At 69.6% G+C, this 53,147-nt stretch carries 47 protein-coding genes (1 of these 47 running past the window's edge); 26 read left to right on the forward strand and 21 right to left on the reverse strand.

Going from position 1 to position 53,147, the window contains the following annotated elements; translation table 11 throughout:
- Positions 1-371 carry the beginning of a sensor histidine kinase gene (locus GA0070607_RS31935; RefSeq protein WP_089021518.1) on the reverse strand. Its footprint begins 652 nt before the window's first position, so 371 of the gene's 1,023 nt are visible here — the first part of the coding sequence; it begins with the start codon at positions 369-371; its stop codon lies off the left edge, out of view.
- The gene (locus GA0070607_RS31940) at positions 364-1,059 is read right to left on the reverse strand and encodes a response regulator transcription factor (RefSeq protein ID WP_089021519.1); all 696 of its coding nucleotides are present in this window, start codon (positions 1,057-1,059) and stop codon (positions 364-366) included. The genes GA0070607_RS31935 and GA0070607_RS31940 overlap by 8 nt, the downstream gene beginning before the upstream one ends.
- Before the next feature lie 161 nt (positions 1,060-1,220).
- Here GA0070607_RS31940 and GA0070607_RS31945 point away from each other — a divergent pair, with 161 nt between their 5' ends.
- Positions 1,221-2,300: an NAD-dependent epimerase/dehydratase family protein gene (locus GA0070607_RS31945; protein WP_089021520.1), complete on the forward strand. Its 1,080-nt coding sequence runs from the start codon at positions 1,221-1,223 to the stop codon at positions 2,298-2,300.
- Here the strand turns inward: GA0070607_RS31945 and GA0070607_RS31950 are convergent.
- The gene (locus GA0070607_RS31950) at positions 2,272-3,624 is read right to left on the reverse strand and encodes a hypothetical protein (protein WP_089021521.1); all 1,353 of its coding nucleotides are present in this window, start codon (positions 3,622-3,624) and stop codon (positions 2,272-2,274) included. The genes GA0070607_RS31945 and GA0070607_RS31950 overlap by 29 nt on opposite strands.
- Before the next feature lie 148 nt (positions 3,625-3,772).
- Between GA0070607_RS31950 and GA0070607_RS31955 the strand changes: the two genes are divergently transcribed.
- The 6 genes from GA0070607_RS31955 to GA0070607_RS31980 are packed head-to-tail and all read left to right on the forward strand — an operon-like array spanning position 3,773 to position 8,301.
- Entirely contained in the window at positions 3,773-4,450 is a 678-nt protein-coding gene (locus GA0070607_RS31955) for a glycosyltransferase family 2 protein (RefSeq protein WP_089021522.1), read from the forward strand.
- Positions 4,447-5,127 carry a TIGR04282 family arsenosugar biosynthesis glycosyltransferase gene (locus GA0070607_RS31960; protein ID WP_089021523.1) on the forward strand — a complete coding sequence of 227 codons (681 nt, stop codon included), beginning with the start codon at positions 4,447-4,449 and terminating at the stop codon, positions 5,125-5,127. The genes GA0070607_RS31955 and GA0070607_RS31960 overlap by 4 nt, the downstream gene beginning before the upstream one ends.
- Positions 5,124-5,837: a class I SAM-dependent methyltransferase gene (locus tag GA0070607_RS31965; RefSeq protein ID WP_408630860.1), complete on the forward strand. Its 714-nt coding sequence runs from the start codon at positions 5,124-5,126 to the stop codon at positions 5,835-5,837. The genes GA0070607_RS31960 and GA0070607_RS31965 overlap by 4 nt, the downstream gene beginning before the upstream one ends.
- Positions 5,834-7,000, forward strand: coding sequence for a molybdopterin-dependent oxidoreductase (locus GA0070607_RS31970; protein ID WP_089021524.1), 1,167 nt, complete (start codon positions 5,834-5,836; stop codon positions 6,998-7,000). The genes GA0070607_RS31965 and GA0070607_RS31970 overlap by 4 nt, the downstream gene beginning before the upstream one ends.
- Positions 6,997-7,422 carry a hypothetical protein gene (locus GA0070607_RS31975; protein ID WP_089021525.1) on the forward strand — a complete coding sequence of 142 codons (426 nt, stop codon included), beginning with the start codon at positions 6,997-6,999 and terminating at the stop codon, positions 7,420-7,422. Before GA0070607_RS31970 ends, GA0070607_RS31975 begins: the two co-directional genes overlap by 4 nt.
- 45 nt (positions 7,423-7,467) lie before the next feature.
- Entirely contained in the window at positions 7,468-8,301 is an 834-nt protein-coding gene (locus tag GA0070607_RS31980; protein WP_089021526.1) for an S-methyl-5'-thioadenosine phosphorylase, read from the forward strand.
- A gap of 60 nt (positions 8,302-8,361) precedes the next feature.
- Here GA0070607_RS31980 and GA0070607_RS31985 read toward each other — a convergent pair whose 3' ends face one another.
- From GA0070607_RS31985 to GA0070607_RS32005, 5 genes are all read right to left on the reverse strand, one after another.
- A complete protein-coding gene (locus tag GA0070607_RS31985) occupies positions 8,362-9,372 on the reverse strand; it encodes a mechanosensitive ion channel family protein (protein ID WP_089021527.1) in 1,011 nt (336 codons plus the stop codon).
- Between the two features lie 37 nt (positions 9,373-9,409).
- Positions 9,410-10,024 carry a cytochrome ubiquinol oxidase subunit I gene (locus GA0070607_RS31990; protein ID WP_231930652.1) on the reverse strand — a complete coding sequence of 205 codons (615 nt, stop codon included), beginning with the start codon at positions 10,022-10,024 and terminating at the stop codon, positions 9,410-9,412.
- Positions 10,025-10,157: 133 nt separating this feature from the next.
- A complete protein-coding gene (locus tag GA0070607_RS31995; RefSeq protein ID WP_231930656.1) occupies positions 10,158-10,817 on the reverse strand; it encodes a DUF1345 domain-containing protein in 660 nt (219 codons plus the stop codon).
- 396 nt (positions 10,818-11,213) lie between these two features.
- Complete coding sequence (locus GA0070607_RS32000; RefSeq protein WP_089021529.1) at positions 11,214-11,708, reverse strand: hypothetical protein; 495 nt, start codon at positions 11,706-11,708, stop codon at positions 11,214-11,216.
- Positions 11,709-11,818: 110 nt separating this feature from the next.
- Positions 11,819-14,065 carry a hypothetical protein gene (locus tag GA0070607_RS32005; protein WP_089021530.1) on the reverse strand — a complete coding sequence of 749 codons (2,247 nt, stop codon included), beginning with the start codon at positions 14,063-14,065 and terminating at the stop codon, positions 11,819-11,821.
- A gap of 454 nt (positions 14,066-14,519) precedes the next feature.
- Between GA0070607_RS32005 and GA0070607_RS32010 the strand changes: the two genes are divergently transcribed.
- From GA0070607_RS32010 to GA0070607_RS32040, 7 genes are all read left to right on the forward strand, one after another.
- A complete protein-coding gene (locus GA0070607_RS32010; RefSeq protein ID WP_089021531.1) occupies positions 14,520-15,521 on the forward strand; it encodes a LacI family DNA-binding transcriptional regulator in 1,002 nt (333 codons plus the stop codon).
- Positions 15,522-15,641: 120 nt separating this feature from the next.
- Positions 15,642-17,318, forward strand: coding sequence for an ABC transporter substrate-binding protein (locus GA0070607_RS32015; protein WP_089021532.1), 1,677 nt, complete (start codon positions 15,642-15,644; stop codon positions 17,316-17,318).
- An 88-nt stretch (positions 17,319-17,406) separates the two neighbouring features.
- Positions 17,407-18,573 (forward strand): ABC transporter ATP-binding protein, encoded by a 1,167-nt coding sequence (locus GA0070607_RS34250; RefSeq protein WP_089021533.1) that lies wholly within the window; start codon positions 17,407-17,409, stop codon positions 18,571-18,573.
- Positions 18,570-19,547, forward strand: coding sequence for an ABC transporter permease (locus tag GA0070607_RS32025; protein WP_089021534.1), 978 nt, complete (start codon positions 18,570-18,572; stop codon positions 19,545-19,547). Before GA0070607_RS34250 ends, GA0070607_RS32025 begins: the two co-directional genes overlap by 4 nt.
- Positions 19,548-19,550: 3 nt before the next feature.
- Entirely contained in the window at positions 19,551-20,600 is a 1,050-nt protein-coding gene (locus GA0070607_RS32030; protein WP_172899143.1) for an ABC transporter permease, read from the forward strand.
- Complete coding sequence (locus GA0070607_RS32035; RefSeq protein ID WP_089021535.1) at positions 20,597-21,601, forward strand: ABC transporter ATP-binding protein; 1,005 nt, start codon at positions 20,597-20,599, stop codon at positions 21,599-21,601. The genes GA0070607_RS32030 and GA0070607_RS32035 overlap by 4 nt, the downstream gene beginning before the upstream one ends.
- A 43-nt stretch (positions 21,602-21,644) precedes the next feature.
- On the forward strand, positions 21,645-23,057 hold the full coding sequence (locus GA0070607_RS32040; protein WP_089021536.1) for a GH1 family beta-glucosidase: 1,413 nt from the start codon (positions 21,645-21,647) through the stop codon (positions 23,055-23,057).
- A 55-nt stretch (positions 23,058-23,112) separates the two neighbouring features.
- Here GA0070607_RS32040 and GA0070607_RS32045 read toward each other — a convergent pair whose 3' ends face one another.
- Positions 23,113-24,375 (reverse strand): ROK family transcriptional regulator, encoded by a 1,263-nt coding sequence (locus GA0070607_RS32045; RefSeq protein ID WP_089021537.1) that lies wholly within the window; start codon positions 24,373-24,375, stop codon positions 23,113-23,115.
- Positions 24,376-24,779: 404 nt separating this feature from the next.
- Here GA0070607_RS32045 and GA0070607_RS32050 point away from each other — a divergent pair, with 404 nt between their 5' ends.
- Complete coding sequence (locus tag GA0070607_RS32050; protein WP_157743292.1) at positions 24,780-26,132, forward strand: IS110 family RNA-guided transposase; 1,353 nt, start codon at positions 24,780-24,782, stop codon at positions 26,130-26,132.
- A gap of 294 nt (positions 26,133-26,426) precedes the next feature.
- Here GA0070607_RS32050 and GA0070607_RS32055 read toward each other — a convergent pair whose 3' ends face one another.
- Positions 26,427-27,485 carry a hypothetical protein gene (locus GA0070607_RS32055; RefSeq protein WP_089021538.1) on the reverse strand — a complete coding sequence of 353 codons (1,059 nt, stop codon included), beginning with the start codon at positions 27,483-27,485 and terminating at the stop codon, positions 26,427-26,429.
- A complete protein-coding gene (locus tag GA0070607_RS32060; protein ID WP_231930659.1) occupies positions 27,482-27,829 on the reverse strand; it encodes a PadR family transcriptional regulator in 348 nt (115 codons plus the stop codon). The genes GA0070607_RS32055 and GA0070607_RS32060 overlap by 4 nt, the downstream gene beginning before the upstream one ends.
- 110 nt (positions 27,830-27,939) lie before the next feature.
- Here GA0070607_RS32060 and GA0070607_RS32670 point away from each other — a divergent pair, with 110 nt between their 5' ends.
- Positions 27,940-28,140, forward strand: coding sequence for a hypothetical protein (locus tag GA0070607_RS32670; RefSeq protein WP_157743336.1), 201 nt, complete (start codon positions 27,940-27,942; stop codon positions 28,138-28,140).
- Positions 28,141-28,392: 252 nt separating this feature from the next.
- On the opposite strand, the gene GA0070607_RS32065 is transcribed toward GA0070607_RS32670, so the two are convergent.
- Positions 28,393-28,926 (reverse strand): GNAT family N-acetyltransferase, encoded by a 534-nt coding sequence (locus tag GA0070607_RS32065; protein ID WP_089021539.1) that lies wholly within the window; start codon positions 28,924-28,926, stop codon positions 28,393-28,395.
- Between the two features lie 71 nt (positions 28,927-28,997).
- Here GA0070607_RS32065 and GA0070607_RS32070 point away from each other — a divergent pair, with 71 nt between their 5' ends.
- Together GA0070607_RS32070 and GA0070607_RS34255 are read left to right on the forward strand one after the other, a co-directional pair.
- A complete protein-coding gene (locus GA0070607_RS32070; protein ID WP_231930662.1) occupies positions 28,998-29,606 on the forward strand; it encodes a TetR/AcrR family transcriptional regulator in 609 nt (202 codons plus the stop codon).
- Between the two features lie 137 nt (positions 29,607-29,743).
- Entirely contained in the window at positions 29,744-30,058 is a 315-nt protein-coding gene (locus GA0070607_RS34255) for a peptidoglycan-binding domain-containing protein (RefSeq protein WP_089022248.1), read from the forward strand.
- 199 nt (positions 30,059-30,257) lie between these two features.
- Here GA0070607_RS34255 and GA0070607_RS32080 read toward each other — a convergent pair whose 3' ends face one another.
- Positions 30,258-33,974, reverse strand: a complete 3,717-nt coding sequence (locus GA0070607_RS32080; RefSeq protein ID WP_197701206.1) for a S8 family serine peptidase — start codon at positions 33,972-33,974, stop codon at positions 30,258-30,260.
- A gap of 126 nt (positions 33,975-34,100) precedes the next feature.
- Here GA0070607_RS32080 and GA0070607_RS32085 point away from each other — a divergent pair, with 126 nt between their 5' ends.
- Together GA0070607_RS32085 and GA0070607_RS32090 are read left to right on the forward strand one after the other, a co-directional pair.
- Positions 34,101-35,096 (forward strand): helix-turn-helix domain-containing protein, encoded by a 996-nt coding sequence (locus GA0070607_RS32085; protein ID WP_089021541.1) that lies wholly within the window; start codon positions 34,101-34,103, stop codon positions 35,094-35,096.
- A gap of 174 nt (positions 35,097-35,270) precedes the next feature.
- On the forward strand, positions 35,271-36,287 hold the full coding sequence (locus tag GA0070607_RS32090; RefSeq protein ID WP_231930664.1) for an ATP-dependent DNA ligase: 1,017 nt from the start codon (positions 35,271-35,273) through the stop codon (positions 36,285-36,287).
- 479 nt (positions 36,288-36,766) lie between these two features.
- On the opposite strand, the gene GA0070607_RS32095 is transcribed toward GA0070607_RS32090, so the two are convergent.
- Positions 36,767-37,630: a hypothetical protein gene (locus GA0070607_RS32095; protein WP_157743337.1), complete on the reverse strand. Its 864-nt coding sequence runs from the start codon at positions 37,628-37,630 to the stop codon at positions 36,767-36,769.
- A gap of 365 nt (positions 37,631-37,995) precedes the next feature.
- Between GA0070607_RS32095 and GA0070607_RS32100 the strand changes: the two genes are divergently transcribed.
- On the forward strand, positions 37,996-38,811 hold the full coding sequence (locus GA0070607_RS32100) for a hypothetical protein (RefSeq protein ID WP_157743338.1): 816 nt from the start codon (positions 37,996-37,998) through the stop codon (positions 38,809-38,811).
- A gap of 369 nt (positions 38,812-39,180) precedes the next feature.
- Here the strand turns inward: GA0070607_RS32100 and GA0070607_RS32105 are convergent, their stop codons facing one another.
- From GA0070607_RS32105 to GA0070607_RS32120, 5 genes are all read right to left on the reverse strand, one after another.
- Positions 39,181-39,882: a hypothetical protein gene (locus GA0070607_RS32105; protein WP_157743339.1), complete on the reverse strand. Its 702-nt coding sequence runs from the start codon at positions 39,880-39,882 to the stop codon at positions 39,181-39,183.
- 226 nt (positions 39,883-40,108) lie between these two features.
- Positions 40,109-40,258, reverse strand: coding sequence for a hypothetical protein (locus GA0070607_RS32675; RefSeq protein WP_157743340.1), 150 nt, complete (start codon positions 40,256-40,258; stop codon positions 40,109-40,111).
- Positions 40,259-41,307: 1,049 nt separating this feature from the next.
- Complete coding sequence (locus GA0070607_RS32110) at positions 41,308-41,901, reverse strand: flavoprotein (RefSeq protein WP_089021545.1); 594 nt, start codon at positions 41,899-41,901, stop codon at positions 41,308-41,310.
- Positions 41,902-42,178: 277 nt separating this feature from the next.
- Positions 42,179-42,436 (reverse strand): hypothetical protein, encoded by a 258-nt coding sequence (locus GA0070607_RS32115; protein WP_089021546.1) that lies wholly within the window; start codon positions 42,434-42,436, stop codon positions 42,179-42,181.
- Between the two features lie 55 nt (positions 42,437-42,491).
- A complete protein-coding gene (locus GA0070607_RS32120; RefSeq protein ID WP_089021547.1) occupies positions 42,492-45,008 on the reverse strand; it encodes a S8 family serine peptidase in 2,517 nt (838 codons plus the stop codon).
- Between the two features lie 354 nt (positions 45,009-45,362).
- On the opposite strand from GA0070607_RS32120, the gene GA0070607_RS33945 reads away from it, so the two are divergent.
- Positions 45,363-45,491: a hypothetical protein gene (locus GA0070607_RS33945; RefSeq protein WP_269458410.1), complete on the forward strand. Its 129-nt coding sequence runs from the start codon at positions 45,363-45,365 to the stop codon at positions 45,489-45,491.
- Between the two features lie 412 nt (positions 45,492-45,903).
- The gene (locus tag GA0070607_RS32125; protein ID WP_089021548.1) at positions 45,904-48,336 is read left to right on the forward strand and encodes a M14 family metallopeptidase; all 2,433 of its coding nucleotides are present in this window, start codon (positions 45,904-45,906) and stop codon (positions 48,334-48,336) included.
- A 272-nt stretch (positions 48,337-48,608) separates the two neighbouring features.
- On the opposite strand, the gene GA0070607_RS32130 is transcribed toward GA0070607_RS32125, so the two are convergent.
- Together GA0070607_RS32130 and GA0070607_RS32135 are read right to left on the reverse strand one after the other, a co-directional pair.
- The gene (locus GA0070607_RS32130; RefSeq protein WP_089021549.1) at positions 48,609-49,268 is read right to left on the reverse strand and encodes an HAD family hydrolase; all 660 of its coding nucleotides are present in this window, start codon (positions 49,266-49,268) and stop codon (positions 48,609-48,611) included.
- A 40-nt stretch (positions 49,269-49,308) separates the two neighbouring features.
- The gene (locus tag GA0070607_RS32135) at positions 49,309-49,896 is read right to left on the reverse strand and encodes a hypothetical protein (RefSeq protein ID WP_089021550.1); all 588 of its coding nucleotides are present in this window, start codon (positions 49,894-49,896) and stop codon (positions 49,309-49,311) included.
- 407 nt (positions 49,897-50,303) lie between these two features.
- Between GA0070607_RS32135 and GA0070607_RS33095 the strand changes: the two genes are divergently transcribed.
- The 3 genes from GA0070607_RS33095 to GA0070607_RS33100 all read left to right on the forward strand — a co-directional run bounded on the left by GA0070607_RS33095 (position 50,304) and on the right by GA0070607_RS33100 (position 53,005).
- Positions 50,304-51,281, forward strand: a complete 978-nt coding sequence (locus tag GA0070607_RS33095; protein ID WP_197701207.1) for a hypothetical protein — start codon at positions 50,304-50,306, stop codon at positions 51,279-51,281.
- A gap of 411 nt (positions 51,282-51,692) precedes the next feature.
- The gene (locus GA0070607_RS32145) at positions 51,693-52,163 is read left to right on the forward strand and encodes a ribosomal maturation YjgA family protein (RefSeq protein ID WP_231930670.1); all 471 of its coding nucleotides are present in this window, start codon (positions 51,693-51,695) and stop codon (positions 52,161-52,163) included.
- Positions 52,164-52,771: 608 nt separating this feature from the next.
- Positions 52,772-53,005 carry an integrase core domain-containing protein gene (locus tag GA0070607_RS33100; protein ID WP_331716462.1) on the forward strand — a complete coding sequence of 78 codons (234 nt, stop codon included), beginning with the start codon at positions 52,772-52,774 and terminating at the stop codon, positions 53,003-53,005.
- Positions 53,006-53,147: the final 142 nt, after the last annotated feature.

A 53,147-nucleotide genomic window follows, 5' to 3' on the forward strand; every position in this document is an offset into this window, starting at 1 on the left:
AGGTCGTGGGAGACCCAGGCGACCAGGTCGCGGCGGCCCTTCTCCAGCTGCCGTTCCCGCTCGCGGGCCTGGTCGCGCCAGACCGCGGCGAGTGCCAGTCGCCGGCCGAAGTGACCGCCGACGACGAGGCTGACCACCGCTGCCGCGGCGACGGTGATCAGGACCACCTCCAGGTCGTGTGGGGAGAGGAACATCGCCTCCGCGACCGCCATCACACCCACGGCGATGGCGACGACCGTGGTGGTGAGCAGCACGCTGAGGTGCACGGTGATCGAGCTGCGTCGCAGCGCGCGGAGTAGCACCGCGCCGGCGAGTCCGATGGCAAGTGCCGCGCCGAGGGAGATCGCGAAGATCAGCAGCAGGTCACGCATTGGCCGGCTCGTACCGGTAGCCGACGCCCCAGACGGTCACGATCCGCCGCGGATCCGCCGGGTTGACCTCGATCTTTTCCCGTAGGCGGCGGACGTGCACGGTCACGGTCGAGTGGTCGCCGAAGTTCCAGCCCCAGACCTGCTCGAGTAGTTCGGCCCGCCCGAACACCTGGGACGGATGCCGCAGCAGGTGGACGAGCAGGTCGAATTCGCGCAGCGTCAGGGCCAGCTCGGTCCCGCCGAGGCGGGCGGTTCGGGAGGCGGGATGCACCACGAGACTGCCGTCGCTGAGCGCCTCCGGCCGCTCGGGCGGCGGCTCACTGCCGGCACGACGGAGCACCGAGCGGACCCGCAGGACCAGTTCCCGGGGTGAGAAGGGCTTGGTCAGATAGTCGTCCGCGCCGAGTTGCAGCCCGAGGATCCGGTCGGATTCGTCACCCCGTGCGGTCAGCATGATGATCGGTACGCCGTCCGGCCGGGATCGCAGTTCCCGGCACACCTGCAGGCCGTTGATCCGGGGCAGCATCAGGTCGAGGACAATCAGATGTGGTGCCTGGCGAGCCACCGCCGCCAGTGCCGCCGCCCCATCGCCCGCATGGCTCACCTGGAAGCCGTCGTGTTCGAGGTAACGACAGATGACGTCGCTCACGGTCTGGTCGTCGTCGACCACCAGCACCCGCTGTGTCACGAACGTCCCCCGTTCCGGCCCGTCGACGTGTCCCCCCGCGTGTCCATCGGGCCAGCGTAGCCAGGCGCCGGGGTCGGACCGCACCGGCGAAACCTAACGAGGTTCTTACGGCTGCGCAGGCCACACGGCGTGGGCGTACGCGGGGTCATACGGTGACCGGAATGCGGATACTTGTTACGGGTGCTGCCGGGTTCATCGGCTCACACGTCGCCGACCTGCTCAGCGAGAACGGGCACGAGGTGGTGGCCGTCGACGCGCTCCTGCCGGAGGCGCACGGCGCGATGCCACCGCCCTGGGCACAGCGGCACGATCTCGTGGTCGGCGACGTACGCGACATGGAGCTGCTGACCGGGCTACTCGCCGGAGTCGACGCGGTCTGCCACCAGGCGGCCATGGTCGGCCACGGCATCGATCCAGCCGATGCCCCCCGCTATGCCGCCCACAACGACCTCGGCACGGCCACCCTGCTCGCGGCGATGCACGCCGCCGGGGTGCGCCGCCTCGTGCTGGCCAGTTCGATGGTGGTCTACGGCGAGGGCCGTTACCACTGCACGACACATGGAATCGTCCGGCCTGCCGGCCGCCGGGCCGCCGACCTGACCGAGGGCCGGTACGAGCCGACCTGCCCGCGCTGCGACCGTGCACTCGCCCCCGGGCTGGTGCCGGAGGACGCGCCGCTGGAACCGCACAGCACGTACGCCGCCACCAAGCTGGCTCAGGAACACCTCGCCGGCGCCTGGGCCCGGCAGACCGGCGGGTCGGTCTGGGCGCTGCGCTACCACAATGTCTACGGTCCGCGAATGCCCCGCGACACCCCGTACGCGGGGGTCGCGTCGATCTTCCGTTCGGCGCTGGCCGCCGGGCAACCGCCCCGGGTCCTGGAGGATGGTCGGCAGCGGCGCGACTTCGTCCACGTGAGCGACGTCGCGGCGGCGAACCTGCTGGCGCTGACCGCACCGGCGCCGGAGCCACTGGTTCCGGTGAACGTCTGCTCGGGCGAGCCGCACACCGTCGGCGAACTCGCCCACGAGTTGGCCACGGCGATGGGCGGGCCGATGCCGGTGGTGGTCGGGGGCGGGCGGGCGGCAGACGTACGGCACGTGGTCGCCGATCCGGCCCGCGCGACCCGGCTGCTGGGTTTCACCGCCCGAACCGGTTTCGCCGCTGGTGTCGCCGAATTCACCACCGCGGTGATGCGCGAGGCGGCGATGGTCAGGACACGGTCCACAGTAGGTGGTTGACGGCGAGCGCGGTGCCGGCTTGCGCCGCCAGCCACCAACGTCGGTGGCTGGCGGGCAGGTGCGCGGTGGCGACCAGGAGCCAGACGGCGAACGGTAGCCAGATCCGCTCCACCTCGGCCTTGCTGAGCGCGGACAGGTCCGCCGCGAGCACGGCCACCGCCGCCGCGATGGGCAACCACACAGTTGGTCCACCGGTGGCGAACCGCTGTCCCAGGGTCGCAGCGAGCGGTCGGATCGGTACGGCGGCCACCGCCCGCCGCAGCGCCGGTCCGACCACCGGGCCGGCCGAGAGCAGCAGGGCGGCGAGGTTCGCCCAGACCCAGTAGCCGTACGGACGTTCCGCCGCCCAGCCCTGGTAGTAGCGGCGCGTCACCAGGTGATAGCCGTCCATCCACCAGAACCCCGACAGGGTGAACACTGTGACAACCGCCGCGACCGCCGCCGCCGCGAGCAGAAGCACGCCGAGACGATCCCGGGCCCGCAGCAGCACCACTGTCAACGCGAGCAGCCCGACCAGAAGGAACCCGTACGACAGGTAGAGCGCGAAGCCGAGCAGCAGCCCGCCGGGTACGGCCCCGGCTCGGCCACTCACCGCCAGCAGCGCCAACCCGGCCGCGACCACCGCCGAGAAGATCCCGTCCGCGGACGCGCCCACCCAGACCGCCCCCGGGAAGAGAACCAGGAACGGCCACACCGCCCGAGCCGCGTCCTCGGCGCCGAGCGCCCGCAGTGTCACCGGAACCGACACCGACACCGTGGCCCCGACCAACACACAGGCGAGTCCGGCGGCGGTCCCGCCACCCAGGCCGATCCGCTCCAGCCAGACGAAGAGCAGCAACGCGCCGGGTGGATGCCCGGCGGTGTGGGTGGACCACGAATCGGGCTGGAAGTCGAGGATCCGGTCAGCGAAGCCGGACAGCATCAGTCCGACATCCATCACCCGGGGCACCTCATGCAGGTACTCGGCCTGCACCGTCAACCGCTCGGTCACCCCGGCGGACCATCCGTCGACCAGGGCCAGCGACAGCGTCCAGAGCACTGAGGCGAGATAGCCGCCGACAAGCAGTCGCGACCACCGCGCACCGATCCCCCACCTCGTCCCGCGCCACACGAAGAGCGCCGCGAGGAGAAGCACGGCGGGGGTACCGAGGCCCAGATGGGGTCGCCAGTCGGCATAGAGCGGAGCGGCGTCGGCGTGGAGTCGAACACCCCGATGGTTGAGCAGTGCGCCGACGGTGATCGCTGCGGCGAGCAGAGCCGCCTCGGCCGCGAGGACGATCAGATCGGCGGACCGGAATCGTCCCGGCCGGGTCATCATGGTCATGGTGACGGCCGACGGTACGACCTGCGACCAGCGGTCCGACAGCCGATCGGCGGTGACGTCAGGGACTCGTAAGATCCGTTGTCGCGTAAGCGATTCGTAAGGCGGCACAGCGGGTCAGGGGGCCTGCGGCGGGCCTAGCGTCCCCGGTATGCACCCAACCATCGACGTGGTTCTGCCGTGTCTGGACGAGGCGGCCGCCCTGCCCGCGGTACTCACCGGGCTGCCCCCCGGCTACCGGGCCATCGTGGTCGACAACGGCTCCACCGACCGGTCACCCGAGGTCGCGGCCGAGTACGGCGCCCGGGTCGTCCACGAGCCGAGACGCGGGTACGGCGCCGCCGTACACACCGGCCTGCTGGCGACAGACGCGGAACTGGTGTGCGTACTCGACGCGGACGGCTCGTTCGACCCGGCCGAGCTGCCGAGGCTCGTCGCGGCCGTGCTCGACGGCCGGGCGGAGCTCGCGGTCGGGCGTCGTCGACCGGTCTCGGCACACGTCTGGCCGTGGCACGCCCGGGCCGGTAACGCGCTGGTGGCCGCACTGCTGCGGCGCCGGGGCGTACCGGTGTACGACATCAGCCCGATGCGGGTGGCCCGCCGGGTGGCTCTGCTGCGGCTCGGTGTCACCGACCGCGCGTTCGGCTACCCCCTGGAACTGCTGCTACGCGCGGCTGAGGCGGGCTGGCGGATCCACGAGTTGAACGTCGCGTACGCACCACGGGCCGCGGGCACCAGATCGAAGGTCTCCGGTTCGGTCCGGGGCACGTTGCGGGCGACCCGGGACTTCGCCGGGGTGCTGCGTGCCGGCGTCGGCGGTGCCCGGTGAACGTGCTGCTCGTGGTCGCGAAGGCACCGGTCCCGGGGCTGGTCAAGACGCGCCTGTGCCCGCCGGTCGACCCCACGCAGGCGGCCCGTGTCGCGGCGGCGGCACTGCTGGACACCCTCGCGGCGGTGGACGCCACCGCATCGACCATCCCCGTGCTGGCGTACACCGGGCGGTTCGCCGATGCCGAGTACGGCGCGGAACTGACCGCTGCGCTGGCTGGCTGGCACCTGATTCCACAGCGCGGCGACACGTTCGCCGACCGCCTCAGCAATGCGCACATCGACACCGGGGCGGCGTTTCCCGGCCGACCGGTGCTGCAGATCGGCATGGACACCCCGCAGATCCGGCCAGCCGTGCTCACCGCCGCGCTGGGGCGGCTCGCCGAGCACGACGCGGTGTTGGGACCGGCGTTGGACGGCGGCTGGTGGGCGCTCGGGCTACGTGATCCGGCGTACGCGAGCGTGCTCCGCCGAGTGCCCATGTCGACCGGCGACACCAGCCGACACACCCTGGCCGGTCTTCGCGGGCGCGGACTACACCCGGCGATGCTGCCCGTCCTGCGTGATGTCGATGACTGGCCGACGGCCCTGGCAGTCGCGGCCGACCTGCCCGCAAGCCGGTTCGCTGATGCCGTCGGATCGTTGGTCGGCTCGCTGGTGAGTGGAGGGCGACAGTGAGTTCGACTGTCACTTTCGGCGGCTTCGATGTCGTACTGTGCGGACTCGACGGGTGGCCCGCCGACCACGACGAGTCCGGCCCGCCGGTCACCCCGTCGGCCCCGGCCCGGCTCGAACACTGGCTTGTGCACTCCGACGGGCGACGCGACCCATTGCCGGTACGGCGCTGGCACGGCGCACCGGAGCCGGCGATCGAGTCCGTCGTCGCCCGGTGCACCGGGCCGACGATCGACCTCGGCTGCGGGCCTGGCCGGCTGACGATGGCACTCGCCCAGCGGGGCCTCGCCGCGCTGGGGGTGGACATCTCCGCCGAGGCGGTGCGGCTGACCTGGGACCGGGGCGTGGTAGCCCTGCGACGCGACGTCTTCGAACCACTTCCCGGCGAGGGGAGGTGGGCGCACGCCGTGCTCGTCGACGGCAACATCGGCATCGGCGGCGACCCGGTTCGACTGCTGCGCCGGTGCGGCGCCCTGATCGCGGCGGACGGAACGCTGGTGGTCGAGGTGGACCCACCGGGAGCCGGGCTGTGGCAGGGACAGGCGTACGTCCTGTCCGGATCATCCGGCGACGGGGGACGACAGGGACCGGCGTTCCGATGGGCGCGGGTCGGGGCGGAGGCGGTGGCGCGTACCGCAGTCGCTGCCGGCCTGCGGGTCGCGGACAGTTTCCGGTCCGGTCCACGCTGGTTCGCCGAGTTGGTGCGCTCATGATCCGCCGGCCACGGCTGCCCGCCCCCGGAGACTTCACCGCGCCGTCGCACTCGCCGCTGGTGGCCGCCCGGCTCGGCCTCTGGCTCGGGGTGGCATTCGGGCTGTGCTTCGTCACCGGGCTGCTCAGCCACTACATCCAGCACCCGCCGGGCTGGTTCACCTGGCCGACCCGACCGGTCAACCTCTACCGGATCACCCAGGGTGTGCACGTGCTGTCCGGGGTCGCGGCGATCCCGTTGCTGCTGGCCAAACTGTGGAGCGTCTACCCCCGGCTGTTCGCCCGTCCGCCCCTGCGCCAGCTGAGCCGGCTGCTCGCACACGCGCTCGAGCGGATCTGCGTCCTGGTCCTGGTCTGCGCCGCGTTCTTCGAGCTCGTCACGGGACTGTTCAACGTCGCTCAGTCGTACCCGTGGGGGTTCTTCTTTCCGGCGGCGCACTACGCGGTCGCCTGGCTGGCGGTGGGCGCGCTGCTGGTCCACATCGCGGTGAAACTCCCGGTCGCCCACCCGGCGTTGACCACGCGGCTGAGTCAGGCGGACACGGCTGGGGTCGTGGCGCCGGGGCCCGACGACCGGGACATGTCCGCGCGCCGGGCGTTCCTGCGCACGTCGGCCGGCGTCGCCGGCGTCGCCGTGCTGGCGACTGCCGGGGTCACCGTGCCGTGGCTGCGTCGAGTGTCTCCGCTGGCCTGGCGGACCGGTGCCGGGCCGCAGGGCATGCCGATCAACCGTACGGCCGATGCCGCGGGCATCGTCGTACCACCCGACTGGCGACTGGCGATCGTCTGGCCGGGCGGGCGACACACCCTGTCCCTGGCCGAGTTGGCAGCCCTGCCGCAACGCACGGCGGAACTGCCGATCGCCTGCGTCGAGGGGTGGAGCGCCTCCGCGCGGTGGACCGGGGTGCCCATCGTCGACCTACTCCGGCGAGCCGGCGCGCCGACCAGCCGGCCGGTTCGGATCTCGTCACTGGAGACCAACGGCCTGTACGCCAGGAGCACTCTCCCGGCGACCCACGCCGGTGATCCGCTGACTCTGCTCGCACTAAGGATCAACGACGAGGAACTGTCCCCCGACCACGGTTACCCCTGCCGTCTCATCGCACCGAGCCGCCCGGGCGTCCTCCAGACCAAGTGGGTGGCCCGGCTGGAGGTACTGACGTGAGGACCGTCCGACTGCTTCTGCTCCTGGTCGGCGCCTCGGCGGCGACGTACGGCGGTTGGCTGCTCCTCCCCCAGCTCGGCACCGTCCTGCCGTGGCTGATCGGCGGCCCGCTGCTGCACGACGCCCTGGTGGCACCGCTGGTCGGACTGGTCGGACTGGTGCTGGGCCGGCTGGTGACCGACCGGGTCCGCCTGGCGTGGATCACCGCGGGCCTGGTGGCGAGCGCGACGTTGCTGCTGATCGCGGTGCCGCTCCTGTGGCGACCGCCATCAGCACCCCCGAACCCGGGCCTGCCGGACCGCAACTATCCGCTGGGACTCACTGCCGGACTGGCCGCTCTCTGGGCCGTCATCGTGATCGTTCTGGTCGTCGTCACAGCGGTCAACCGGCGCGCGACGGATCGGACAGCCGACCGTCCCTGAGTCAACGCCACGCGCTCACATCTCTGCCACAAAGGAGAAGTACACATGTCCCATCAGCCGCGGATCGGCGTGATCGGCGGATCCGGCTTCTACGAGTTCCTCGACGACGTCACCGAGATCACGCTCGATACTCCGTACGGACCACCCAGCCACTCACTGTCCATCGGGACGCTCGCCGGCCGGCCGGTGGCGTTCCTACCCCGCCACGGACGCCATCACGTCCTGCCCCCGCACCGCATCAACTACCGGGCGAACCTGTGGGCGCTGCGAACGGTCGGCGTCCGTCGGGTGCTCGCCCCGGGTGCCGTCGGCGCCCTGCGACCGGAGTTGGGCCCCGGGACCCTCGTCGTACCGAACCAACTGGTCGACCGGACCAGCGGGCGCATCCAGACCTACTACGACGGGGAGCCACCCGCGGACGGGCAGCTGCCCCAGGTGGTGCACGTCCCGTTCGCCGACCCGTACTGTCCGCTCGGACGCGCGACGGTGCTCGGCGCCGCCCGGTCCGCCGGGTGGCAGCCGGTCGACGGCGGAACCATGGTCGTCATCGAGGGGCCCCGGTTCTCCACCCGTGCCGAATCCCGCTGGTACGCCGAACAGGGCTGGTCCGTCGTCGGCATGACCGGCCACCCCGAGGCGGTACTCGCCCGCGAGCTGGCACTCTGTTATACCCCGCTGTCACTCGTGACCGATCTCGACTCCGGCGTCGAGGTCGGCGACGGCGTGACCCAGCAGGAGGTGTTCACGGTCTTCGCACACAACATCGACCGCCTACGCGACCTGCTCACCGACGTGGTCACGACCTTGCCGCAAGACCAAGGCGACTGCCCGTGCGGACAGGCTCTGGCGGGTACGAAGACCGGCATCGTGCTTCCCTGACCGGGCTGCCGGCACCGCGGCAGCCGCAGCCGCGATCAGCGATGGCCCCACAGACCACGGTCAGGGCTGGTATTGGCTGCGGGTGCGGGGCAGCCACTGAGGGTGTTGGTCGCGCAGGTAGCGGATCAGTGCCTCGCGTAGGTCGCAGCGCAGGTCCCAGGCGCTGGCGCCGTCCGCGGCGGAGGCCTGCACCTGGATGACCACGGTCTGCGGCGTGGCGTCGACCATCTGCAGCACCCACTGGTCTCGATCCCACAGCGGTGAGGACTCGACCAGTCGGCGTGCTTCCCGGCGCAGGTCGTCCAGGTCGGCGGTGTGGTCGACATGAATCTGGATCTTGCCGACCACCCGGGACTCGTTGCGGGTCCAGTTCTGGAACGGCCGCTCGGTGAAGTACGTGGTCGGCAGGATGAGCATCCGCTCGTCCCAGAGCCGGATCACCACGTTGGTCAGCTTCACCTCCTCGACCCGGCCCCATTCGCCGTCGACCACCAGCACGTCGCCGACGTGCAGTCCGTCGGCGAAGGCGACCTGGATGCCGGCGAACGCGTTGCCGAGCGCGGTTCGGGCGGACAGGCCGATCACCGCGCCGACCACTCCGGCCGAGGTCAGCACGGAGATGCCGAAGAGGCGTACCGGGGGAAAGGTGGTCAGGATCAGGCCGATCGAGACGATCGTGACCACGGCGGCGGTGAGCCGCCGTACGGGGCGGATCTGGGTCCGGGCCCGGCGGACCCGCCGGCTGGTGACCAGATCGGGCGGCAGTCGGCTGAACGCGACCGCTTCGGCGACGTGCAACGCTCTGATCACCAGCCACGCGCCGAGGGCGATCAGGGCCAGCAGGATGGCATGGCGTAGATAACGCTGCCAGCCGGCGGGCCCCAACGGCAGCGCGTAGTACAGCGCCCCGGCCAGCAGGACCGCCGCCGCCGGGCGGCGGCAGGCGTGCCGCAGCGGCTCGAGCAGCCACTTGTAGCGGCCCCGCGCACCCCGGCGGATCAGCACGCCGAAGGTCAGGTCCACGACCACGGCCGCCGCCAGCGCGGCCAACACGATCAACACGGTACGCATCAGAAACCGTTCACCGTGATCCCAATGCCGCCTTAGCTCAGGTGCCTGCCCAGTCCACCTGCCAGAGTGCCATCCGGCCCGGTGCCAGAGGGTGGAACATCGGCAAACGGTCGCTGAACGGGCCTGCGTCAGCCGCCCGGCGGAGGCTTCCCGGTTGCCGCCTTGCCGATTTGGAAGATGCCGAACGGTCGTCGGGCACCTGATCCAGGCCCATGATGACCGCGTCCGGGTCCCACTTGGCCAGCAGGGACAATGCGTTGGGCACCTCGACGGCGTATCGCAGTTCGCCGTCGACGTAGACGCCGCCGAGGGAGAGTGGGGCGCCCGCCTCGGTGCGGGCCAGCCCCTCCATCGCGGCGAGCTTGGTGGGCTGGTACTCCCCGACGAAGTGCGCGGCCCAGTCGCCGACCACCACCTGCACCGGAGAGAGCAGTGCGGCGACGGTGAACGGGATGGCGAAGCCGAGCCGGTGGTAGCGATCCCGGCGGCCGCGCAACAGGGCCACCGCATAGACGCTGGCGATGCCGAAGCCGGTCACCATGAACGCCGCCACGATCATGTGCACGGTCTGCGGCGGCGTCGCGGGGTTGAACATCGCCTCCCACGGCCGGACGTCGGTCACCTCACCCGAAACCAGGTCACGATGTGCCACCCCAGTGACAGCGCCATCTGTACCCGCGCCGCGCAACAGCCCGACGAGGGATGAGCCGATCAGAAATCAGGAGACGTAATGAAGAGCATTCGCGGATCCGTTCCAGCAGCGGGCGCCTGTGAAGCCGCGTGGGTCACGACTGGCCCAGGTTGGTGACCAGGTTGACGGCGACGGCCAGGATGCCAGTTCCGAAGGTGTACGAGAGCAGCGCGTGCCCGAGCGCCATCCGGCGCATGGGGTCGCTGGTCGGTTCGTTCTCGCCCGGGGCGTAGGACATGCCGACCGTGAAGGCGATGTACGCGAAGTCGGCGTACGCCGGTCGGTATTCCCGCCTGAAGTCGATGCCGCCGCCATCGTCGCGGTAGTACAGCCGGGCGTACTTCAACGCGAAGACCGTATTCACCAGCGCCCACGCCAGGACCACAGCGACGACGCTGAGAATCACCAGCGTGAGAGCCACCCAGTCCTGCTGGTTCGAGCTGCGGACAAGCGCCTCGGCCACGGCGGCGAGGCTGATACCGGATGCGATCAGGATCGCCGAATCGGTGGAACGGGAGTGCTGCTCGGCCTCGGCAAGCTGCTCCGTACGCTGTGGGCTCGCCGGCCAGCAGGCCCGCCACACCCAGACCAGGATCGTGCCCGCCGCGATCGTCCAGATCACCAGCGGCGTCAACTCCGGTGCCCCGACCAGCGCCGTGGCCGTCCCGGCGACGACACCGGCGGCCAGCGACCACAGGGCACGCCTGACCGACAGCAGCCGTCCCCGCGCCGGTCGTCCCGATTGCTGCTCCACGCGTTCAGGGTTCCGGCTTGAGCGGGTCGCGCAGGGCAAACCCGGAGCGATCACCGGATCGGGCTGTCAATCCCCCTGGAATCGTGAAGGCTCCGAGACCGACCTGGTCAAACTCGCCATCACCCGCAAGACGCTGCTCACCCTCAACGGCCTCGCGTCCCGCCCCGGTCCGGTCAACTGTCAGAACTCCTGCGGCAACTGGTCGACAAGGTCTCCGTACTCCTTCGCGCTGATTCGACTCACGAAGGGCACGGGACCTAGCTCGTCTGCGTGCAACTCGGTGACAGTGAGGTTCGAACTCCTGCCCGCCATACGCGCTCCTGTGATCGGGACAGTCGTTCGGCCGGGGCCCACCAATCGAATGTCTTCCCAGTTCGGTGGCGGGGCAGGGTCAGCTCAGTAGGGCAGCTCCACGCCGAGCCGCCGGGCGAACTCCCGGTGGGCGGCGGTGATGGCGTCGAGCCAGCGGGCGAACATCTCGTCGGCCCGCAGGAAGCGCGCCAGCACCACGTCGAAGACCTCTCGATCGACGTGGTAGACCTCGACCACGTCCGGCTGGGCGGCGAGCGCCTCCTCGATCAGGTCGTCGTCGACGAAGTCACCGCCGCTGTCCACCATGGACTTCACCGCATCGCCGAGGCCGACGATCCAGGCCAGGCCGTCGCGGGAACTGACGTCGAGCGCCGCGCAGAACTCCTCGCGACGCAGCGGCTCCCCCTCCGTGACGGGAAGAAAGGTCTCGGGTACGCGAGCGAACACCGCGGCCACCGGCGGTGTCCCGATGAGCTGGTGACCACGGTATTCGACATGTCGGCCCTCCTCGTTGACCCGGAGCGGCTGGATGCCGGACACCGCGTACGGGGGGAGCGCGGAGCTTGTCGACGAGTTCATGGCCAGGTGTCCTCCGTCGGACGTCGGTGGGTACTACCGGTGAATCCGGGGCATCGATGAGCATGCCCCGGATTCACCCTACGAGTGGTCAGCGACGCGCTGACCACCTGTCAGTTGGCCGGGAAGTGGATGGTGAACGGGATGTTCTGTTGCACGAGACAGTCCAGGAGGTCGTCCCACACCCCGAGGCTGTTGTAGGGGTTGTTCGGTGAGCCACCGCCGTGCGGCATGAAGTGCCAGTGGACGCCCACGACCTTCCTGGTCCCCATCCCCGGGTTGTCCGCCTGGATCTTCGCCTGGTTGGCCGGGTCCTTGTACCACCCGTCCTTCTTGCACTGCTCGATGTCCTCGTCCCGCATCGGGATGCCGGCCTTCACCTCGTGCAGTGTGAAGTTGCCGTTGGCGTCCTCCTCGGCGAAGTCCGGGTAGCGGCCACGGGCGTTCGCCGGGAGGTCGGGCAGGTCCGGCCTCTTGAGGTACAGCTTGTTGTCGCCGTGCCTACCGGTCTTGCCCAGCGACGTCATCAGGTCGACGAGCCGCTCCTCGGCCTGGGCCCACCGGTACACCCAGTCGACGTTGGGCCCGTGGACGTGGTTTGGCTTCTGGAACACCACCTCGTGCAACTTCTTCAGATCAGTGCGCGCACCGCGCAGCAGCCGGTCGAAGTTCGACTTGCTCACCCGCCCCGCCGACACCGCCGCCGTCAGTCCCTCGGGCTCGACGAGAGCCGCCCAGACCTCCGGCATGATCAGCTCGTAGGTGAGCTCCTTGACCGAGGACGGGATCTTGTCGTACTTGGCGACGAACCGGCCCACCTCGGCGAGGCGGTGCACGTACCGCTGGACGAACTTCGCGATCTTGGCGGGAATGGCGACCGCGTCACCCGCGTACGGAATCAGGCTGAGGACGCTGAAGCCGGCGCTGACCCAGTCGCCGCGGATCGCACCGGCGACCGCGTCCCGGATGTCGGTGATCGCCCCGACGATCCAGCCGTACACCGGGATGAAGCTCAGGGCGGCGGAGCAGATGTTGCCCGCGAGCCAGGCCATCGAGTCCCGCATCGCGAACTCGCCGGCGACCAGGCCGAGCGCGAAGTCGGCGACGTACGTCCACTTGCTGATCTGCTCGTCCGGGCGGGCCGGGTCCAGGTCCTGGGACTCCGCGTTGGCGACCTCGTAGTCGTCACGCAGACCGTCGCCGTCGGTGTCCTGGCTGAGGGAACTGCTGCCCCACTCGAGTTCGGTGCCGTCCGACAGACCGTCACCGTCGGTGTCCGGGTTGTTGGGGTTGGTGCCGTCGTCCTCCTCGACGATGTCCGGTGCGCCGTCGCCGTCAGTGTCGAGGTCGGTGGGCACGGGGACGATCGGCGGCACGTCGCCGGGCGCGGGCGGGGCGCGGGGCTGGTCGGCGACCAGTGGGTTGCTGCCCTGGGCGACCTCGGTGCCGTCCTTGACGCCGTCGCCGTCGGTGTCCGGGTTGGTGGGCGAGGTGCCGAGGTCCTGTTCCTGGAGGTTGGTCAGGCCGTCGTTGTCGACGTCCTCGGCGCCGTCGGCGACCGAGTCCCCGTCGGTGTCGGCCTTGTTCGGCGCGGTCCAACTGGCCAGCTCGGTGATTTCGAACTTGTCGGTCAGACCGTCGCCGTCGGTGTCGACCAGCAGCGGGCTGGCGCCGAGGCGCAACTCCACCACGTCGACCACGCCGTCGTTGTCGTGGTCGCCGGCGTAGGTGATGCCCAGCCGGGCCAGCACGTTGAAGCCGTTCGCCCAGGCTCGGCCGGCCTCGATCGTCGCCGGCACCGGGTTGGCCTTGACCAGCATCTCGTCGGCCTTGGCGAGATTGACCTTCGCCGCCTCGAGATCTGCGAACGCCTCGGTCAGTCCCACCGGGGCGGGCGCAGGGGGCGGGCTGGCCCGGAACGGGCCGATGGTCACCTCGGCGTCCTGGATCGCCGCGTCGGCCAACAGCCGGGCACCGCTGAGGGTCTCCACCAGAGCGCGCACGTGCGCCTGCTCGGCCTCACCGTTCGGCGGGCTCGCGCCGGTCAGCCGGCTCTTGAGGAACGACTCCAAGTGCTTCAGGTTCTCGAACGCGACCTCGCCGTCAGCGGCGTTCTTGAGCCGCGCGCCGTCGAAGTACCGGCTCTCGACGTCGGCGAGCACCGGGGCGAGCCGGCTGTCGCCGAGCCCGCCCTCCACGTACGGGCTGAGCGCCTGGCAGGACTCCGTGACGTAGACCTTCGCGTCCCGGGTGTACTCGGCGGTGGGGATCTTTGCGACCTCCACCTGCCACAGCGGCTTCTCGGCTGCCGTCGCCTCCGCACCGAACAGCGCCACCTGCGCCACGACAGCGGTCGTCACCGCCGCAGCCAGGGTCCTTCTTCGTAACCGTCCGCGCACAGACTTTCCCCGTCCGTCAGGTGTGGACATGACGACCGGAGCGTAGCGACGCTTTTCTATGTCATGGGCCCCCCTCAACTCGCGGGTGTCAACGTTTGTCGACGTCTGTCACGGAAGGACGGAGCTTGCGAATCAGCTCAGGGCCCAGCAGCGGCGTGAACCGCTGTACCCACCGGTAAAGGGTGACGTGATCAACCTCCACGCCGCGGACGGCCCGGCTTCCTCGCATCGACGCTGGCCACGCCCTGGATCGGCCGCGCCGACCACGGCCACTTTTTTCAGGTTTCGAACTTAGCCATGTTTTGTTACGCGGCCGTTATTGACGTGACCGCCGCCACTTCGGTTGACTGCGACGGAACCGCTTCCGCAACCGGTTCCGAAACACCGCCTCACCCCTTCGACCCGGGAGCGTGACGTGCCGATCACCATCGCCGATGTCGCCGTCCGCGCAGGGGTGAGCAAGACGACGGTCTCCCGGGTGCTCAACGGCAAGGGCGAGGTGCGCGTCGGCACCGCCGACCGGGTCCGCGCGGTCATCAACGCCCTCGGGTACGTGCCGAGCGCCCGGGCGGTCGGCCTGGCCCGCGGCAGTACCCGGGTGGTCGGCATGCTGGTGCCCGCCCTGACCTGGCCCTGGATGGGCGAGGTGCTCCAGGGCGCTGCCGACGTGGTCGAGGCCGAGGGGTACGGCATGCTGCTGTTCACCTGCACCCACGGCGACGAGTCGATGCGGCGGTTCGCCTCCCAGGTCTCCGCGAAGTCCTTCGACGGCCTGCTCGTGGTCGAGCCGGAGGGCACCCTCGACTACATCACCGAGCTGCACGAGGGCGGCCTGCCGGTCATCCTCATCGACGACCGCGGCCACCAGCCCGGCTTCCCGTCGGTGCGCACCACCAACGAGTCCGGCGCGCGAGCCGCGGCGGCGCACCTGCTGGCGCACGGGCGGAAGCGGCCGCTGGTCGTCACCGGCCTGCGCCGCTTCGGCTGCACCCGGGAGCGGCTGGCCGGCTTCGCGGGCGGCTATGCCGACGCCGGCCTGCCCATCGACAGCGCCCTCGTCGTGGAGGGCGACTTCACCTTCGAGTGCGGGCGGGTTGCGGTGGAACGCCTGCTCGCCGCCGGCGTGCCGTTCGACGCCGTCTTCGCGCACAACGACCTCTCCGCCGCCGGGGCGCTCCAGGCGCTGCGCGACGCCGGCCGGCGGGTCCCGGACGACGTGGCGGTGGTCGGCTTCGACGACCTGCCCCTGGCCGGGCACACCCACCCACCGCTGAGCTCGGTCCGTCAGCCGTTGCGGGAGATGGGGGCGGCCGCCGCCCGCACCCTGATCGCCCACCTCGCCGGCACGCCGCTGCCGGACACCCCGACCGTCATTCCCACCGACTTCACCGTGCGCGCCTCGACCGGCACCACCTGACCTCGCCACCGATGTAGCACCACCCGCACCGGCGGGCGCCCGCCCTCCGGTGGCAACACCGCACACCCTCCATCCACCACATCCCGCACGAGGACCGCGGGAGCACCGAGGGAGACCTCCATGAGAAGAAGGCAGTTCCTCGCCGTCGCGCTGGCCGGCGCGATGGCCACCGGCGTCGCCGCGTGCGGCGACAGCCCGAACGCGAACAAGAAGGACGGCCCTACGGCCACGGTGCTGAACGTCGGCATGCCGAACGGCCCGCAGGCCGAGAACAACAACCCGTTCCTCACCACGTCCGCCGCGGCCTCGCTGGGCTACCGCTGGCAGATCTTCGAGCCGCTGATGATGTGGAACCCGGTGAAGCCGGCCGACCCGTTCAAGCCGTGGCTGGCGACCAAGGCCGAGTGGTCGTCGGACTACACCTCGGTCAAGGTCACCATCCGGGACAACGCCACCTGGTCCGACGGGCAGAAGGTCACGGCCGAGGACGTCGCCTTCACGTACAACCTGGTCAAGAAGTACCCGGCGCTCAACGACCAGGGCGTGCCCTACACGGACGCGACCGCCAGCGGCAACGAGGTCACCATCAAGATGGCCAGCCCGCAGTTCGTGAACCAGCAGAAGGTGCTGTGGCGGGTGCCGATCGTGCCCAAGCACATCTGGGAGAAGATCAGCGACCCGACGACCGACACCGTCAAGCAGCCGGTCGGCAGCGGCCCGTACACCCTGAAGTCGTTCACCCCGGCCAGCATGACCCTGACGGTGCGCGACAGCGGCTACTGGCAGGACCTGCCGAAGGTCAAGGAGCTGCGCTACACGTCCTACACGGACAACAGCGCGCAGACCACCGCCCTGGCGAACGGCGAGTCGGAGTGGAGCTTCGTCTTCATCCCCAACTACCAGACCGTCTTCGTGGCCAAGGACCAGGAGCACCACAAGGTGTGGGCACCGGCGATCCTGGGCATCCACGGCCTCTACCTCAACACCACGAAGAAGCCGTTCGACGACCCCACGTTGCGCCGCGCCATGAACATGGTCATCGACCGCGCCGACATCTTCACCACGGCCGAGGCCGGCTACTTCCACCCGCAGGTGAAGAGCGTGACCGGCCTGCCCAGCCCGGCCGGTGACTCGTTCGTCGCGCCCGAGTTCAAGGGGCAGGAGCACAAGGTCGACGTCGAGGGCGCCAAGGCGCTGCTGACCGGCGCCGGCTACAAGCTCGAGGGCAACACCCTCAAGGACAAGACCGGCAAGGCCGTCACGCTGAAGCTGACCGACCCGGCCGGCTGGTCCGACTACCAGACCAGCCTGGAGATCGTGAAGGACAACCTGTCGAAGATCGGCATCGCCGCCACGATCGACAAGGCCAACCAGGACGCCTGGTTCCGCAACGTCGAGCAGGGCAACTTCGAGGCGACCTTCCGGTGGACCGAGGGCGGCGCCACGCCGTACGACATCTACCGGACGGTCATGGACGGCCGGCAGCTCAAGCCGGTCGGCACCGCCTCCCCCGCCGGCAACTTCGGCCGCTTCAACAACAAGGAGGCGACCGACGCCCTGGTCGCCTACGCGAACGCGACCGACGACGCGGCGCGCACCACCGCGATGAACACGCTGCAGAAGATCTTCGTCGACCAGATGCCGATGATCCCCGTCGGCGCGGACAACATCGGCGGCGCGTACAGCACGAAGAACTGGACCGGCTGGCCGGACGACTCGAACCCGTACGGCGCCATGCAGCCCACCCAGCCCAACGCGCTGGACGTGGTCCTGCACCTGGAGCCCGCGGGTAGCTGACCCCCGCACCGCCTCCCCGGTCGGCCCCAGCCGACCGGGGAGGCGGCACCCGATGTTCGTGACCCGCAATCCCAGACAGGAACTCGGCATGACGTTGAGCGAGAGCGTGGCGGCGCCGGCCGACGAGGTGGTGCTGGAGGCCGTCGGCCTGACCAAGCACTTCCCCGTCCGCAGGCGGCTGCGTGGCCTCTTCTCCCGGACGCCGGCAGTCGTGCACGCCGTCGACGACGTATCGTTCGCGCTGCGTCGCGGCCGGGTGACCGCGCTGGTCGGGGAGTCCGGCTCCGGCAAGTCCACTGTGGCCCGGCTGCTGGCCCAGATCTACCCCCGCACCGCCGGCGACCTGCGCCTGCACGGCACGTCGACCAGGGTGCGCGGCGGTCGTCCGTTCCGGTCGTACGTGCGGCGGGTCCAGCTGATCCTGCAGGACCCGTTCGCGTCGTTGAATCCGGTGCACACCGTCCGCTACCACCTCACCCGGTCGCTGCGGATCCACGGCAACGCCGGGCGCGGCGCCGAGGAACTGGAGGCGGCCCTTAGCAAGCTGCTCACCCGGGTCAGCCTCACCCCGCCCGAGCGCTACCTGGACGCCTTCCCGCACGAGCTCTCCGGCGGTCAGCGCCAGCGCGTCGCCATCGCCCGGGCGCTCGGCGCCGACCCGGAGGTGCTCCTCGCCGACGAGCCGGTCTCCATGCTCGACGTCTCGATCCGCCTCGGCGTGCTCAACCTGCTCCAGGACCTCAAGGAGCGGCTCAACATCGCCATCCTCTACATCACGCACGACATCGCCTCGGCCCGCTACTTCGCCGACGAGACGATCGTGATGTACGCGGGCCGGATGGTCGAGGGTGGCGACAGCGAGACCGTCACCCAGAACCCGGCCCATCCGTACACCCGGCTGCTCACCGATTCGGCGCCGGACCCCGACCGCATCACCGGCGACGGCGCCGGCGTCGACGCGGCCGCCGGGAACGACCGCGGTCAGGGCGAGCCGCCGAGCCTGATCACCCCGCCCGCCGGCTGCCGGTTCCACCCCCGGTGTCCGCACGCCATGCGGCGCTGCACGGTGGACCTGCCGCCACGGCTGACCATCGACGACCGGCCCGGCCACTGGGCGGCCTGCTGGCTCTACGACCCGGCCACCGTCGCCGCCGACAATCCCGGCTCCGCCGCGCCGGACGCCGATCCGGCCGTGCCACCGCCGCCGGCGGCGGTCGAGCGGGACGACACCGCCGCCCTGGGGGAGACACGATGAGATTCCTCCTGCAGCGCACGGCCTTCTACCTGTTCACCGCGTGGGCGGCCATCACGCTCAACTTCTTCATCCCGCGGCTGGTCCCGGGCGACCCGGTGCAGTCCCTCATCTCGCGCAACCAGGGCCGGATCAGCGCCGACGCCATCGAGTCGCTGCGCGTGCTGTTCGGCCTGGACGCGAACGAGAACGTCTGGGAGCAGTACCTGCACTACTGGGGACAGCTCCTGCACGGCGACCTGGGGCTGTCGTTCACCTTCTTCCCGGCGCCGGTGTCGACGGTGATCGGCGACAGCCTGCCGTGGACGGTCGCCCTGGTCGGCATCACCACGATCATCAGCTTCCTGCTCGGCACCGCGCTCGGCGTCGGCGCCGGCTGGCGGCGCGGCTCCTGGGTCGACGGCCTGCTGCCGGCCACCACGTTCCTGTCCTCGATCCCGTACTTCTGGCTGGGCCTCGTCGCCATCGCCCTGTTCGCCGGCCCGGGAAGCTTCTTCCCGTCCTCCGGCGGCTACGAGGCGGGCCTGGTGCCGGCGTTCGACCAGTACTTCATCCCGAGCGCGATCCAGCACAGCATCCTGCCCGCCGCCACCATCCTGGTCTCCTCGATGAGCGGGTGGATCCTGAGCATGCGCAACATGATGGTCACCGTCTCCTCGGAGGACTACATCACGGTCGCCCACGCGAAGGGGTTGTCCGAGCGCCGGGTCGCCCTGAGCTACGCGGCCCGCAACGCGCTGCTGCCCAACGTCTCAGGCTTCGCCCTGTCGCTCGGGTTCATCGTCGGCGGCACGCTGCTGGTGGAGATCGTCTTCTCCTATCCCGGGCTCGGCTACCAGCTCTTCCAGGCCGTTGGCGCCAAGGACTACCCGCTGATGCAGGGCATCTTCCTGATCATCACGATCTCCGTGCTGGTGGCGAACCTGCTCGCCGACGTCGCGTACCTGCTTCTCGACCCTCGGACCCGAAAGAGCTGAGCGATGACAATCTCACCGTCGAGCATCGAGCAGGTCATTCCCGGTCAGGGCGCGATGGCCCAGCCGTCGGCCGCGCCCGGCCGGGCCAAGCGGCGCCGGTTCCGGTTCATCGCCAACGCCAAGGCCGCCACGGGGCTGGCCATCCTGGGCATCTACTGCCTCTTCGCGGTGATCGGGCCGTGGGTCGCGCCGTACAACCCGGACGCGCGCAGCGGCGACGTGCTCCAGGCGCCGTCGCTGCGGCACTGGTTCGGCACCACCCACCTCGGTCAGGACATCTTCAGTCAGATCCTGGTCGGCGCGCGCAGCGTCATGGTGGTGGGACTGGTGGCCGGCGTGCTGGCGACGATCCTGTCCATCCTCATCGGCGTGACCGCCGGCTACATCGGCGGCGCGGCCGACGAGGGCCTGTCGGCCCTGTCCAACGTGTTCCTGGTGATTCCCGCGCTGCCGCTGATCATCATCGTGACGTCGATCGTCGAGCAGGCCAGCGACACGCTGGTCGCGCTCATCATCGGCTTCACCTCGTGGGCGTGGGGCGCCCGGGTGCTGCGGGCCCAGACATTGTCCCTGCGGCGCCGCGACTACGTCGAGGCAGCCCGGGCCACCGGCGAGCGGACGTGGCGCATCATCCTGTTCGAGGTCCTGCCCAACCTCACCGCGATCATCGCGTCCGGCTTCGTCGGCACCGTCATCTTCGCCGTCATGTCGGAGATCACCCTGGCCTTCATCGGCATCTCGTCGGTCTCGTCCTGGAACTGGGGCACCATCCTGTTCTGGGCCCAGGGCCAGCAGGCCCTCGCGCAGGGCGCCTGGTGGTGGTTCGTCCCGGCCGGGCTGGCCATCGCGGTGCTCGGCACCGCCCTCGCCCTGATCAACTTCGGCATCGACGAGTTCGTCAGCCCCCGGCTGCGCAGCGCCGGGAAAACCCGGATCCGCACCGCCGACGGTCGCAGCGTGCGGATGCGGGTCGGCTTCACCCCCGTGCTGGCCCCGCTCCCGTCCGTCCCGACGCCACGGGCTGCCACCACCCGAGAGGACGTTGTGCGATGAGCGATCCGGTGCTGGAGATCCGCGGACTGCGCGTCGACTACGGGCTCGGCGACGCGGCGGTGCACGCCGTCCGCGACGTCGACCTGACCCTGCACCGGGGCGAGGTGCTGGGGCTCGCCGGGGAGAGCGGCAGCGGCAAGTCCACCCTGGCGTACGGGCTGACCCGGCTGCTGCCGCCGCCCGGCGTGGTCAGCGGCGGCCAGGTCGTCTACCACCCGGTCGACGGCCCGCCGGTCGACGTGCTGACCCTCAGTCCCGCCCAGCTGCGACAGTTCCGCTGGGCGGAGACCTCCATCGTGTTCCAGGGCGCGATGAACTCGCTGAACCCGGTGCACAAGGTCTCCACCCAGCTGCTCGACGTGATCAAGGCGCACGAGCCGCGCAGCACTGCGGCGAGTCGGCTGGCCCGGGCCCGGGACCTGCTCCGCCTGGTCGGCATCGCCGCCGACCGGCTGGACAGCTACCCGCATCAGCTCTCCGGCGGGATGCGGCAGCGGGTCATGATCGCCATGGCGCTGGCGCTGGAGCCACAGGTGGTCATCATGGACGAGCCGACCACCGCGCTGGACGTGGTGATGCAGCGGCAGATCCTCGGCCAGCTCGCCGAGCTGCGCGAGCGGCTGGACTTCGCGGTGCTGTTCATCACCCACGACCTGTCGCTGCTTGTCGAGTTCTCCGACCGGATCGCCATCATGTACGGCGGCCGGATCGTCGAGGAGGCGCCCGCCGCGCAGTTGTACGGACGGGCCCTGCACCCGTACACCGAGGGGTTGCTGCACTCCTTCCCGGCGCTGCGCGGCCCGCGCCGCGAGCTGACCGGCATTCCCGGCTCCCCGCCGGACCTACGGGCCATGCCGCAGGGGTGCGCGTTCCACCCGCGCTGTCCGAAAGCGTTCGACCCGTGCGACAAGAAGGTGCCGGCACTGGGAGCGCCCGGCGGCGACCCGGGCCGGGCCGTCGCCTGCTGGCTGCACCCCGCCGCCACGCCGGTCCCCCACTGACCTGCCTCGTCCGACCGAACTACCCGCAACCGCGAGGAGAACCATGGACACCGACCTCACCCGCCCGACCACCACCGGGCAGGCCGACCCGATCGACACCCTCCCGCCGACTTTTCGGTGGGGGGTGGCGACCTCGTCGTACCAGATCGAGGGTGCGGTGGCCGAGGACGGCCGGACGCCGTCGATCTGGGACACCTTCTGCCGGGTCCCCGGGGCGGTGGCCAACGGCGACCACGGCGACGTGGCCTGCGACCACTACCACCGGATGCCGCAGGACGTCGCGCTCATCGCCGACCTGGGCCTGGACACCTACCGCTTCTCGGTGGCCTGGCCGCGGGTGCAGCCGGGCGGGCGCGGGCCGGCCAACCCGGCGGGGCTGGCCTTCTACGACCGGCTGGTGGACGAGCTGCTGGGCCGCGGGGTCGACCCGTGGGTGACGCTCTACCACTGGGATCTGCCTCAGGAGTTGGAGGACGCGGGCGGCTGGCCGAACCGGGACACCGCGTACCGGTTCGCCGACTATGCGGAGCTGGTCTTCGGCGCCCTCGGCGACCGGGTGAAGACCTGGACCACGCTGAACGAGCCGTGGTGCTCGGCGATGCTCGGGTACGCGTACGGCGACCACGCCCCGGGCCGGCGGAACCTGGGCGATGGGATCGCCGCGGCGCACCACCTGCTGCTCGGGCACGGGCTGGCGGTGCAGCGGCTGCGTGCGGCGGCGGCCACCCCGATCGAGCTTGGCCTGACGGTCAACCTGTCCACCGCCGACCCGGCCACCGACAGCGCGGTCGACCGGGACGCCGCCCGGGCCGCAGACGGGCTGGGCAACCGGCTCTACCTCGATCCGGTGTTCCGTGGCTCCTACCCGCAGGACGTGGTGGCCGACCTGGCCGCCGACGGGGTCCGCATCCCGGTGCAGGAGGGCGACCTGGAGGTCATCTCGGCCCCGATCGACGTGCTCGGCGTGAACTTCTACTTCGGGCAGGTCCACTCCGGGGTGGACGAGCAGGGCCGGGACCGGGACGAGCACGGCAAGCCGGTGCGCCGGGTGATCCGCCGGGACCTGCCGCGCACCGCGATGGACTGGGAGATCGTGCCGGAGTCCTTCACCGAGCTGCTGGTCCGGCTGCACCGGGACTACCCGGGCGTGCCGATGGTGATCACCGAGAACGGGGCGGCCTTCGACGACAAGCCGGACGCCGACGGGTTCGTGGCCGATGACGACCGGGTGGCGTACCTGACCGAGCACCTGCGGGCGGTGGCCCGGGCCCGGCAGGCCGGCGCGGACGTGCGCGGCTACTTCGCCTGGTCGCTGATGGACAACTTCGAGTGGGCGTACGGCTACGACAAGCGGTTCGGCATCGTCCGGGTGGACTACGACACCCAGCGGCGTACGCCGAAGCGCAGCGCGCTGTGGTACCGCGACACCGTGCGGCGGGTGCGCGGGGAGCGCTGACCCGGCCGCTGGGGATCTCCCGGGTCGGCGGCACTTTCGCCGCCGGCCCGGTGGCTCAGCGGGTCCGCGACCGGGGCCGCGGCGCCGTCAGCGCCGGCGTCAAGGTCACCCGGGCGGCCGGCTCGCGCGGCACGCCGCCGTCGCGCAGCAGCCGGGCCATCGGCAGCGTGGCCGCGCCCATCGCGACCGCGTCCGGTCCGAGCCGGCACAGCTCGATCGAGGTCTGGGCGTACGGCTGGCGCAGCGCGTGCCGCGCGGTGACCTCGCGGATCTGCGGCAGGTAGCGCTCGCCCAGGGCCAGGCCGGCCCAGCCGCCGAGCACCACCCGCTCGGGGTTGAACAGGTTCACCAGGTTCGCCACCCCGGCGCCGAGGTAGCCGACCGTCTCGTCGAGCACCTTGGCCGCGGTGCGGCTGGTGGCGCGCAGCAGTTCACCGAAGGCGGTCTCCTCGTCGCCGCCGGTCGCCGGGCGACCGCGGTTGGCCTGGCGGAACCGGTCGAGCACCCCTTCGGCCCCGACGTACGCCTCAAGGCAGCCGAGGTTGCCGCAGCGGCAGCGGCGGCCCCCGTACACGATTGTGGTGTGCCCCCACTCGCCGGCGCTGCTGTGCGCGCCGCGGTAGCCCACGCCGTTGGCCATCACGCAGGCCCCGACGCCGGAGCCGACCAGGGCGATGACCGCGTGCCGGACGTCGCGGCCTGCGCCGAACCACATCTCGGCCTGGCCGAGGGTCTTCGCGCCGTTGTCGATGTGCACCGGGATGTCGGTGCCGGCGCGCAGCATGGCGCCGAGTGGCACACCGTCCCAGCCGAGGGTCTGCGCGTGCACCACAGCGTCGGCGGCGCGCTCGACCGTGCCGGAGACGGCGACGCCGAAGCCGAGCACCGCCGCCGGGTCGATGCCGGCCTGCTCGATCACCGCGGTGAGACCGTGCAGCAGGTGGTCGGTGACCTGCCGGGGGTCGGGCTCGGCGCCGGCGATCGGGTACTCCGCCTTGGCGAGGGCGGTCATCGCCAGGTCGAAGAGTTCGACCTGCACCCGGGTCTCGCCGACGTCGGCTCCGACCAGATAGCCGTAGCCGGGGGCGACCCGCAGCAGCACCCGCGGGCGGCCGCCGTCGGACTCGACCAAGCCGGCCTCCTCGACCAGGCCCTCGGCGATCATCTCGCCGACCAGGTTGCTCACGCTGGCCAGGCTCAGCGCGGTGGACTGCCCCAGCTCGTGGCGGCTCAGCGGGCCGTCCAGCCAGATCCGGGTGAGCAGGACCGACCGGTTGGCACGACGCATGTCGCGCACGGTGGTGCGTCTGGCGTCCACGTCCGCCGCCATCCTCTCCCGGCCGCCCCGGCGGCCTGCTTCACGCCGTGAACCAAGTCCTGACAGATTACTGCGCAATAACATTTAACAAAATTGACTGCTAGCCTCCGGAGCATTGATAAGGAGGCATGTCATGCGACTTAGGCGTGGGTTGACCCGCCGGGCTCGGCGGCGTCGCGCGGCTCGCCGATTCCGCAAGACCGCCGCCGATCGCTCGGTGAGGACCACACTCGGATGATTCCCAGCCGCGCCAGCTGCTGTTGAAGACCGAGCGTCAGGGCTCGTCGAGGGCCAGCGCGCGGTCGGCGGCATAGAAAGACGTTCTGCGTGTCGATGCAGGACGTAGGAACGTCCCCCTGATGCGCTTGTCGGGCTTGGTGTCCCATCGCAGGAGGAGGACGTTCATGGGTAACGGTAGCGGTGTGTCCCGGGGTGATCGCAACCGCAACGCGCGGCTTGCTCGGCTGCGGGCGCTGGTGCCGGTGACCAACGCGATCGTGGGGATCGACTTGGCCGACGCGAAGCAGATGGTCGTAGTCACCGATCACGACTCGAAAGTGTTGGCCCGTAAGACATTCCGCTGCCGCGCCTGGAATCTCGGGGCAGCGTTGGACTGGGCCGCCGAGCGGGCCGCGGCGAAAGGGTGGGCGGGGGTGACGGTGGCGTGCGAGCCGACCGGGCACCGCTGGCGGGTCCTCGGTCAGCTCGCTGCGGACCGGGCGATGCCGTTCGTGTGCGTGCAGCCGATGCTGACCTCGTGGGCGCGGCGCAGCGAGGACCTGACCTCGGACAAAACCGATGAGAAGGACGCGGTGCTCATCGCTCGGCTGACCGCGCAGCTGCGCTGCTACGTGCCGGAGCCGATCGATGAGACCTGGGGCCGGCTGCGGCATCTGGGCGCCCGCCGCGAACAGCTCATCATCGAGATGGTCAGCCAGGTCCAGCAGATCCGCGCGCTGCTCGAGTGTGTCTGGCCCGCCGCGCTCGATACCGCCAAGCAGCCGTTTCGGTCCCGCACCTGGGCTGCAGCGATGACGGTGATCTGCCAGCGTGACGGCGGCAACCTCGCCCGCACCCGACGCCTCGGCGCGACCCGATTCGAGCAGGCCGTACGCCGTGAGATCACCCGCCGAGGCGGGTGCAAACCCTCGCTGCGCATCCTGCGGCACCTGTTCACCGCCTTGGCCGACCCCACCGGGGTGATCGCCCACCGGCCCGGTGCACTGGAGCGGGTCGCGTTCCTGCTGCAGGACTGGCACACCGCCACCGACAAACTCACCGACACCGAGACCCGGATGACCCGCGTCCTCGACGAGCTCAAGCTGACCGATCTGGCCACCTCCATCCCCGGCCTATCCGCGGTTGGCGCCGCGGCGATCCTCGCCGAGACCGGTGACCCGAACCGGTTCGCCACCGCCCGCGCCCTGGTCAAGCACGCCGGCCTCGCACCGCGGGAGAAACTGTCCGGCACGTTCGTCGGCCGCACCAAACTCACCGGCCAGGGCCGACCCGCGCTGCGTCTGGCCGCCTGGCGGGCAGTCTGGGGCGCCCAGCGCAGCAATGCCGTCTATGCCGCCCGCTACCAGCATTTGACCACCCGGGAGACCAACAAGCTCACGGCGACCCAAGCCCAGACCGTCATCGCCGCGGCGATCCTGCGCCAGTTGCACGCCGTCATCACCACCGGACGAGCGTGGAACGCCGACATCGCCACCTACGGCAGCCACCACCGCAGGCAGGTGGCTCTAGCCGCCTGATTCTTCGTCGCGGCGTTCAAGCTGACGGCCGGGGCGAGCCCTACGCGGCATTGAGACACGCACTGTGATCTCGCCTGTCATCATGGGCAGCCCCGGCCCGTCGTCTCATCAACCCGATTACACGCTGCTGGGGACCAACCCCATCACCGCTATGCAGGGACAGACGACGGCCGAGGCACCGACCAGAAGCTTGACCAAAACGACTTACGCTGATGACAGTACGTTCCGTTGTGGTCTGCGCGGCCGATGGGGCTTGCGTCTCGGGGGCGGTGGTGCATGAGGTTGCGCGAGTTCCTACGTCGGTGTGGTGGGTCTTGGGGCGACGGTGGGGATCGATGGAAGTCGGCGCAGTGCCCGGATGGCTAGTACGGCGAGCGGTACGCCTACCGCTAGGACGGCGACAACCTCCACGGAAGCGATCGCGGCGAGTGTTGTGCGCTGCGCCTGGTAGTTGTAGTCGGGCAGGGTTGCGGTTCGCTGGGCGAGCGTGGTTACGGCGAGCAGGGTCAGCGCCAGTGACCATGGCAGTGTGCGAGACGGATGACGGGATACTCGAACGGTCAGGTGGATCACCATGGCGGAGGTGACCGCCGCGCAGGACAGGCCCGGCCAGTCCAGGAGCCTCAGCGCCGGTGTGGTCGCCTGAATGGTGAACAGCGGCACGGGGACGAGGAGGATGCCGATCGGCAGCGCGAGGAGCCACGGGCGGCGCGGCACAGGTGGGGCGCCGTGGTGGAAGGCCGCCATCGCGAGTAGCAGGAAGACGTCGATGAGCAGCATCGCCCAGGGCGACACGGACAGCGGTACGTCACCGGTAGCTTGTTCCACGGCGGTGGTGATGACCGGAGGCACGATGGCGAGCAGAGCGACCGCTTGGGCCACGCGCCGGTGTCCGAGGACAAGCGCGAGGTAGGCCGGTAACCAGGCGTAGCCGGCGAGATTCCACGCGGTGTGCCAGATGTTCGACGGCGGGCTGAGTGGCCATTCCGGTGCAGGAGCCGGCAACAAGGCGATCTTCCCGGAGAGCCACAGTGTGACGGCGATGCTGGCGGTGACCATGACGGCGTGGGCCAGCATCGCCATCAGGGTCGCCAGTCGCACGGCTTGTCCCCACGCGTACGAGCGGGGTGGCGCGTCAGCCCCGCCGAGACGCAAACGAACGGCGAGGGACACGATGCTGGCGACCTCGGACAGGCTCGGCCGGCCGTAGTCCGTGACATACGCGGTGGTCTCGGCGTCGCCGGTGTCCATGCTGTCCAGGAAGGCGGCGACGATGTCGTCTTCCCATTCCTGCCGGTAGGCGGCGGGCAGCAGCCGAAGAACGAACCGGTAGCGCTCCTCCAGCCGGCTCACGACGGCGTCCCCGTGATCGGGTTCCGCCGCTCGCGCAAGCGGGTCGAGGCGAGGCGCGCGTTGGCGGCCAGCCGTTGAGCCTCTGCGTCGAGGGCGTCGCGGCCTTGTTCGGTCAACCGGTAGTACCGGCGTAACCGTCCTTGCCATGCCTCTTCGCGGTCCAGTTCGACCAGGCCATCGCCGACGAGTCGGTCCAAGACCCCGTACAAGGAGCCGATCTTCAGCTGTACGCGGCCCCGCGACAGTTCCGCCACCTCCGCGACGATCCCGTAGCCGTGGCGCGGAGCGTCGAGCAGCGCGGTGAGGATGAAGAAGGCTGGTTCCGTCATCGCCCGAGAACTCATCCACCCAATATAGTGGATGGCAAGATATATTGCGTGCCGGAAACCGAGTTGGGCCGGGCGGGTTCACCGGGCCCCGGCACCCGCGGAGCCCACGACAAGAAGGAGTGATCATGGGCGACGGTGACGCGGCGGACGCCGCAGACCTGGGCGGGCCGGATTTCGCTCCTGCGATACCGGCGGTGGAGAGCAGCGTCGTCGGCGCCCCACCCACCAACGAGGCGACCATCGTCCTGGGTCCCGGATACAGCGGTCAGGTCCTACTGCCCCGCCCCGCAACGGGTTCGGCCGCTGCCTCCAGTCGCAAGCAGTGACCTTGGCGGCGGAGCTGGAGAGGATTCACGCGCATCGGTGGTTGGCGCCGGCCATGTCGGCCAGGGCTGATCGTGCCCCAGCACGGCCAGCAGGATTGTCGCGATCCTTCCGGCCCGCTCGCGGTTGACCAGCGCGCGAGCCTACCGACTCCATCGGCAACCGCACAGGAAGAGCACCAACCCAGTGACGCTTGCGCCGCGCCATGGTTCGAGCACGGCAGCCAATACGGCAGCCGCCGTTTGGGATCTAGGTCAGGGCCGGTGGATGTAGGGGCGGCCACCGCGTGATCGGAGCCGCGCTGTGAGCTGCGGCCGGGGTGCTCCGTCAGGGAGGACGCGTTCGTAGCAGACCGAGTTGTCGGAGCCCACATACGCGCCGAACAGAGGGATCTCGCGGTAGCCCTCGCGCTCATAGAAGCGCATCGCGTCCGGCTGGGCCGGGCCGGTCTCCAGCCGGATGGTCGTCCAACCGCGCTCCTGTGCGGCCTCCTCCAGCCCTCGGAGCAAGTCGGTCGCCACCCCCGAGCCGCGGCTCTTCGGTACCACGTACATCCGCTTCACCTCGACGGTGACCGGGTCGAGGCGGCGCAGCGCGGCGCAGCCGAGCGGTTGGCCGGTGGCTTCCTCGACCGCGACCAGGAACAGGTCGATGTTCTCGGCCGTCGGCGGCGTGCCGGGCTCATGGTCGTCGGTACCGTATCGGAGGTCGAGCTCGGCTTTCTGCGCCACACGTAACGCCTCGCCCACCGGGTCGGTCCACGGCCGCTGCGTGATGATCCAGGTCATGCCGCTCCTCACCAATACTCCGTAACAAGCGTTACGGTAACATTCGTTACGACCATGAAGAGGTGAGAGTCGTGACACTGCCTGCAGACCGAACGGCCCAGGGCGAGGCGCTGTCGCGCGCGGTCTGGGACGTGCTCGCGCAGCAGGGCCTGGAAAAGCTGACAGTGCGCGCGGTCGCCGCGGCGGCCGGCTGCACGACGGGTCTGGTTATGCACCGCTTCCCGAACCGTCGAGCGCTGCTGCTGCACGCCCGGCAACTGCTGCACGACACCACCCGGCAGCGGGTTGACGCACTCGAGGCCGCGGCCACCTCGCCGCGGGCAGCGCTGCACGCGGTCCTCCGCCAGGGCATGGCGACCGATCCGGAGACGACCAACTGGAGCATCGTCTGGTTGGGCTTCCTGGCTGCGGCGGTGGCGGACGCCGAATTAATCGGCATGCACCGCCGCAACAACCGAGCCTGGCGGCAACGGGTCGAGCGGCTGGTCGCCGCGGCCGCCCCGGACTGGCCGGTCGACCAGGTCGGCGCGATCGCCCTGGGGCTGATCGCAATGACCGAGGGGGTCGCGGCTCTCGCCGCCGCGGATCCCGCTGCCTACCCGGCGGATCAGCAGGAACGCATGCTCGACGCCGCCCTGGTGGCCTACGGCCTCGGCTGCCAAGGTAGCCGCCCTTCGTGATCAGAGCTGAAGTTCGAGGTTGAGGCGACCTGTGTTGTGGCATCGTCGGGCTCGGGCTTGATGCCGGCGTCGCCACTGTGACCATCGCAGACGATGGGCGAGTTGGGTGATCGGGCGGATGATGGGCGAATGGTTACCTGCCCTCGTCCGGGATCGACGGCGTCTTCGGCGACCAGACCGATGCCGCGACGAAGAACTTCCAGCGCGACAAGAGCCTCGCCGCGGACGGCTCCGCCGGCCGGAACAGCTGGACGAAGGCTGGCGACAAGCTTGTGCAGCAGGACAACCAGAACGGGTGGCTGTATGCGGTGTATCGCGGGGCAAGGGGTTCGAGGAGCCCGTACAGCTCGCACGAATTCGTGTTGCAGCGTTCGCCCGACGGGAACTACAGGTTCTACCCGCCCCAGGGCGGCGGCCCTTACTGGGCCGCCTACAACTCCCGCACCTGCTGACCTCGTTTAGCCACGGCAATCCGGACGTCGCCAGGCCCGCCGGCCCGGCGACGTCGGTCGCCGAGGTCCATCGACAGGTTCCGGGCCTGCTGGGTGACCCACTCCCCTGTCGGATGCGTGGTGCAACTGGCCGCGAAAGAACGTTGAGGTTCGCGTACTTGCGGCCCGCCCCATTGGGGCGGGCCGCAAGGGGTAAGGGTTAGTGAAGACCGAGGGCGCGAAGGATTGTTTGGGTGACGGAGTTACCGGCGGAATCGGTGCCGGTTACCCGGAGGGAGGCGAAGTGCGCCTTTTTCGGTGCGTCCAGGCGGTAGGCGCCTCGGTGGTCCTCGCGGAGGCGTTTCCAGGTGGCGCCGTCGTCGTAGGAGACCTCGACGGCGGGCGAGCGAGGGGTGCCGCCGCCGGCGACCGTTACCTCGGTCAGGCCGACTGAGACAGGGGCGCGTTGTTCGATGGTGACGCCGATCGTCGAGTCACGGCGCACGGATCCCGAGGCGTCCGGGTCAACGGCGTAGCGGATCTGCAGTAGCGGCAGCAGGTCCCGTTGGCCGGGCACCTTCGGGGCGGCGGACGTGAACGTCCATGCTGTCGTGGTCGAGGACGAGTAGGGGCTGACGGACGCGTCGCGCTGGTTCGCGACGACCAGGCGGTACTGCCGCGGCTCGGCGGTGGGGGCCGTCGGGTACATGATGAGCCCGTTGCTGGACGTGCCCAGCTGGGTGTCGCCCTGGTAGAGGGTCACGGTCTGACTTGCGTGCTGACGGTCCGAGATCGCGCCGGTGTGGTCGGCGTTGCCGTACCCCGGCACGTCGATCCGCATCTCGTTTTCCGTACGCGCCGGGCCGAGGTAGTTGTTGTTGAGGTAGGGCCGCTGGATGGGCGTGAACCACTTGTCGTCCGACACGGTGCCGGCCTTGTACGTCCGGCGGACGCCCCACTGGCCCAGGAGGCCGTCGTAGACCTCGTGGCCCCACCGGTTCGCACCGTCGGTGCTGACCCAGTCCGTGCGGCGGCCGTTGGCGGCCATGGCGACGTAGTTCCCGATACCCCATTCCGAGTACGCCGGGAAGTCGTACCGCCACTCCTCGCCCGCACCAGCGGGGACGGCGCCGGCGAACGTCTGGTCGATGCGCGCGAGGTTCTTGTTCGAAGCGCGGACGACCATGCTCTTGGGCAACTCGTTGTCCCAGGTGTGCATGAGGTCGTAGACGTAGGCCGGCGCTGGGTGCGACTCCGTGCGCAGCGCGTTGCGCTGCCGGGCCTGGGCGATCAGCTTCTCGCCCTCGTCGGAGCTGAGGAGCCCGACATCGACGGGGCTCGGCTGCCCGGAGTCCGTCCCGAAGTAGAGGCTCTGGCGTCCGGGCCGGTCGTTGGCCACCAGCAGCAGCTTGGCGCCCGCGTCAGCCGCCGCCTTGGCGAGCGCGGACGGGGTCGCCGACGCGGACCGCCGGATGACCACCGCCTTGCCCTTCGCGCCAAGGCCGGCGTAGTCCGAGGGCGCCCCGGCACCCGCGAAGACCAACGGCAGGGTCCGGGTTCCGTCGGGCAGTGCGGTGACGCCCCGCTGCCGGAGGACGTCGGTGTAGTCGGTCCCCCGGGCGGACACCGTCAGCGCCGGTTGTTCCTTGCGCCAGCGCGCACCGACGATGAAGTCGCCGTGCGTCACCTTGCCTTGCGGCTGGATCCACAGGCTGTCGACGCTTTCGTTCGCGAGAACGAAGTCGTGCCAGCGGCCGTCCTCGTGGAGCATCCGCGAGTACTCGAGCCGCAGGTAGGTGGGGACGCCGGGCTGGGGGGTGGTCTCGTCGACCAGCCGGACGCGGCCGGCGTCCAGCGTGATCGTGCGGTCCCGGGTTAGCGTGAAGTCGGGATCGCCGAGCAGCGCCAGTCCCTGTGAGTTCGGGCCGTGGACCCCGGACACGGCCAGGTAGCCGAGCGCCGAGTACTGGTCCTCCGGTGCGTAGAAGCTCGCCGTGCCGTCGACCGGCACCGGTATCGGGTTTGGATCGCCCGCCCGGAGCACGATGACGAACGCCGACGCGGGTTTGCCCGCGGCGTCCTTGACGTTGATGGTCAGCAGGTGCGCCGGCGAGCCGACCGAGACCGCGGTGTGCGCGGCGAGCGCGCCGTTCGGTTCGGTGGCCAGGATCTGGGCGCTGAAGCCGTTGGACCCGCCGGGCGCGGCCGACGGATCGATGGTCACGGTGACCGTAACGGTGCCGTGGGCGGGCACGGTGACCCGGTCGTCCGAGAGCCGGAACATTCCCTCGGGTACGCCGGAGGCCGCGACCGACAGTGCGAGCGTCGTCGGCGTGCCACCGAGGTTGGTGTAGGTCACCGGGCGGCGGACCGGGCCGGCTTCGTTCTGCCCGGCGGAGGCGGTGGCCGATGCGAAGATCCCGGCACGGGCGGCGGTTGCCACGTCCACGCGGCCGCTGCCGGCCTGGAACGCGGTGTAGTCGGGAGTCTGCTTGGCGGTGCTGGTCAGCAGGTCCTTCAGTTGGGCGCCGGTGAGTTCGGGGTGCTTTGCGGCGAGCAGCGCGGCAGCGCCGACCACGTGCGGCGTGGCCATCGACGTGCCGCTCATCGTTTGGTAATAGCCCTCCCCTTCGGCGGTGTACTGCGATCGTGCGGCCAGGATGCCGACGCCGGGGGCGGTGATCTCCGGCTTGAGCGCGCCGTCGCCGACCCGGGGACCCTGGCTCGAGAAATCGGCGAGGTGGTCACCGCTGTCCACGGCGCCCACGGTGAGGGCGGCGTCGGCTGCCCCTGGCGAGCTGACCGTACCGGGGCCGGAGGTGTTGCCCGCCGCGATCACGAACAGCGCGCCGGTCTGCGCGCTGAGCCGGTTCACGGCCTGCGACAACGGATCCGTACCGTCGGAAGGCTCCTGCGTACCCAGGCTCATGTTGATGATCTTGGCGTGCTGCTCGACCGCCGCCCACTCCATGCCGGCGAGGACCTGGGAGTCGCTGCCGGAGCCGGAGTTCGCCAGCACCTTTCCGATGTGCAGGCGAGCGCCGGGGGCGACACCCTTTTCGGCGCCGCCGGATGCGAGGCCCGTGCCGGCGATGGTGGAAGCGACGTGGGTGCCATGGCCGAGCACGTCACGGGTGTCCTCGCCGGCGATGAAGCTGCGGGTCTCGACGATGCGTCCCGCCAGATCGGGGTGGCCTTCGTCAACACCCGTGTCGAGGACCGCGACGTCGACGCCCTGCCCGGTGTCGCCGCCGGCCCAGACCTCCGGCGTGCCGATCTGCGCGACCGATTCGGACAGGTCCGCGTGCACCTTGCCGTCGAGCCAGATCTGCTTGATGCCGTTCGCGAAAGCCGGGGTCGCCTCACCCGCCGCGAAGGACGACGGCGTGCCCGCCGTCACCGCAGCCCAGAAATCGCGCGCCTGCACGCGGTTCTCGGTGATGGCGGCACCGTCGACGCTCGTGAGTGGACGGACCAGCGCCGATCCCCGGGGCGCGGCGTTCGCGCGGAACCCCGCCGGCTGGGTGGCGTAGGAGACGATCAGGGGCAGGTCGGCGCGGTGAGCGTCGTCGTAGCCGTCGGCGATCAGGTCCGTGACGTTGAAGAGCCGCCGGTCGAGCACGCCTTTGCCGAGGTAGGTGAGCGCCGAGGACGGAAAGACGTACACGTCTCCCGCCGACTCCAAGATCCTCGCGTCGGCGGGTCCGCCGTCCGGTCCGTTGACCGAGATCGTCCCTCCGCTGTCACCGGCGTCACCGGTCGCGTTCACCGTGACGACATCACCGGTGATCAGGGTGACAGTGTGGGTCTGCGGGGCGGTGCGCCCCGAAGATTTGCCGGGAGCGGCCGACGCTGAACCGGCGACCACGATCGAGCTGAGCGACAACGCGAGGCATGCGGCCGCCGCGATGGCCCGACGCGTGCGTGATGTTCTCAACGATGGGGTTCCTTCCTGCGCGGGCGCAGCTCAACGGGCGCCACTGAGGCCGAACGGTGCCAGCCGTCGATCAAGGCCGCAACAGCCCCTCGTGGCTGCTTACTGCCAGCTGGCAGAATCTCGACAATGAAGCTCGCAGTCCTGGGGTTGTCCGCAGACGAGGAGCGGGTCTACGAAGCGCTGGTCGCCCTGCCCGGGTCGACGGTCGTCGCGCTCGCCGACCACTTGTCGACCCCGGCGGGCCCGTTGCAGCGGACCCTTGCCGCCCTCAACGCGAAGCACCTGGTGGCCGGTAGTGGGAACCCGGCGCGGTACCTGGCCGCTCCCCCTGACATCGCGATCAACCAGCTCGTGCAGCTGCGGGAGCGCGAACTGAGCGCGGCGCGCGCGAAGGTGCACTCGCTCTCGGAGATTCACCGCAGCGCACACCGGACGAGCCCCGAACTCGTGATCGAGCAGCTGACCGACCGGGAAACGATCGCCGCAGCCGTCGCCCACCTGGAATCCGAGGCGCACCAGCAGGTCCGGGTGTTCGACACGCCGCCCTACTACGAGGTGCCCGGGGGCGCAGGCGCCGCCAGGAACACCCAGGCGCAGATCGCCCGCCACCAGAACGACGGCGTGGCGCACCGCGTGATCTACAGCCTGGACGCGGTGACCTGGCCCCAGAAGCTGGAAACGGACATCCTGCCCGCCGTACGCGGCGGCGAAGAAGCCCGGACCCGGCGGACCCTGCCCATCAAGCTGATCATCCGCGACGACCAGGACGCCCTCATCCCGTTCGACCTCAGCCGGAGCGGCCTGCAGGTCGCCTACCTCGTCCGGCGCTCCCCGCTGCTCACCGCCCTCGAAGCTCTGTTCGAGGGCGAATGGGCCCAGGCTGCCCCGCTCGATGCGTCCGCGGTGACGCCTAGTGCTTTTGGTGGCCTCACTCGGCCGGACGAGGAAACCCGGTCACTGCTCACGATGATGATGGCGGGGTTGACCGACACGGCGATCGCGCGCGTGAACGGCTGGAGCACCCGAACGACGTACCGCCGGCTCCAGCGCGTGATGACCGAGCTCGGAGCGTCGAGCCGGTTCCAGGCAGGCTGCCTGGCGGAACGCCGCGGCTGGCTGTGAGCGGGCGACCTGGTGCGGCGACGAGCTGGGCGCACCCGGCGAACCTCGCCCTGCTTCTCGTTCCGCTACCGCCATCGACCGTTCGGCATCTTCCAGCGCCACCCCTGCTCGCGCCTCAACCATGAGAGAGGAGGTGAGCGGAATTCGGGTTCAATGGCGTGGATCGGTCTTGCGGTGACTCCGGCCCGCCGGCGTGTCGGCGCCACCGAGGGGCTGCGTCCGCCGCTCACGCCGATGCTGGCGAAGGCCGTCGACGCTGTCCCTGAGGCATCGGATCTGGCCTACGAGCCGAAGTGGGACGGCTGGCGGGCACTGGCCTTCCGCCGGCCCGACGGCGTTTACCTGCAGTCCCGGGCCGGCCGGGACGTCACCACCTACTTCCCCGACATCACCCGAGCCGTCACCGAAGCCGTCGAGCCGGGTGCTGTCCTGGACGGTGAGCTGGTGGTGTGGGAAGGCGAGCGAACCAACTTCGCCCACCTGCAGCGACGAGTCACCGCCGGCGCGCAGCTGCCCGACATCGCCCGACGCCACCCCGCGCACTACGTGGTCTTCGACCTGCTCAGCGCCCCACCGGGCCGACCACTGCTGGACCGGCCCCTGCACGAGCGACGTGCCCTGCTCACACAGGTGCTCGCCGACGCACCCGCCCACCTCACCCTGTCCCCACAGACCACCGACCCCGACCAGGCCGCCGAATGGATGACCACCTGGACCGCCGCAGGCATCGAGGGCATCGTGATCAAACGCCTCGACGGGCGCTACGAACCGGGTCGCCGTGGCTGGCAGAAAGTCCGGGCCTACCGCACCACCGAAGCGATCATCGGCGGCGCCACCCCCAGCATCAACAACCCTGAGACCCTCCTGCTGGGCCGCTGCGACCAGCACGGACGACTGCGCTACACCGGCCGAACCACCCCCCTGCGACCGGTACAGCGCGCCGAACTGGCCGCCCTGCTCACGCCCGTCGGCCCGGAGGGGTCACACCCGTGGCCGCAGCCTCTCCCCGCCTCGTGGACGGGGCAACTCGACCGGCCCCAACCCCTTCCGTACAGCCCCGTGATCCCCACCATCGTCGCGGAAATCGACGTCGACACCGCCTACGAACATCACCGATGGCGACACCACGTTCGTTACCTGCGGTTACGGGCGGACATGTCAGCGTCTGAGGTGCCGTTGTTGATCGAGTGATCTAGAGCTGAACGTCAGGCGTTCGCTGGCCCGTGTTTCCTCGCTGCCAGTCGACCTTGCCCGGCCGCCCAAAACCTCGTGCGGGTGGCAGTGTGCTCGGGGTGCGTGGCCGCATAGAGGACGAACCGGGCTCCAGCGTGGACGTGACGTGGCCGATCTGATCCTGCAATCTTCCGATCGCGCTGTCCACAGTTCGCGGCGGCGCAGGCTGCGCAGCTTCGTCGGTCATGTGCCCCGTAGTGATCGACTCACCCGCCCACGGCAGTCAACCCCCCACACACAGCGTCGAGAGAGATCCGGGCCACGATCGCCGTTATGTCAGCGAGGGGCCGCGTCACCGCCGGTACTGCGCCAATGGGGACGGCCACAACTTCCAGCGAAAATCATCGCTAAAGAGTTGATCTAGGCGAGAAGCTGCGGCAGGCCGTGTCTACCATGACCTCACATACGGCTGGAGCTGACCGAAGTGATCACGCGCCTCAGGTAAGCCCCACCTGGTGGCTCAGGATGGCGAGGAGCAGACCGGCGAGGGCTCCGATGACGAGCATCCAACGCTCGCGCCGGATGCTCTGCCGCCTCTCGGCATCAGCTCGCTCGGTGGTCTCCTGGTCTCGTTTCAAAATTACGTCGGTGCTGCTGAGCGCCGTTTCGGTCAGCCGCACAAGACGATCCAGGGTGATTCTGAGGCCCGGGGGCACCCCTTCGGAACGCGCTGCGTCGTCGGTCTCTCGCAGGCTCTTCAGGATGCTGCCGAGTTCCGCTCGCTGGCGGTTCAGCTCCGTCGTCTCCCGGTGGAGGTGGTCCCGTTCCGACAGGTGGGGGTCGAGGTTCTCCCGCTCGACCAGGGCGTCAACGGCGGCCCGGAAGGCTCTGCGTCGCGTCGAGCGGGCCCAGAACAATACGCCGAAGGACCCCAGCCAGCCCACGCCCCACAGCAGCGTAGGCAGGTCGCCGTCTTCGACGGGGAGATACGAATAATGGTCCGGAAGGATCGTCGTAGCCGTGCTGATCACCCAGCCGTGGAAGGCCACGGACGCGATACTGACTGGCACTGTCGCCAGCACGGCTAGGCGGATCAGCGGCCGGCCGGGTTTGCCGCCCTCCTTCCACCACCAAGGGTGGGTCGGAACGTCCCCGACGCTCAGCGCGTCATGTATCCGTACCTGCCCCAGGAGACTTCTGTCCTCACGAACCGAATGCTCCCGTCCGAGATAGGCGTAGGGCAAGGCCCAGTAAACAACCACCGCCAACACGCCGGTCACTACCGACGCGGCACGTCCGGAGAGAGTCAGACGTGCCAGCAACAGCAGAATCAGCGAGCAGAGTTCGGCCAGGAACACCACAGCGAGAGGGTCGGTCCAGGAGTCCATGATGACCCGTCCCCGCTCGTCGCGTCGGGTCCTCGATCGGGAGCGGTAATCGTCCGGTGACCACATACCAGACAGCATGTAACACCCGGTCGACCAGCGGCCCGGCTGGCGCCGGTGTGCGCACCAGTCCCGCTGACGCCCGCGGACTTGGCTGCTCGCTTGGCTGCTCCTCGCCACTGCCGGCAGCAAGGCTCCCCGGGGCGATCACTCGGCGGCAACGCGGCCGGTGGAACAGCGAATCTGTTCGCCACCTGGCCGCCAAAGGCAGACGTAAGCAGGAACTGGCCCCGTCCGGCGCCGTCCGCGAGCCAAATCGGCCAAGGGGTAGATTGGCGCCGATGAGCGGTCTGTTGCGTCAGGAGTTGCGCGGGTTGACCCGCAGTCGGGCGCTGTGGCTCCTGCCGCCCCTGGTCGCGCTCGCCGGCCTCGGCAGTCTTTCGTTCAACGCCGACGCCTACATGTTCTACGTCTACTACGACCCGCAGACTCTAGAAGAACAGCTTGACGCGTATCACTTCGACGTCAAGGCAATCTACACCTCGGGCCTCGGCTGGGCTCAACTGGCCGCGCTGGCGGCCGGGGCGTTCCTGGTGCTACGTGATCCATGGCTGACCGGCCGCCCGGCCCTGGAATCGTCGCCGGCCCCGCTCCCCCCGCCGCCCCGTCCGGGCCCGTACCTGGTGGTGAAGGCGGGCGTGGCCGCGCTGTTCGGTGTGCTCCTCGCCGTGGCCGACCTCGCCGCAGTGCTGCCGCTGGCGCCCAGAGTGGTCGCCGACCACTGGGTTCGGCGCGAGCTGGCCCCGAAGGACATCTTCTTACCAGTGCAGATCTTGGCCGAGGAGTCGGTGTGGCCGGTGGTGCTTCGTGCGGCGGCCGGTGTCCCGCTGTTCGCGATCGTTGGGATCGGCCTGGCCGCGCTACTCAACCGCTGGTGGGCGGTTACGGTGGCCGTCGTCGTTGCAATCTGCGGGTCGCTGTACATGACCGCTGACCCGTTCTTCGGCGCCCTGACTGCTCCGAGCCGACCGGCCCTCGCCGCGACCATGCTTCCTAGCCTGGAAGCAGCCGCGATCGTCTTCCTGCTCGGCTACGGCGCGGCGCGGTGGCGACTGGCCCGGGCGCCCGCAGTCCGGCTGACCGGCGCGCAAGCTTGAGGCTTCGGCCGCATACTGGCCAGAGACGGCCCGACGCTTGGCCACGGACACTCTCTTACAAAGCGTCTTGGGCAAGAGTCGCAGAGTCCGCTGACGTCCGTTGGCTCCGGCCCGTAGGCGAAATCAGTACGAGGCTATCCGCCCTAGTCGAGATGAGGATCTTGGCTGCGACCCAGGAAGCCCCGCCCGTCGGACCCGAGCGCATGTCCACGGTCACGGCACCATGTCCACCACCGACCGAAACGGTCCCACTGCGCTGCCGCATGCAGACCCGCTTCTCACCATGCCGATGTGGCGGGGCGGTGGCCTCGCCCGCTCAGTGGCGACACGTCACGGCTCGGCTCACCGGCACAGCGGCGGGATGCCTGGTCAGGTGGCCTTGACGAACGCCTCGGTGACGAGGGGATAGAGCTTGGCCACCATCGCCTGGGACTTCTTGAGGTCCCCGTCGCCGTCGGAGGCGTCCAGGTTGAGCACGTAGGAACCGCGCGCCATCATGATCGTGCACTGGCTTACAGGGCCGTCGTCCGTCTGCTGGCGCTCGCAGAAGGTCACCACGTCCGGATTCGCGGGTACCCCGGCCGGGGTCCATGGCACGATCGTCGCGGTCCGGCCTTCGCCAGTCCGATACGACCGGCACGTCTTCAACACCGTTCGCAGCTCGCCGATCAGCTTGCGGCCGGGCACGGTCAGGTAGCCGACGACGTGCTGGCGGATCCAGATCGGCGACTTCACCCAGCGGCGTTCGCGTCCAGCGGAGGCGAGTCGATCCGACGGCAGGATGTCGCGACAGAGCGAACGCAGCCGCCAGTCGTCGGAGTTCTCGCTGGTGTGCTCCGTCGTCTCCTGGCGAAACGTCGACAGGTCGACGAGCGCGAGCTGCGCCTGCCGGCCCGCCTCCTCCTTGTTCTTCGGCGCGGGTCGAGGCGGTGGTGGCGCCGGCTTGGCCGTCGGCGAAGCGGGGGCCGCCGCCGCCTGCCACTGCGCCTCGGCCGGTTCCGCGGCGCCACAGGCTGTGAGCCCGCCTACGACCAGCAGCGACAGAATGATCGGCACAACAGGGCGACGCATCGCTGGGCGTTTCCTTCCGTAGGTGGACCGGGCCCGCCCGGGGCCCCCAGTCCACCTGCGTCGCCGCGCCTCGCCGCGTTACGTCAGGCCGGCAGGTAGTCGAAGGTGTCCGGGGCGGCGCCGGGCCGACCGCGGTCCGACGTCGACGCCAAGGCGTAATCTTCGCGGCGCATGCCCCGCAGGTACTGCCGTTTTGCGGGGCCTCGTCCAACACCGGCGAACCGGATCAGGCGTACCGGGCGCCGTGGCGCTCCATCCGCGCCCGCACCTCCTCGGCGTGCTCGGCGGCGATCTCCATGTCGGCGCCTGCCGAGCGCAGCAGCTCGGCAGCAGCCGAATCGGCGCGGCGAGGCAGGGGACCGGGCCGAGACGGCACCCAATCCGCGTCAGTCCGCTAGTTGCGGCGTGACCTCCCCGGCCGCCTCCGCCGCACGAACACGATCCCCCCGATCGAGCTACCCGCGATCGTGGCGATCGTCGGGATCGCTAGTGAGGCGGTGCTGCCCTCTCCGCCCGACTGGATGCCGAGCAGCCTGGGGTCGCGAGTGACCGCGTGCACTGCGGCGAGGGCGTCGGCGCGGGGCTTCCCCCGGTCGGTGCCGTGACCACCGGGCGGCGACGCCGGACAGCTCCGCGAGCACCAGCCGGTCCCGGGCGGGCAGTGACGGCACATGCACGATCCAACGACCGTACCTACCCTGCCGGAGCCGAGGTGGCGAGCCTCGGCGCGCCGCTCAGCTCGTGATCGGCGCGCAGCCGGTACGCGCAGGGCCAGTACGCCTGACAGTCGCGGCACCGCCGAGCATCGTCATCGCACTGACGATGTCTGCCGGCGATTGCCAGCCAGTTCTCCATACCCGAATCCATGGGCTACACCTACCCGGGATGCAGCCAGGGCCAACCCTTCCGTGGCCAGGTGCTCACCCCGGACGGGTTCATTTGGCCAGGACAACAACCAGCGTGGCAAGGGCACCGAGCAGCAGGGTGACTCCGCCGAACATGACGTACGGCCACCGCTCACCGGAGCGCTGCGGCTGCGGCCGAAGAGGCTGGGTCGGCAGGTTCCATGCCGGAGGTGCCGCCACCCCGTCCGGTCGGGCCAGCGCGGCTTATTTGCGGATTAAATCCGCCATAAGCGGCGCTCGAGGGTCAGTGGGCGCCGATACTCTTCACCGCGCGGAAGGTCGGGGTCCGAAGGACTGCGCTCCCGAGCCGCTCGAGGCAGTCGACCGCCAAGGGCAACGACCCCGGTCCTTCCGTCCAAACGTCAGCCGCCGGCGTTTCAGCGGATCCGTTTCTCGGCGTACCCATACATCGGCGCGTACATCCGTTGGCGCAACTACCGCGCCCAACCGAAATCCGGATTCGCCATCAACTCCAAGCTCCGCCACCCGGACTACCCGTTCAAGGCTGCATGATGAGGCGCTAGCCGGACTGCCGCGCCAAGTTGTCGGCGGTGCGCTGTCGCTCTCCGGTGGGCTGTCCGGGGACCCGGGCGAACCGCGTCCAGGCGGAGATCACCTGTACGGCGGCGTGCCACGGAACCGGGTCGGCGACCTCGGAGGGCTCGGCGGGCCGGATCACCGTCACGCCCCAGTGCCGCAGCCGCTCCAGGCTCTCCAGGAAGGCGGGGTGCCGGGCGAGCGCCGGATCCGGGGCCGGCACGGCGACGACCGGCAGGCCGACGGCGATCGCCTCGTTGAGCATCCGCAGGCCCAGGTTGTCGTTGAGGCCGTACGCCCACTTGTTCACCAGGTCGAAGCTGGCCGGCACGACGGCGAAGGCGTCGGCCGGCGGCAGGGGATGGAGCGTATCCGGCTGGTCGTCCTCGCGTACCGGATGGTGGGTGAGATCGGCGAGTCCGTCCCGGTCGATCGAGTCGACCGCGTCCGGGGTGGCGATGAGGTGGACCTTCCACCTCAACTCCTGGCAGGCCGTGATGAACGGTCCGAGCTCGACAGCGGGCTCGGCGTGGCAAACGACGAGGTGCAGAACAGGCGATCGTAACTTCCCGGGCATGGCGCTCCTATCGGCCTGAGAGGTCCCCGGCGCCAGTCGTGGCGAGAGCCGGCTGCGCGCCGGGACGTCGATCGCCCGCGTCACCGGCGATCTCGCCGATCGAGTGGCTCCGGATGTCCGTGTGGATCCCGAGGCCGAGAGTATCGAGCCGGCTGCGAACGCGAGCCGTTATCCAGTGAACTGGCTGGATGGATGTGGCGCCGCTCCATCGGAGGAGCTGACCGAGCGGTCGGCCGGGCGTCCTCAAGTGGAGGATTCGGCGGCGCGCCGCCGGGAATCAGGTCGCGGACCAGGGCGTGCAGGCGGGTGAGGACGCGAACGCGTTCACCGGCCAGGTCGTCACGGCGTTCGGCCAGGAGCCGCAGGTGTTGGTGTGGTCCTCGGCGACCACCGCGCGCAACCGCTTGTGGCGCATCGCGGCGTGCGCGACGCTGGCGGCGTCGGCGGGATCGCTCTGGCGGGCACCGCCGATGTCCAGCAGCCGGGGCGCGAGCGGCGAGCGTGGCCGGTACGTCGACGACGTCTTCGCCGCCACCGACGACCAGCCAGGCTCGGGCGAACCTGAGCCTGGCTGGCCAGGCCACGTGCGGCTAGACGCCGCCGGACCCTGCCCCGGGCAGCGTCCGCACGACGGTCAGCGTCACATCGCCGTCCTGGTAGGACACCCTGAACAGGTGGTGGCCCGCGTTCAGGATCCGCCGTCCCGGCAGGGAATGGAAGTTGCCCTGGATCGAGTCGCCGCTCATGATCGTCAGTACCGTGCCCGGAGTGAGGGACGCGCGAATGTCCAGGGTGAGTTCGCCGTCCAGCACCAGGTCACCCGCGGCCCGCACCCTCGTGTAGTCGTGGTCGCCGGAGATGGTGATGGCGAGGCGCCCCGCTCGGCTGACGGTCACGTCGCCGCCGACGTTCAGGACGTTGCCGGGCGCGACGTCGGTGAGGGTGATGGACGCCGCGGACGCCGCTTCCCCGGACGACAGACCGGGCTGCAGCACGCCGCTGTCGACGTCGATGCTGCCTGCCACGAAACCGGTGCCGCCGAGCGTGCCGCCCTTGACGTGGATCGAGCTTGCGTGCGAGCCGGTGATCGAAAGCTTACCGCCTTCAACCGTCGTGCCGCCTTCGTAGGTGTCGTCGCCCGTCATGATCAGCGTCCCGGTGCCTTGCTTGGTCAGAGAAGCCGTGTAAAGATGGTTGTCGATGTTGTTCTGAATGTAGGCCGCCCGCTCGTCCATCCATTCCTTGCGCCACTTGACGGCGTCCTCATAGGTGATCTTGTCGTACAACTCGGGATGGCCGTTAGTGATAGCTTGGATGTAAGGATCAGCCAAAATGCCCTGAAGCATGAAGGCCTGTTCGTTAAGCGTGCCGTCCGGGTTCAGCACGTTGGGGCTGAATTCACCGGCGTAGGCAATGCCTTGCTCCTTGTAGCCCGCCAGCCACTCCAGATCTTCCCGTTCCCTTTCCTTGATCGCGATCTGGCTGATGTCGTTCGACCAGACGTCCAGGGGCGCCTTATCCATGTTGTAGGTCATGGGGCTCAGGAGCTGGCCGGGGCCGTACATGCCCTTGGCCAGATCGGGAATCCCCCAGCCCCAGCGTTCGTCCGGAAGACCGTCGGGAGCGGTCCAGGCGATGGACGCCCCGGAGGGGGAGGTTTGCCCGGTGCCGAGGAATCTCACGCCGTCGGACATCTTGTTCTTCGCCGTGGTGAACATCAGCTCACGCACCTGCTTGGCGTCCATGTTCGGATAGCGGGAGAGCAGAACTCCCATCACCGCTGTCGCAACGGGCGTTGCCGGTGACGTGCCGCTTGAGTTTGAATAGTTAGTGTCACCACCGCTGTTCGTGGTCCGAACGCTGTTTGATGGGGTAGACACGGTCCACCATTTGGCGAGCCCCGCCTCGTTGTACCCGAACTGCTTTGTGTATTCGGGACTGGCCGCAGTGGGCGGTTGCACCCCGCCGACGGATACCCACTGCTTTTCCGCCAAGGGATTGAAGAACGGATACGCGGGACGAAAATACGGGTTGCTCCAGTCGTTGTTGCCGGCCGACCTTACGTTGACGGTACCGCTGCCCTTGATAGCGTCCCAGATGGCATCCATGAAGGAGCGTCCGGGGTAGTTCGGATTGTATTGAATGCCGCCTTCCGAATAACTTTTCCTGAAGAGGAGATACTGGTACTCCAGATCCTTCAGGTACTCGTTGGGGATAATGGTCGCCATTGCCGTGGCGCTGGCGCTGTCTTTACCACGCAGTTGGTAAGCGTTGGCGAGGTTGCCATTGACTCCAAGGTCGTTTCCTGAGCCGTCAAAGCGGGTTCTGTCAATAGTCTGGACATAAGAGCCCCAACTGCTGTTGATGACCTGGGCGCCCGCGTCAACCAGGGCCTTATTGGCTGTACGCCAGTACACGTAATCGTGGAAGGGGCCGTGGGACTGAGTATCGGAACCGCCGGTCCTGGCGACATACATCTTCGATCCAAAGACGATGCCGTGCTGGTCTTTACCATCGCGGATGCCGGAGGTAACCCCAAGCATGCCGGTTCCGTGCCCGTAGTCACTTGTTCTCGCCTGATCACCGGCCACAGTGAACGGCGCGCCCGCAGTAAACGGGTTCGACGGGGTCGCGCCACGATACCCGAAGCCGGACGTGCCGTAGACACCCTCCGCTCTCACCGATGCGATCAGCCCGGTCTGAAATGCTTCGTGTGTAGCCCTGTAGCCCGAATCCATCATGCCCAGCGTGACGCCCTGCCCGCGGTACCCTAGGGCGTAGGCGGTGGACGCGTTTACCGCGACGAGCTGCCATGGGGAATTGACCGCTGTGCCAGGAGTTGAAGGATCGTGGCCGGTATAATAGCCGTATTCTGGCGTTTCCCAACTGGCTTTAGCGGCATCTAGTTCCCCAGGACTCGTGGCGACAAATCCGGGGTCTCCCGGGTACGCCGGCCCGCCGCCCGTATGGCCAGGGGTCGATGTCGGACCGGTCTTGGACGATGCCGAGGCGAACCCGGCCGGAAAAAACGCGATGCCTACTCCGGCAGCGAGGGTGCCTCCCAGTCGCCGCAGGAACTGTCGCCGACTCGTGGACCTCATGCTCATCTCCGGCTCCTTTTCGATGGGTCGATATCTCCAACGGACCGGGGCGGCCTGTTGCGTCCCAGCCCCATGATCTGCACGCGCTGGTCGAGACAAAATAAGGAAACCCTGCCACGTCAGAACGGCGAACTGGAATCTCCCACGCGTGGCCTCTCTATGTGATCACCAATTAGACTGCGGCAGAAGTGCCTCGTCAAGAGGGCAACATCTATCCACCAGACGCGGTTTGAGCGACGATTTGCATCGAGGCACGTAACTGTCATGGACCCCGGCCATGGGCTCCTCGCAGGGCCGGATGAGTGACGGTCCTGGTCGAGACCCGGTCGGTGTTGAGCTGGGGTTTCATGCGGTGGCTTGGTGCTCGTTGGGGAGTGGGACGGTGCGGTCGTCGGCCGGCTGCTGCGCACCCCACGCGTGCGCCGTACCCTCGACCGGCTCACCGGCGCCGTCCTCATCGACCTCGGCGTCCGCTCCGCGGTGACCTGACCCGAGACAGCAGGCGGCCCGTCGACGCCTTCTGAGCTCGGGAAGGCCTGGCGCGGAACCTGCCCCACGTACCCCACCTCTTCGGCGCGTTCGGTGAGGACTACCGCCCGAGAGTCAACGGGCCCAGCAGAGGATTGACAGTTCACGCTGTGACAGCTGAGGATTGCCTCAGTCCACCAACTGTCACCGGAGAGCCTCCGTCACCATCGGTCGACGCCCCGCAATTCGGCGATGCGGGTCCTGTCGAGGCGACGGAGCCGGACGACGTCACCTTCCCTTTCTCAGCGTGTCGCGCGCTCGGTTGCCGCAACGACCGCACGCGACCCAACGGATGGAGCCGCGTACCCCGGGCGTGCCCCTCGGCCATCTCCTACGGCCATCAGGCCGAGTAGCCAGAAGGGCAGACATCACCATGCCGAAATCCCTACCCGCGCGGTGGCGACGCCGCCTCCCGGTCCCGGCGGCGCTGGCCGCCGCCATGGCCGTCGTGCTGCTGGTCAGTCCGGCCTCGGCGACCGCGCCGGACGCCGCCGCACCGGCCGATTCCGGCCCGGTCGCCGGCGAGCCGGCGAACGTCGTGGAGGTGCTGCTCGCCGGCACCGCGGAGCTGGACGCGCTGGTCGCCACCGGAGTGGACCTCGACCACCATGTCGAACGCGCGGAGAACGGCGTGGTCGCGCACGCGGTGCTCACGCCGAGCGAAGCCGCCCGGCTGACCGCGGCCGGCTTCACCCTCGGCGACGTGCTGCATCGCCCCGAGGACGCCCGGGCCCGCGTCGAGGAGCGCGAGTCGACCATCGCCGCGCACCTCGCCGAGAACCGGGAGTTCGCCGCCGCCGCGGCCGACCCGACCGCTCCGGACGTCTCCGACGTCAAGATCATCCGCGCGGACTACTACACCTCCGGGACCAGCCAGGTCCTCTCCGTCGAGGCGAAGTGGGCGCAGGGCCAGACGGCCAGCAACACGCTCACCGTCGAGCGGGACAGTGGGCCGGGTACCGCGATCGGCTCCGGCGGCACGCAGACCATCTCCCGCTTCGTCGACGCCGGCGTCTACCTCTACCACCGTGGCGCCTCGGCGGTGACCAGCCGGCCGGACCGTATCCGGATCACCAGCCCCACCGGGGACGTGGCCGAGGTCAAGGTGCAGGAGTGGCTGCCCACCCCGGAGACCAGCCCGGAGGGACCGGGCTACCAGAAGGACTTCGTCACCAGCTACCTCACCCCGACCGAGCTGTACGCGCGGATCCACCAGCTCGCCGCCGAGTTCCCCAACCTGGCCGAGATCGTCGAGCTGCCGTACAAGACAAACGGCTACCGGCGGCACGCCCAGGCCGTCCTCGGCAGCGCCAACGCCAGCCGGGTCGCGGTGGACTCCCTGGCCTGGGGACACCAGGGTGGCAACGACATCTCGGTGGAGCTGGTGAACCCGGGCGCCGACAACGCGGCGCTGGCGGTGACCGTGAGCGGCAAGGCCATCCGGGTGGCCCTCGGTACCGACGGCGCGGGCGCGGTGACCAGCACCGCCGCCGAGGTCGTCGCGGCGCTCAACGCCGCGGCCGGGTCGCTGGTCAAGGCGTACACCTATCGCGGCAGCCCGGGCAACGGCGTGGTCGCGCCGGCGGCGCGGACCGCGCTCACCGACGACCTGAGTGCGCCGGCCTCCGTCTCCCGCGATCCGCAGCCGGTGTACGCGATCCGGATCGGCAAGGTTCGGGACGGTTCGAAGCCCGGGGTGCTCGCCTACGCCCAGGAGCACGCGCGGGAGTGGGTGCCGCCGCTGGTCGCCGTCGAAACCGCCGAGCGGTTGCTGCGCAACTACGCACACGACGGGCAGACCAAGCAGCTGCTGAACAACCTGGACATCTGGATCGCCCCGTCGGTCAATCCGGACGGCGGCCACTACTCCTTCTACGACTTCAACTCGCAGCGCAAGAACATGACCAACCACTGCCCGTCGACCGGGGCCGCGGACTTCCTCGGCCGGGACTCGTGGGGCGTCGACAACAACCGCAACTACACCGAGTACAGCCTCTTCGACGGGTACTCGGGCGCGTCGAGCAGCTGCACCAGCGGCACCTACGCCGGGCCGAGCGAGCTCTCCGAGCCGGAGAACCGCAACGTCGACTGGCTGGCCGCCCGCCCCAACATCAAGTTCTCGATGAACCTGCACTCCTCCGGGAACTACTTCATGTGGTCGCCGGGCGCGTACGCCCTGCCGGACCGGACCTCGGCGCCGCGGCCGACGCTGGCCGAGGAGTCGGCCTTCTGGGGCGCGTCCTCGCGGATCCTGACCGCCATCAAGCAGCACCGGAACATGGCGGTCACCCCGGCCCGCACGGGCCCGATCTCCGACGTGCTCTACTCGGCGGCGGGCAACTCCGGCGACATGCTCTGGTACAAGTACGGCATCTACGCCTGGAACTTCGAGGTCGGCACGTCCTTCCAACCGAACTGGGAGGAGGCGCACTCCGAGGCGATGGAGTTCTCCAATGGCCTGGTCGAGCTGATGCGGGTGGCCCGGGACTTCGCCAAGGACCGGACCCGCCCGGAGAGCACCCTCACGGTCGCCCCCAGCTCGACACCGGGCATGGTGAACGTGACCTTCGGCGTCTCCGAGCCCGCCTCGGTCTTCTACACCCTCGACGGCGCTACGCCGACGTACTCGTCGACGCTCTACGGCTCGGCGGGCATCCGCGAGGGCGGAGAGACCCTGACGATCCCGGCCGGCACCCGGATCAACTGGTTCTCGGTCGACTCGGCCGGCAACGTCGAGAACAACTACACCCCGGACGGCAGCGGCAAGAACTACAGCAAGGGCCGGGCGGTCCTGCCGACCAGCTGACGAATCACGGCAGGTAGGGACGGCCGCGGCGCTCCTGGGCGCCGCGGCCGTCACCGCTCAACGCAGGAATCCGGCCATCGTCTCCACGAACCACTCCCCATCGTCGAGCCACGGATAGTGCCCGGCGCCCGGCTGCACCGCCAACTCGGCCCGCGGGAACAGGCCGGCGTACTCGGCGGCGCTCCGGGCAACCGAGTCCTAACAGGAGGGTGACGCGCCCAGCGGCTGGGCTGGTGTCCTGCCGTCAACTCGCTCACCCGACCAAGCGTTTGTCAGTTGGCGGGCAAGGCGATGGTCTCCAGCCAGGCGCTCAGGCCGGGCACGACGGCGTGGAGGTCAGGGCCGTTGACCGTTGCGCTGGCGGCGGCACGAGCTTCGGGGGTTGCGTTGAACGCGATGGCGCAACCGACCACGCTGAACAGCGGCACATCCGATCGCCCGTCGCCGATGGCCGCGCAATGCCGGAGTTCGACGCCCAACTCGGCGGCCACCCTGACGGCGAAATCGCGCTTGGCCTGCTCGTCGAACTGCTCGGCGACCTCGCCGCTGTAGCGGCCGTCGACTATCTGCAAGCGTGGTCCGCACGCTCGGTCGAAGCCGAAGCGGCTGCACAGGTAGGTGCCGACGAAGTCCCACGCCAGCGTGGCCAGCACAGGCACGAGCGAGTGAGCCTGGCACCACGAAACGGTCTCCACTATGCCGTCCACCAGCGGCATCGACTCCAGAAACGCCTGGGCTTCAGCGGGTGTCCTGCTTGCCCACCCGCGAGCCTCGAGCACGCAAGCCTCGTCACTGCTCAAGGTGCCGGCTCCGTAGCCGGCTTGTATTTGTGCGATCTCCTTGGCATTGCCGACGAGCTCGGCGAGGTGCTGCCCACTGCTGGTCGGCGTCAGCGTTCCATCGACATCGAAGAACACCGCTCCACGGATCATGGATCGAGACAGTACCCGTCAGGCGTGGGCTCTCGGGCAGTCACCTCATGCTGGCGACGGCAGACTGGGCAGCTCGACGGCGCCGACTGTAGTGAACGGTCAAGATACCGAGCAGCGGTCCCCAGGCGACCAGCGGCAGGTAGGCGATCCAGAACGCGGCACTCTGCCAGCCCTCGATGATCGGCGTGCTCGGGCTGCCGTTGAGCATCCGGCCAGAGGCCATCATGGCCAGCGCGTACGGGAAGATCAGCAGAACCGTCGCACCGACGCTGGCGGGGATGACTGCGGCCAGGGCCGGTACCCGGCGCCCGCCCAGGCCCGGGATCCACCTCGGCCACACCTCGCCCCACTCGCAGACCAGCCCGAGGGCGAGGAATGACAGCACCTCGCTGACCAGGCTGAGCGTGATGATGTACCAGACCCCTTCGGGGACCAGGATCGGACCGTGGCCGGGCGACGGGGCGTCCAAGCGCTTCACCAGCGGAGCCTCGAAGACGAATGCCGTGATCCGCCAGATGGTGGAGGGCAACGTGGTCAGGGCGGCGGCGTATGCGGCCAGCATGGCCCAGCGGGGCACACCCACCGCCGAGCGGCCGTGCAGCTTGCTCAGGATGGTGCGAGCGGTCATCGGGAAATCTCCTTGTCCAAACGCTGATCGTTGCGGCTGACGATGCGCATTCCGCGAGCCGGTGGGCAACGGCCAGCGTTGCTGTTTCAAGATCGCAGCCACGCCGGGCCCCCCGCATCCCATTGAGAGGGGACCGGATCACTCGCGCGGGGGAAGAGGGACCTGGGCCACACGCATGGCGGACGAGGTGACAGCGGCCCGGTTCAGATTCCCCACCGACGGCCGGTCGCGGTGTCACATTCCACGACCCGGTTGCGCCGCACGACCGCTGACTCGGCAGGGGGACAGGGATCGCTCCGGCGAGGGAGGCTGTGCGCCTCGGTCGGTGCGATGGTCAGCGCATGACTGGTGGCCTGCAGATGATGAGGACGTTGTGGCGTAGGTGGTGGCAGTTATGGCCGCGCTGGGTGAGCTGGGTAACGATGTTCTGGGCGGCCGTCTACACCGGCTTCGCCCTGGCGTGCGCGTTGACCGGAACCTCGCTGCTCTCTCTCGGCGGCCATCAGGGATCGTCCGTGCTGGGTTGGGCGGTCGCGGCAGGGGGCGCACTGGCGGCGACAGTCTGTGCGGTGGCCGCGCGGTACGGGCTACGACCCATACTGCGGGCGCTGCTGTGGGTGATGTGTGTGCTGGCGGGTATGGCCGCGTTCGGCCTGCTGATGGACATGATCACGCTGATGTTCGGCCAGGCGGTGGACAGTTGGGCGTCCGCTGCGCACCATGCGCTGGCGGCTGCAGGGACGCTCCTGTTGGCGGCCACCGCCCGGTCGGACCACCGCCCGCCTGCTGCGGCCCCCCTTCGGGCACACTGCGGCGCATCCGGGCCGGTCCAACTCGCCGCCTGCATCGGGACGGTGGCCTTCCTTCCGTACGCGACGATGAAGCTGGTCTGGGCATCCGGCGGTACCTTCGCCGGGGTCAGCGGCAAGGAGATGCGCGCGATCTCTGAACGCAACGGCGCCTCGGGGATCTGGCTCACCCTGGAGTCCTGGGGCCTGGACGCCACCGCCCTGCTGGCCGCAATCGGCGTCTTCCTGCTCTGGGGCCTGGTCCGCCCGTGGGGTCAGGTCTTCCCGCGGTGGACACTGTTCCTCCACGGTCGGCGCGTCCCCCGCTGGCTCCCCCTGACCCCGGCGCTGATAGGTGCGGCCACCCTCGCTCCGTACGGAGTGCTCGGCGTCGGCTACCTGGCACTGGCCACCGCAGGTGTGGTGACGATACGGCGCGGAGACTTTCACTCCTCGGGCGATGCACTGCTGGTCGGCTGGATCGGCTTGGCCGCGTTTGCTGCATACGGGATCGCGCTGGTTATCGCGGCCCACTCGTACTGGCTTCGGACCACTCCGGCGCATGGTGACGTAGAGCGCCCACCAGCGGTCAGTTAGCTCGCCACCGACTGGCCGCTGATGGCGAGCTTCAACTGGCCAACAACGAGGCCGAACCAGCGTGGACATGAGGCATCGGCATTGCCCGTATGACGGCAACCGGCTCCTCTGCACGATTGCCACTTCGGAGAATGCGCTCGCTCATCGGCCAGAAGAGTGAGCCGCAGGACCTGGCGGCGGCTGATCCCGCCTTCGCACCAAGGGTGCGGCTGGCACCGTGCCAGCTCAGGCGCGGGCGGCTGGTTCGGTGGGCTTTGTGGTAAGGCTCTCGCTCGGTGCACGGTCGGCTGGTTCGGTCTGCGCTGCGTCGGCTGCGCGTCGACGGCCGACGGTGCGACCGGGACCGCCGAGACCGGCGGACCCCGTCTAACGGTCGGCGAGGGCAGCGGACCGGACGCGTACGTTGGTGCGGTGGCTACCATCGCGAGAACGCCGATCACGGCCCGTACGATGCGGCTGCTCATGCCGGTGGCCGCGCTGCTGTTTCTGGGCATCGCACTGCTGATCCGCGTCATCGACGACGGGGCACTGCGGCAGTACTCCGGCACCGCGCTGTACGCGTCGATGGTCTGGGCCGGAGTGCTGTTCCTGCGGCCGCGGACGGCACCCATGCCGGCCGGGATGGTCGCCACCGTCTTCTGCTGGGTGGTGGAGTGCGCGCAGCTGACCGGGGTGCCGGCCGAACTGTCGGCGCAGAGCCTCGCGGCGAGACTGACGCTCGGTGTGCAGTTCGACCCCGTCGACCTGGCCTGGTATCCGGCCGGCGTGGCTCCCCTGGTGGTGCTGCACCACCTGCTGCGCGCCCGAACCCGCCCCGCGTCGCGACTGCCGCGCGACGTCGTACCGCCACCGGCGGCCCCCCGGGTTGACACCCGCCCGTAGCTGCCATCGGAGCTGCCCCGGCACCTCGCAGCCCACTCGTCGCAGGAATGTCGCCTTCCAGGCACCACGCCGTCCGGCGATGACCAGCGTCGCCAAGCCGACGCTGCGGCACCCGGTCAGCGGGCCGCCGGCCTGGTCAAGCAGCAGGTTGAAGAGGACGCCTTACCCGAGTGGAGCAGGCCGAGTACCGACGAACATATGAGTCACTCTGGTGTCAGCACAGCATGCGCAAGTCTAGCTGCGGTGTTGACCTCTTCGGATCCGTCGAAGAGGTCAACACAGAAGATCCGCTGGCCACCGCTTCGCGAGTGGGATCAGTGACCTGGCCGGATGCATTGCTTCGCAGCGATGTCGCACACCATCGTTACTCGTGTCGCCCCGCCTGATCTACCTCAGGTTCTGCAGCATCGCCGGCTGGCTCGCTCTCCTCGCCCGCACCGCTGCGGGGTTGCTCAGTTCCAGGTCCTGATCCGGGACCGGGCCGGGCAGTTCACCACCGCTTTCGACGCCGTACTGGCCGACGCCGGCATCACCCCGCGCAAGATCCCAGCGCGTAGCCCGCGGTCAACGCCTACTCGGAACGGTTTGTGCGCACCGTCCGCGCCGAGGTGACCGACCGGATGCTCATCGTTGGTGACAGGCACCTCCGCCGAACACTCGATCGGTACGCCCGCCACTACAACGGGCGGCGTCCGCATCGGGCGCTGCAGTTGCTGCCTCCACGCTCCGACCGACCCGTCGTCGACCGGGCCCACGAGCGGATCAAAACGCCGGCCCGTCCTCGGCGGGCTGATCAACGAGTACGAACGAGCCGCTTAGAAGGCCCAGCTCAGGCCAGGTGACAGGGTTTTGGAACCCGACAGGCAGGAGAGCCGGGAGGACGCCACCTACGTCGACACCGTGGTCGACCTCTGCCTCACCGCGCTCGCGCCCTCATCTTCGACCCGCCCGGAGGTCCGCCCGCCCGACGTTCCGCACGGGCGG

This window comes from Micromonospora coriariae, assembly GCF_900091455.1.
GTDB classification, from domain to species: Bacteria; Actinomycetota; Actinomycetes; order Mycobacteriales; family Micromonosporaceae; genus Micromonospora; species Micromonospora coriariae.

What these genes read in the sequence shown, in the direction of transcription:
- GA0070607_RS32040 (WP_089021536.1), top strand. Translation starts at nt 21,645, where the DNA reads ATGGACACCGACCTCACCCGCCCGACCACCACCGGGCAGGCCGACCCG.
- GA0070607_RS31985 (WP_089021527.1), bottom strand. Translation starts at nt 9,372, where the DNA reads ATGCGTACCGTGTTGATCGTGTTGGCCGCGCTGGCGGCGGCCGTGGTC.
- GA0070607_RS32030 (WP_172899143.1), top strand. Translation starts at nt 19,551, where the DNA reads ATGACAATCTCACCGTCGAGCATCGAGCAGGTCATTCCCGGTCAGGGC.
- GA0070607_RS32110 (WP_089021545.1), bottom strand. Translation starts at nt 41,901, where the DNA reads ATGCCCGGGAAGTTACGATCGCCTGTTCTGCACCTCGTCGTTTGCCAC.
- GA0070607_RS32050 (WP_157743292.1), top strand. Translation starts at nt 24,780, where the DNA reads ATGGGTAACGGTAGCGGTGTGTCCCGGGGTGATCGCAACCGCAACGCG.
- GA0070607_RS32125 (WP_089021548.1), top strand. Translation starts at nt 45,904, where the DNA reads ATGCCGAAATCCCTACCCGCGCGGTGGCGACGCCGCCTCCCGGTCCCG.
- GA0070607_RS32065 (WP_089021539.1), bottom strand. Translation starts at nt 28,926, where the DNA reads ATGACCTGGATCATCACGCAGCGGCCGTGGACCGACCCGGTGGGCGAG.
- GA0070607_RS32130 (WP_089021549.1), bottom strand. Translation starts at nt 49,268, where the DNA reads ATGATCCGTGGAGCGGTGTTCTTCGATGTCGATGGAACGCTGACGCCG.
- GA0070607_RS32120 (WP_089021547.1), bottom strand. Translation starts at nt 45,008, where the DNA reads ATGAGCATGAGGTCCACGAGTCGGCGACAGTTCCTGCGGCGACTGGGA.
- GA0070607_RS32035 (WP_089021535.1), top strand. Translation starts at nt 20,597, where the DNA reads ATGAGCGATCCGGTGCTGGAGATCCGCGGACTGCGCGTCGACTACGGG.
- GA0070607_RS32100 (WP_157743338.1), top strand. Translation starts at nt 37,996, where the DNA reads ATGAGCGGTCTGTTGCGTCAGGAGTTGCGCGGGTTGACCCGCAGTCGG.
- GA0070607_RS32060 (WP_231930659.1), bottom strand. Translation starts at nt 27,829, where the DNA reads ATGAGTTCTCGGGCGATGACGGAACCAGCCTTCTTCATCCTCACCGCG.
- GA0070607_RS31970 (WP_089021524.1), top strand. Translation starts at nt 5,834, where the DNA reads ATGATCCGCCGGCCACGGCTGCCCGCCCCCGGAGACTTCACCGCGCCG.
- GA0070607_RS32085 (WP_089021541.1), top strand. Translation starts at nt 34,101, where the DNA reads ATGAAGCTCGCAGTCCTGGGGTTGTCCGCAGACGAGGAGCGGGTCTAC.
- GA0070607_RS31945 (WP_089021520.1), top strand. Translation starts at nt 1,221, where the DNA reads ATGCGGATACTTGTTACGGGTGCTGCCGGGTTCATCGGCTCACACGTC.
- GA0070607_RS32670 (WP_157743336.1), top strand. Translation starts at nt 27,940, where the DNA reads ATGGGCGACGGTGACGCGGCGGACGCCGCAGACCTGGGCGGGCCGGAT.
- GA0070607_RS31950 (WP_089021521.1), bottom strand. Translation starts at nt 3,624, where the DNA reads ATGACCATGATGACCCGGCCGGGACGATTCCGGTCCGCCGATCTGATC.
- GA0070607_RS32105 (WP_157743339.1), bottom strand. Translation starts at nt 39,882, where the DNA reads ATGCGTCGCCCTGTTGTGCCGATCATTCTGTCGCTGCTGGTCGTAGGC.
- GA0070607_RS32015 (WP_089021532.1), top strand. Translation starts at nt 15,642, where the DNA reads ATGAGAAGAAGGCAGTTCCTCGCCGTCGCGCTGGCCGGCGCGATGGCC.
- GA0070607_RS34250 (WP_089021533.1), top strand. Translation starts at nt 17,407, where the DNA reads ATGACGTTGAGCGAGAGCGTGGCGGCGCCGGCCGACGAGGTGGTGCTG.
- GA0070607_RS32000 (WP_089021529.1), bottom strand. Translation starts at nt 11,708, where the DNA reads ATGAACTCGTCGACAAGCTCCGCGCTCCCCCCGTACGCGGTGTCCGGC.
- GA0070607_RS32025 (WP_089021534.1), top strand. Translation starts at nt 18,570, where the DNA reads ATGAGATTCCTCCTGCAGCGCACGGCCTTCTACCTGTTCACCGCGTGG.
- GA0070607_RS32135 (WP_089021550.1), bottom strand. Translation starts at nt 49,896, where the DNA reads ATGACCGCTCGCACCATCCTGAGCAAGCTGCACGGCCGCTCGGCGGTG.
- GA0070607_RS31980 (WP_089021526.1), top strand. Translation starts at nt 7,468, where the DNA reads ATGTCCCATCAGCCGCGGATCGGCGTGATCGGCGGATCCGGCTTCTAC.
- GA0070607_RS31955 (WP_089021522.1), top strand. Translation starts at nt 3,773, where the DNA reads ATGCACCCAACCATCGACGTGGTTCTGCCGTGTCTGGACGAGGCGGCC.